We start from the raw sequence: 56,976 nt of genomic DNA, 5'->3' as shown, positions 1-56,976 counted from the left end.
AATGCAATGGTAAGCGGCAAGGCCGGCATGCCCACATTGCACTACATTTTCGACCCCCTGTGCGGCTGGTGCTACGGCGCGGCGCCGCTGGTCGAGGCGGCGCGCGCCGTGCCCGGCCTGACGGTGGCCTTCCACGGCGGCGGCATGATGACGGGCAGCAATCGCCGCCAGATCACGCCCGCCTGGCGCGGCTATGTGCTGCCGCACGACCGGCGCATCGAGCAATTGTCGGGCCAGCCTTTCGGCGACGCCTACATCAACGGCTTGCTGAACGACATGACGGCCATGATGGATTCCGAACCGCCGATCACGGCCATCCTGGCGGCTGAATCGCTGGCCGGCAAGGGCCTGGACATGCTGCAGCGCGTGCAGCGCGCCCATTACGTGGACGGCTTGCGCATCGCCGACGTGCCCGTGCTGGTGTCCTTGGCGCAAGAGCTGGGCATGGACGGGGCTGCATTCGGGGCGGAATATGCCCGGCAGGCGGGCGCTGCCACGCAACAGCACATCGACGCCAGCCGGGCCCTGCTGGCGCAGGTGGGCGGGCAGGGCTTTCCCACGTTCGTGCTCGACGATGGCAGCGGCAAGCTGTCCGTGATCGATATCGGCGGCTTCCTGGGCCAGCCGGCGAAGTTGCAGGCGGAACTCGGCGGCGTGTGCGACGCTCACGGCTGTGCATTGTAAATAGCTATCGGTTCGATAAAATCAATTAGCTTTTCCTTTGTTGTTGACCTCGTTACACTAGGTTTCATCAGTCAACAACGAAGGAAAAGCAGTCATGAGTCAACAGCCGCCATTCAGTACCGCCTCGGGCATCCCCGTCGCCGACAACCAGAACTCCATCAGCGCCGGCCCCCGTGGCCCGCTGCTGCTGCAAGACTTCCATCTGATCGAAAAACTCCAGCATTTCAACCGCGAGCGCATCCCCGAGCGCGTGGTGCACGCCAAAGGCTCGGGCGCCTACGGCACCTTTACCGTCACGCACGACATCTCGCGCTACACCAAGGCCAGGCTGTTCAGTGAAGTGGGTAAGCAGACGGCCACCTTCGCCCGTTTCTCCACCGTCGGCGGCGAACGCGGCAGTGCGGATACGGAACGCGACCCGCGCGGCTTCGCCGTGCGTTTTTATACGGAAGAGGGTAACTGGGACCTGGTCGGCAACAACACGCCGATGTTCTTCATCAAGGACCCGATCAAGTTCCCCGATTTCGTCCACACGCAAAAGCGCGATCCGCAAAGCAATCTGAAATCGGCCGAGATGATGTTCGACTTCTGGAGCCATGCGCCGGAAAGCCTGCACCAGGTCACCATGCTGTTCTCGGACCGCGGCACGCCGGACGGCTACCGCCACATGGACGGCTTCGGCAGCCACACGTATAGCCTGATCAATGCGGACGGCCAGCGCGTGTACGTGAAATGGCACTTCAAGACGCGCCAGGGCATCAAGAATTTGCCTGCGGCGGAGGCGGGCCGCCTGGCCGGTGCCGATCCCGACTACGCCCAGCGCGACCTGTTCGGCGCCATCGAGCGCGGCGATTTCCCCCAGTGGGAAGTCAAGCTGCAGGTGGCGACGCAGGAGCAGCTCGATGCCTGGGAGCAGCGTACGGGCTGGAACCCGTTCGACCTGACGAAGGTGTGGCCGCACGCGGACTTCCCGCTGTTGCCCGTCGGTATTTTCGAGCTGAACCGCAATCCGGACAATTACCACGCGGAAGTCGAGCAGGCAGCCTTTTCGCCGGCCAACGCCGTGCCCGGCATGGGGTACTCGCCGGACAAGATGCTGCAAGGCCGCTTGTTCGCCTACCACGACGCCCAGCTGTACCGCGTCGGCACGAACCACCAGCATTTGCCCGTGAATGCGGCCCGCTGCCCCTTCCATAACCAGCAGCGCGACGGCGGCATGGCCATCCACAATGGCAGTTCTGCGCAGAATTACGCGAACGTGGCGGCGGCGGGCACGCAGCCGCAAGGGCTGGGCCATGGCGAGCCGGCGCTGGCGCTGGCTGGCGGCGCGGCCCGCTACGATGGACGCGGCGTGGAAGATGATTACACGCAGGCCGGCAATCTGTTCCGCTTGATGTCGGCCCAGGCCAGGCAAAACCTGTTCGACAACCTGGCCGGCCCCCTGAGTCAGGTGCGGCCGGAAACCTTGCAGCGTCAGCTCGCTCACTTCGACCAGGCCGATCCCGCCTATGGCGCCGGCGTGCGGGCCGCCTTGCAGGCCCGCGCCGCGGCACTGTAATTGTGTGTGGCAGGCGGAATAAGCTGGTTCCGCCTGTTTGATGCAGCACAAATGAGAGCTTATTAGAGCTTGATGCCAAATATTGCCGTATGGACATATTTGCCTTCCATGCGTAGACTTGTCGGTCTGATGATCGCGCCGCCTTCCTGGCGGCGTCCTGACTAGAAAGTCTTGCAATATGAATATGGCGAAGCTGTGCGTGCATGGGGACGACCCCACGCTCAAATCCATCCTCGAAGTCTTGCCTACCGATCCGGAGCGGCAATGGCGCAAGGGCGAGGCGAAGGGCGCGAATCGCGTGCATCTCGATTCCGGCTTCGATGTGCTGATCGCACAGGCGCCCAAATCGCAAGTGTTGCCCTCGCGCATACGCAGCTACCTGGCCGAATGCCGCTCGCGCGGCGTGACGTTCACCATGCCGCGCATCGTGGCCGAGCTGCAACTGGAGCTGAATGGCGACGACACGGTCGACGCGCCGCTCGACTTGAGCCTGGCCGACATGCAGCACCTGACGGAAATGGGCATCAGCCTGAGCCTGGTGACGCGCTGCGACGCAGCCTGATTCCCGTGTGACACGCAAAAAAATGGCCGCCCATCAACGGGCGGCCATTTTTCGTCATGGTTCGTCGAGCTCGACGGTGACCATATTGTCATCGGGCTTGCGGTCGATCAGCTTGTTGTCCGGATCGATGCCCGCCTTGCCGGGCCGGCTGCCGACGATGACGGTGTAGCTCGCTTCACGGGCCGTCATGCGCAGGCGTTCGCGCAGCAGCGGATGGCCAGTCGCGTCGTCGACGCCGATCTCGATCCAGTCATGCAGCGGCGCGTCGTGTTCCTCGCCCTGTTCGCCGGCCGTCAATTTGCTTGCCTGCACCTTGATGGTGACGGCGTATTTACCATCGCTGCGTTTCTTGGCCGTGGCCGACAGGGCGCGGTTGTCGAATAGCACGATTTTCTCGAACAGGTCGTTGATCAGGTAAGCCTGCTCGGGCGGCGTGACCTGGCGCAAGCCCTGGACCAGCGCCGTCACGCTCGCATACGGCGGGCCTTTCTGGCCGTAGGTCTTGAGCAGCTCGCGCAGCACGCCGTTGACCTTGTCCTCGCCGATGATGTCCTGCAGCAAGTACATGGCCAGGCTGCCCTTGTGATAGTGGATGTAGGCCTGGTTTTCATTCTCGGCCAGCGGCAATTCCTTCTTGCGTTCCTCGCTGCGCCCCATCAGGTATTGATTCAGGTCATAGCGCAGGAAACGGCGCATCTTGGCCGGTCCCACGGTCTTCTTCATCACCATCAGGGCCGAATATTCGGCCAGGGTTTCGCTGAGCACGGTGGCGCCCCGCGTATTGCCGCCCACCAACTGATGCGCCCACCACTGGTGCGCCACTTCATGCGCCGTGATGTAGAACGGATAGTCGATGTCCTTCGGGTTCTTGTCGTCCACCTTGGCGATAAAACCCAGGCCTTCCGAGTACGGTATCGTGTTCGGGAACGATTGCGCAAACGTGGCGTAGCGGGGGAATTCGACGATGCGCAGGATCTTGTGCTGGTAGGGGCCGAAGTTCTTCGTGTAGTACTCGAGCGCTTCCTTGCTGCCGCGCACGAAACGCTCGAGGTTGTATTCATGGCCAGGATGGTAATACACGTCGATGGCCACGTCTTGCCAGCGCTCGTGCTTGACGGCGTAGCGGGCCGACTGGAACGCGTAGAAGTTCAGGATAGGCTGGTCCATCGTGTAATGGAAGTAATGGCGGCCCTTGGCGATCCAGTCGTTGTCCAGCATGCCCGGCGCGATGGCCGTCTGGCCGTCGACGGTGCTGACGGTGGCGTCAAAGTTGATGCGGTCGGCGTCGTTGCTGACGTAATTGTCGGCCAATCCCTTCGCATCGTCGCGCGGCAAGGCCCGTTCGCGCGCGGGCAAGCCGTGTTTCTTGCGGTCGCGCGGGTCCGTCAATTCCAGCTGCGGCTGGTAACCGATGTGCGGCAGCACGGCATTCGTGAAGAAAGTGCCGTTGGCCACCACGGGCGTGTCCTGGCCCAGGCCGAAGATGCCGCGCGGCGCGTAGCGGATGTCGAAATCGAGGCCCAGGGTGGCGCCCGGCGCCAGCGGCGCGGCCAGGCGGTAGCTGTAAAAGCCCAGCTTGCCGTCATCAAGGCCGGGATGCACGCGCGTATCGAAACGCAGGCGCATGGTGGCCGTCGGGTCTTGTTGCACAAAAATGTGGCTGATCGGCAGGCTGGTCTTGTTTTGCAGCAGATAGCGGCCCGTGACGGCCAGGGTGCGCTGCGCCGGGTAGATGGCCACGTCGAGTTTCACGTCGGTGATTCTCGGCTGCGGCGTGGCGGCAAACTTGCGGTACTGGCGCTCGATGCTGGCGCGGTCCGCATCGCGGGAAAATTCGGACTGGTAATCGTTGGCCACGTGGAACACGTAAAACAGCACGCCGCCGGCGCCGACGAAGATCAGGGCGCCGACGGCAAAACTGGCCAGCACGCCATGCGTGAGGCCATGGCGCGCCAGGCGCAGGCGGATGCGCCAGCTGTCCTGCGCGCCGCGGGGCCAGAACAGCAGCGACAGCACCGTCAGCATGACGGCCGCGCCGCTCCAGTACAGCAAGTACCAGCGCTCGCGCAACACAAAGTGGCCGGCGCCGTTCATGGCCGAATACACGACCTCCGGCGTGCTGCCGTACAGCAGCAGCGGGTCGCCGAGGCCCAGCGAGGAAAAGCTGATGCTGGCGATGTGGTACAGAATCATGGCGAAATACGCCAGGTATTTCTGATTGATCAGCACTTGCACGAAGATGGCCAGCACGGCGACCAGCGCATAGTAGGGCAGGTGCGACAGGAACAGCGATTCCACGTACAGGCCGGGATCGAGGCGGTAATAGCCCTTGAAGACCTGGATCGACATGCCGCACAGCATGATGACCAGGCTTAGCAAGGCTTGCAGGCCGACCAGCGCACACAGTTTCGACAGCAGGGGCAGCCAGTTCGGCACGGGCAGGGCGTCGAGCATCAGATGCGTGCCCGCTTCCCGTTCGCGCCACACCAGCTCACCCGCGTAGAAGGTGGTAATGATCAGCATGAACAGGGCGAACGAGGCGCTGACCATGTCCAGCACCTTTTCCGTCACGGGATAGGTATTCGTGCCGTAGATGGAGCCCATGTCCAGCGCGCCCGCATACATGGTCAGCACGCCGGCCAGCACGATGACGACGAAATAGATATTCTTGATGGTCTCGCGCAGGTTCAGCCAGCTCATCTTGAGGAGCAGGACGGCCAGGTTGCGCTGCGCGAAGTCCGGCGTTTCCTGCGTGGACAGCGAAGCGTTCGACAGGCGCTGCGGCGCCTCGCCCTCGCTGCGGCGCCGGGTGGCGCCCGCGTCCGTCGTCGCGTGGAACTGGAAGCGCCAGTAGCCGAGCAGCAAGGCCACGAGGGCGAAGCCGGACCAGATGGCGCGGTTCAGCAGGTACACGCCTTCCAGGGTCACCAGGCGCGTGTTGCGTTCCGCGTTCGGCCAGTATTCCGTCAGGCGTATCAGCGCCGTCGTGCCGAAGGGATCGATCAGGGCGGCCAGGGTCTTGTAGTCGAGGTCGCGCGCCAGCGACGGCGCTACCAGGTAGCCGATCAGCATGACCACCGAGCTGATGTACACGGGCAGCATGCGCCGCGTCAGGGCCGCGATGACGAAGAAGATGGCGCCGAAGATGAACAGGTTGGGCAGCAGGGTAAAGACGTAGGGCATCAGGTAGGCCAGCGCCCGTTGCGGCCCCAGCCGTTCCGGGTCGATGCCGGGCAGCCAGGCGCCCAGCCAGGCACCGATCACGATGCTGGAAAACACCACCGCCAGCACCAGGTAGGCGCCGAGGAAGCGGCCGAAGACGTACTGGTATTTTTTGATCGGTGCGCTGAAGAAGAAATGCTGCATGCCGTATTCGAAATCCTGCTGCACCGAGCGGCCCATCATGGCGGCCACCACCACGGCGCCGAAGCAGCCCAGCAGGCTGCACGTGAACGCCAGCGAACGGGGGGCGTTGATCAGGAACTTGCCGCCGAAACTGATGCTCGCTTCCTTGAAGACGCCGCCGGCGGCCGCCATCCACAGCATGGCCAGCGCCAGGAACATGGCGAAATACACCCAGGTCGACAGCAGCTTGAGCCGCTGTCGTGCTTCAAAGCGGGCGATGGCAAACATGGCCGCCCCCTCAGTCGCATTGCGGGGCGACGCGGTGGCGCCCGGCAATGGTGGCGAAATACAGGTCTTCCAGGTCGCCGATGGCTTCCTCGAAGCCGTCGCCCGGGTCGTCGTCGCTGTAGACGTGGATCAGGGTGCGGCCCGACAGCAAGCGCGTGGAAATGACGGCGTGGCGCTGCTGGAAGCTGGCCAGTTCTTTCTTTTCGACGAAGCGCGCCCAGATCTTGCAGCTGACTTCATCGATCAGTTCCTGGGTCTTGCCGCACAGCAGCAAATGGCCCTTGTTGATGATGGCCATGTTGGCGCACAGGTCGGCCACGTCGGACACGATATGCGTCGACAGGATCACCGTCTTGTCTTCGCCGATGTCGGACAGCAGATTGTGGAAGCGGACTCTCTCCTGCGGGTCGAGGCCGGCCGTCGGCTCGTCGACGATGATCAGTTTCGGGTCGCCCAGCAGGGCTTGCGCGATGCCGAAGCGCTGGCGCATGCCGCCGGAAAAGCCGCCCAGGCGCTGGTGGCGCACGTCGAACAGATTGGTTTGCTGCAATAGCCCATCGACGACTTCGCGCCGGCGCGCCCGCTGCGACAAGCCTTTTAACATGGCGAAGTGGTCGAGCAGCTCGTAGGCCGTCACTTTCGGGTACAGGCCGAAGTCTTGCGGCAGGTAGCCCAGCATGCGGCGGATTTCGTCCTTGTCGTCGAGTACGTCGTAGTCGCCGAAGAAGATGGAGCCGGAATCGCATTCCTGCAGGGTGGCTAGGGTGCGCATCAGGGTCGACTTGCCGGCGCCGTTCGGGCCCAGCAAGCCGAACATCCCGGGCGGTATCGTCAGCGAAACGTTGTCCAGCGCCACCACGCCATTGGCGTAGGTCTTCGACAATTTGCGGATCTGCAATTCCATACAACTCCTAACTCATGCGTTGCTGCCCGATGCGACAGGGCTACTCTATGCTGGCATTGTATTGAATTTAGGACGCACTGGGCAGTTGCATGCGATACACGGCATTTTCGCGTGCCCAGAGTGCAGTTGGCGAGGGCGGATGGCGGGCCGGTCCTGGTCTTGTCGGCCGCGCCACGAGAGTGTCAGTTACGGAACAAAACCGATTCCCGGTTAAACCACCAGCGGCACAGCATCAGCAGCGCGCCGGCGATCACCGTCGTCGAGGCCAGGATCACGCCGAACATGCGGTAATCCATGGTGCCTTTCACCAGTTCCTTCATGGCCAGCGACACGTTCGTCAGCGGCACCATGGCCCACATCCAGTTCAGCTCGACGCCGGGCAGCATGGCCGTCACCGTGGGCAGGATGACAAACAGCATCAGCGGCGTGATCATGCCGGCCGCCTCCTTGTAGCTCTTCGCGTAGATCGAGATCGACAGCAGCAGCGAGGCGAAGATGGCGGCCGTCGGCACCAGCATCAGGGTCACCATGGCCAGGTCGGGCAAGCCGATACTGTGCACGAGGATGGCCATGTGGCCTTCCAGCGAGCTGCCGAAGATGGCCAGCAGGACGCCCATGCTGCCCACCATCAGCACGGCGGAGGTCATGCCCACCGTAAACAGCACGAGGAACTTGGCCAGCACGATGGCGCTGCGCGGCACGGGCGCCAGCAGCAGGGTTTCCAGCGTGCCCCGTTCCTTTTCGCCGGCGCCCAGGTCGATGGCCGGATACATGGCCGCCGTCAGGCACACCATCAGCAGCAGATACGGCACCATGCCGCCGATGATGGCGCCCATCTGTTCGCGCTCGTTGGCCGTCGATTGCTTGTCGAGCACGATGGGATTGAGCGCATAGGCCAGCTGGGCAGGGCTCAGGTTCAGGGCGGACAAGGCTCCTTCGCGCAGGCTGGCGTTGTAGGCGTCGACGATTTCGCGCACGCGCTGGTGCGTCACGTCCACCGAGCTGGCGCTGTTGTAGTGCAGGGTCACCTTGGCTTGCGCCTGCTGCTTCAGCGCTTGTTCAAAATGCGGCGGGATGACGACGGCAAACTTGATGGTATCGTCGCCGATGGCGCGGCGGATGTCCGCCTCGCTGGCCAGCGGTACTTCGCGCAGGTTGTGCTGTTGCGCAAACCGCGCGCTCAGGCCCGGCGAATGGTCCTTGCCGAACAGCGCGTAGCGCAGTTCCGCCGTCTTGGCGTTCTTGAACATATTGCTGGAAACATAAGCGAAGCCGCCAAAGATCAGCGGCATGGCAAAGATGGGGATGAGGATGGTGAAAATCAGCGTCTTGCGGTCGCGCGTGAGTTCCAGCAACTCTTTCAGATAAATGGTCCACATGGCTCAGGCTCCCTGGTTGATGACGCTGACAAAGGCGTCGTACAGATCGGTACTGCCGCCCATGTGGCGCAGTTCGTCGACCGTGCCATGGAAGGCGGTGGTGCCGCAGTTGATGATGCAGACGCGGTCGCACAGCTTTTCCACCTCGTGCAGGTGGTGCGTGGAAAAGATCAGCGGCACGCGCAGCGCCTTGTAGCTGGCGATGAAGTCGAGCAGGATCTTGGCCGACATCACGTCCAGGCCCGTGGTCGGCTCGTCGAGGATGACCACTTGCGGCTCGTGCACGACGGTGCGGGCGATCGCGCACTTCTGTTTCATGCCCGTCGACAATTGATCGGCCCGCTTGCCGCCGTATTCCTCCATGTGCAGCAAGGAAAACAGTTCATCGCAGCGGCGTTTCAGCTTGTCGGCCGGCATGCCATGCAGGCGGCCAAAGTATTCCACGTTTTCGCGCGCCGTCAGGCGGCCGTACAAGCCCGTCGAACCGGACAGGAAACCGATGCTCTGGCGCGCCACCAGCGGCTGGCGCAGCACGTCGACGCCATTGACGAGGGCGCTGCCCGCGTCCGCCTGCAAGGCCGTCGACAGCAGGCGCAGGGTGGTCGTCTTGCCGGCGCCATTCGGGCCCAGCAAGCCCAGCACTTCGCCGGGGGCGCAGCTGAAACTGACGTCGCGCACGGCGTGGAACCAGCCCTCATGTTCGCGCGGATCGCTCACGTGCACGCCCTTGCCCTTGTGGGGCGGCATGCGGAAACGTTTTGCCAGGTGCTTGACCTCTATCATGTGTTTCATCCATTCAACGGTGAACAACGAGAGTAGCATGCAAAAAATGTAACTTGCAAGGTGGAAATATCGTTTGGTCTATTGAAAAAAACAGCATCTTCATGCAAGCTGGCCCGGTGGCGCCGGCGGACGGCGCGGGAGAGCGTAATGCAAACGATCGATCAGGCGATGCAGGACAAGGTATTGGCCGTGGCGCGCGCTGGCATGACCAGTGCCGAAGCCATCGGTTTCTTCCGTGTCAGCCTGGGGCTGTACTATCTGGCTGGCCTGATGACGGAGCAAACCCTCGATTTCAAGCAGATCGACGCGAAGTACAACCGTTTTATTTACCACTCGCTAGGCGGCGGGCACAGCATCGCCAGCGTGCTGCAATTCATGAGCGGCGAGAAAGTCTTGCGCGTGCTGCAATCGGAGCGTTTTCGCGCCGCGTTTGCCCAGCACTGCCCGGACATCCCCGTCGACAGTATTTCTTTCCTGGTTTCACTGAACCTGGGCGTGGCGAAAAGCCTGTCCGGGCTCGATGCCGTCGGCCCCGTGGTGGACTGGATCGAGCAGGAAAAAGCGCGCACAGGTCAATAAAGCCCTGTTCGGCCCGCGCGCGGCGTGGGGACGGCTGGCCCTGATCGTCCTATAATTCATGTTTTCCCTTACATGAATAGCCCACGATGACCGCGAACCGCCACTTTGACCCCCTGGATCGTTTGATTGTTGGCGCCGACAAGGCCTTGCGCGTCATCGCGGGCGTGGCTTCGGCCTCGCGCCCCACGCCGGCCGCGCATGCGCCCGATGCGGAGCTGAGCCCGGCCGAGCAGCGCCACAGCGCCGGCTTGATGCGCGTCAACCATGTGGGCGAAGTGTGCGCGCAAGCCTTGTACAACTCGCAGGCGCGCTATGCGCACAGCCCGGCCATCCGCGCCCAGTTCGACGAGGCGGGGCGCGAAGAGGAAGACCACCTGGCCTGGACGGCGCAGCGCCTGACGGAGCTGGGCTCGCGTCTGAGCCTGCTCAATCCCCTGTGGTATGCGGGTTCGTTTGCGCTGGGCACCATCGCCGCGCGCATGGGCGACGGCCGCAGCCTGGGTTTTGTGGTGGAAACGGAACGCCAGGTGGAAGCGCACCTGGCCAGCCACCTGCAGGAATTGCCGCCGCAGGATGCCAAGTCGCGCGCCATCGTCAAGCAGATGGCCATCGACGAGGTGGAACACGGCGCCGCCGCCCAGCGACTGGGCGCCATCGACACCCCGGCGCCCGTGAAGGCGTTGATGGGCCTGATGGGGAAGGTCATGACCAAGACGGCGTATTACTTGTAGGTCGGATTAGCGCGGCAATGCCGCGCGTAATCCGACACATTGTTGGCGTTACGGGTGTCGTCGGATTACGCGCTCACGCGCTAATCCGACCTACTCCTCGATGATTTCGAAGGAATGCGTAATTTCCGCAGTCGGCGTAGGTCGGATTAGGCCGCAGGCCGTAATCCGACAACATTGTTGGCGCCGGCGGTGCCGTCGGATTACGCGCTCACGCGCTAATCCGACCTACTCCTCGATGATTTCGAACGAGTGGGTGATCTCTGCGGTTTTCGCCAGCATGATCGATGCCGAGCAATATTTGTCATGCGACAATGAAACGGCCCGTTCCACGGCCGTCGGTTTCAGGGCCTTGCCCCGCACGGTGAAGTGGAAGTGGATCTTGGTAAAGACTTTCGGATCGGTGTCGGCGCGCTCGGCCTTCAGGGTCACTTCGCAGCCGTTGACGGCTTCGCGGCCCCGTTTCAGGATCAGCACCACGTCATAGGCGGTGCAGCCGCCCGTGCCCAGCAAGACCATTTCCATGGGGCGTGGCGCCAGGTTGTGGCCGCCGCCATCGGGCGCGCCATCCATGGTCACCAGGTGGCCGGAACCGGTTTCTGCCCGAAAACTCATGCCCGACGGGCCATTCCAGCTGACTTTGCATTCCATCGTACTCTCCGAAAATTGTAAGCGTTTTGTATTGTAATAGAGGAATGCTCATCCATGTGCCGGCCGCCAGCCCGCAGCCGGTCTGCATCGTGGCTTGACGCGGCAGGGCAAAGCCGCTTATACTTGTCGGCTTTCCGTTCGCTCAGGAAAAGTAAATAAGGCAGAGTCCGCACAGCAACATCGGCGGAACCACCATTTGAGCGTGTAATCTATTAGGAAGTCAACATGAAAACATTTTCCGCTAAAGGACATGAAGTCCAGCGCGATTGGTTCGTGGTTGACGCGACGGACAAAGTCCTCGGACGTGTTGCCAGCGAAGTGGCACTCCGACTGCGCGGCAAACACAAACCAGAATTTACTCCTCACGTCGATACCGGCGACTTTATCGTCGTCATCAACGCAGGCAAACTGCGTGTGACCGGTACCAAAGCTACTGAGAAAATTTACTACCGTCACTCTGGCTATCCAGGCGGCATCTACGAAACCAACTTCCAGAAAATGCAACAGCGTTTTCCAGGTCGCGCGCTTGAGAAAGCGGTCAAAGGCATGCTGCCTAAAGGCCCACTCGGCTACGCAATGATCAAGAAGCTGAAAGTGTACGCGGAAGGTTCCCATCCGCACGCTGCTCAGCAACCTAAAGCACTTGTTCTCTAAGGAACTGACATGATCGGTAATTACAATTATGGAACCGGCCGTCGCAAAAGTGCAGTGGCTCGGGTTTTTATCAAAGTTGGCACAGGCTTGATCGTTGTTAACGGCAAACCAGCAAACGAATACTTTTCGCGCGAAACGGGTCTGATGGTCATCCGTCAACCACTGGAACTGACCGGCAATGTCGAGCGTTTCGACATCAAAGTCAACGTCCATGGCGGCGGTGAGTCGGGCCAGGCTGGTGCAGTTCGTCACGGCATCACCCGCGCTCTGATCGACTACGATGCAGCGCTGAAACCGGAACTGGCGAAAGCCGGCTTCGTGACCCGCGATGCACGTGAAGTCGAGCGTAAAAAAGTTGGTCTGCGCAAAGCACGTCGCGCAAAGCAATTCTCGAAGCGTTAATTTCTACGCTACAGCACCTTGCGGGGTGCTGGTCGAAAAGCCGCTGGACTTCGGTCCCGCGGCTTTTTTGCATTTCAGCGTGACTCTGCGTTGCGCTGTAAAATACGCGGAAAACCCGCAGGGGGAGCGTTTCCCTTCATCTTTATGCAATCTATACACAAGGAAAGAACATGATCAAAGTTGGCATCGTCGGCGGCACTGGATACACGGGCGTGGAGTTGCTGCGCTTGCTCGCTACCCATCCAGATGTCGAGTTGACGGCGATTACCTCGCGCAAGGAAGATGGCTTGCCCGTTGCCGACATGTATCCTTCCCTGCGTGGCCACGTCAAGCTGGCGTTTTCCTCGCCGGACAAGGCGAACCTGGAGCAGTGCGACGTGGTCTTCTTCGCGACCCCGCATGGTGTTGCGATGGCGCAAGCGCCAGCTCTGCTGGCCGCCGGCGTGAAAGTCATCGACCTGGCCGCTGACTTCCGCCTGAAAGACCAGGCCAAGTTCGAGCAGTGGTACAAGATTCCCCACACGGCCCCCGAGCTGATAGCCGAGGCCGTGTATGGCTTGCCGGAACTGAACCGCGAAGACATCAAGCAGGCAAAGCTGATCGCCAACCCCGGTTGCTACCCGACCACCATGCAGCTGGGCTTTTACCCGCTGCTCAAGGCGGGCCTCGTCAATGCGGGCGGCTTGATCGCCGACTGCAAGTCGGGCGTGTCCGGCGCCGGCCGCAAGGCGGAAATCGGCATCCTGTTCTCGGAAAGCAGCGACAGCTTCAAGGCCTATGGCGTGGCCGGCCACCGCCACCTGCCGGAAACGACGGCGCAACTGCAGCGTTTCACGGATGAGAAAGTGGCGCTGACCTTCACGCCGCACCTGGTGCCGATGATCCGCGGCATGCATTCGACCCTGTACGCGCAGCTGAACAAGGATGTCAGCAATGAAGAATTGCAAGCCTTGTTCGAAACGCAATACAAGGACGAGCCTTTCGTCGACGTGATGCCATTCGGCTCGCACCCGGAAACCCGTTCCACGCGCGGCTCGAACATGCTGCGCCTGGCCTTGCACCGCCCTGAGGGCGGCAATACCGTCATCGTGCTGGTGGTGCAGGATAACCTGGTCAAGGGCGCTTCGGGCCAGGCCGTGCAGTGCATGAACTTGATGTTTGGCTTGAAAGAAACAGCAGGTTTGCAACATATCGCCTTGCTGCCGTAAAAATAGGCAGCCGTGCTTGCGCGGGTCCGGCGCCTTTTTGCCGGACCTGTGCTAAATTGGACTGCCACGTATACCAACAGGATGACGTTCATGTTCGAGCGCAACGCGAAAAACCCCATCGACACCCTGATTGGCGCTTCCACGCGGATCGAAGGCGACTTGCTGTTTTGCGGCGGCTTGCGCATCGATGGCCATGTGCGCGGCAACGTCACGGGCGAGGCGGGCGAGCCCACGCATATAGTGCTGGGCGAGGCAGGGCGCATCGATGGCGAAGTGCGCTGCTCCAGCCTGGTCGTCAGCGGCGAGATCAATGGCCCCGTGTACGTGTCCGAAATGCTTGAAATCCAGCCCAAAGCCCGCATTGTAGGAGAGGTCTATTACAAGGTGCTGGAAATGCACAGCGGCGCATTGGTGCAGGGCAAGCTCAGCCGCCACGACAGCGCCGACCCCGTGCTGCACCTGGCCGTGTCGGAAATGTGAGCAGGAACAACACCGGCCAACCGCCTCTGCGGCCGCCGCAGCGCGAGTTGTGCCAACAGTCTATAATGAGGCTATGTTTTCTGAGGAGTCTGAAATGAATGCAGTCGCTGAAATGCAAGATGTGATCCCTTCGCCTATCATCTTTACCGATAGCGCCGCTGAAAAAGTCGCGCAGCTGATCGAAGAAGAAGGCAATCCCGACCTGAAATTGCGCGTCTTCGTGCAGGGCGGCGGCTGTTCCGGCTTCCAGTATGGCTTCACCTTTGACGAAATCGTCAACGAAGATGACACCACCATGGTCAAGAACGGCGTCCAGCTGTTGATCGACTCCATGAGCTACCAGTACCTGGTCGGCGCGGAAATCGACTACAAGGATGACCTGGAAGGCGCGCAGTTCGTGATCAAGAATCCGACGGCTACCTCCACCTGCGGTTGCGGTTCGTCGTTCTCGGTATAAGCTGGCACACCTGAGAAAACGTCCATGGTGGCGTTGCATTGCCTCGCCGTACTCTTCGTACTGTCTTTGGCAATGCGCCTTGCCCTGAACGTTTTTCAGGCGCGCCGGTTTACAGGCGCAATATAAAAATAGCGGATCATCCATCCGCTATTTGTGTTTCTGCGCCCGCTTAGCGCGGGTAGAGCGCGCCCAGCACCCGCAAGCCCTGCGCACCCGTCACGGCCGGCAAGTTGCCCGGCTTGCGCTGTGTAAAGCGCCAGGCCAGCCAGGCAAACGCCAGTGCTTCGACCTGGCTGGGTGCAACGCCCAGCGCTTCCGTCGATTCCACCGCCATGCCCGGCAATTCCCGGGCCAGCGCCGCCATCAGGCTGGCGTTCTGCGCGCCGCCGCCGCACACATACACGGTTTCCGCCTGCGCCCCGTCGCGTGCGATGGCGTGCGCCAGGCTGGCGGCCGTCAGCTGGGTCAGGGTCGCCTGCACGTCGGCGGCTTGGGCGCCACGGTGATTCGCCAGCTTGCCTTGCAGCCAGTCGGCGTGAAAGAGGTCGCGGCCCGTGCTTTTCGGTGCCGGCAAGTCAAAATAGGGATCGTCGAGCAAATCCGCCAGCAGGGCAGGCAAGACTTTGCCCGTGGCGGCCCAGGCGCCATTGGCGTCGTAGGGCTGGCCCAGGTGCTGCAAGACCCAGCCATCCATCAGCGCGTTGCCGGGGCCCGTGTCGTAGCCCGTTACTGTGCCGTCCGCGTGCAGCACGCTGATATTGCTGATGCCGCCGATATTGGCCAGCACGCGCGTGTGGCCTGGCAAATTGAAAATGGCCTGGTGAAAAGCGGGCACCAGCGGCGCGCCCTGGCCGCCGGCCGCCACGTCGCGGCTGCGCAAGTCGGCGATGACGTCGATGCCCGTCAGTTCCGCCAGCAGGGCCGGGTTGTTCAACTGGCGCGTAAAGCCCAGCTCGGGGCGGTGGCGGATGGTCTGGCCATGCGCGCCGATGGCGGCGATGGCGTCCGGGCCGATGCCCGCGTCGCTCAACAGCAGGGCGACGCATTCGCCGTAATGGCGCACGAGCTGATTGGCCGCCAGCGCTTCGCGTTCGATTTCATTTTGGCCGGCACTTTGCAAGGCCATCAGGTCGGCGCGCAGGCTGGCGGGAAAGGCAATGTAGGCGTCGCCCAGGCTGCGCGTGCCGCCATCGTCGGAAAAGTCGACCAGCGCGCCATCGACGCCATCGAGGCTGGTGCCAGACATCAGACCGATATACAGCATGGGGGTTGTCCTTGAATGCATAAGTGATGGGGTGCATTGTGCCGCATTTGTGCCGTGTGCACGCGGGAAAAAACAAAGGCACCGGCCATCTGCATGGGCGGTGCCTTTATGGGTTGCCCGAAGGCAGTGTTGGAATGTCGTTTAACGCGACGCCAGTGCCGTGTCGTTCGGACGCAGCAGGGTGAAGCGGTGCATCATGTCGGCGGAGACCATGCGGAAGCGGCTCAGCTCGGCGGCCGTCAATGGCGCCTGGGCTTGTACGTTCAGCTTGCTTGGATCTTGTGCCACGCCGCCGACACGGAATTCATAGTGCAAATGGGCGCCCGTGGACCAGCCGGTGGTGCCGACGTAGCCGATCACATCGCCCTGGCTGACTTTTTGACCTTTTTTCAGGCCCGAAGCGAAGCGGCTCATGTGGGCGTAGGCGGTGCTGTAGTTGGCCCAGTGTTTCAGAACAACAACATTACCGTAGCCGTTCTGGCTGCCGACGGAATCGACCACGCCGTCACCGGAAGCGCGGATAGGGGTACCCGTTGCTGCGGCGAAATCGATGCCCTTGTGTGCTTTCCAGTTGCCGGAAATCGGGTGCACGCGCATGGAGAAGCCGGACGAGATGCGGGAAAATTCGAGGGGGGATTTCAGGAAGGCTTTTTTGAGGGACTTGCCGTCGAAGCTGTAGTAACCGCCGCCTTGCTTGCTGGCTGGGTCTTCGAACCAAACGGACTGGTAAGTCGTGCCGCGGTTGGTGAATTCACCGGCCAGGATGCGGCCCGCTCGGACAAATTCGCCATCTTGCCAGAATGTTTCGTAGACCACATTAAACGAGTCGCCGCGTTTCAGGTCGGAACGGAAGTCGATATTGGTGGAGAACATTTCCACGATTTGCGCGGAAATCGAGTCTGGCAGGCGGGTACCGTCCAGGCTGGAGTCGGTGGCGGCGAACAGGGTGGAAGTGATCTTGCGCGCGTGCATTTCAACGCGGCGTTCCAGCTGGGCTGCCACTTCCGTGGCCACGAACTTGTCGCCCTTGCGGGTGATCAGGATGTTCTTGACCGATTTGTCGGTGCCGTCGACGAGGGTGGCGCGCATCCAGTTGAGGTCGCCGTTTTCGGTCGTTTGCGCTTGCACGCGCTTGCCTGATTTCAGCAACATCACGCCGCGCGCGATCTTGTCGGTTTTGATGAAATTGGCCGCCGCCGGATCATCCACGCCGAGACGGGTCAGCAGGGTGGCGAGGGTATCGCCAGCGCGGACTTTTTCTTCGTGGGTGAAATTCTGGTCTACCTGTTCCATCGCGGAAATTTGCGAGGCGAGATCAGGCATTTCCAGGTTCTGGGCGATGGACGTGACCGGCAAGTCCGATGCGTCGGGCGCCATGGGCGACACAGCGACCGCGCCGAAGGCGGCCACGGCGAGCAGCACCGCGGATGCGCCAATAATGCGCGCCTTGCGTGTCGTCGTCAGCTGTGTGTACAAGCGTGAGCCTGTGATTTTATGTATAGGGTTCATGCAATCAGTTAAAATTTGCCCTTGAACGATTCGTGAACTAGTGCTCTTTGTTATTGTTATTTTGGTTCGTTTTCATACGGCAAGATTGATGGGATCGAGCATTATAGCAAACTCCGCAAACCTACCACCATTTTGAGATTTATAGTCAAATTTTATGGAAATCAACACCACCGCATCGCCTACAAAGGCTAACGCCGCTCAGACCGCGCTTCCACTGTCGGACAGAGTACAAGAAGCCCTCGCGATTACCAAGCGTGGCGTCGATGAACTCTTGATCGAAAGCGAATTTGCGCAAAAATTAGCGCGCTCCGAGAAAACTGGTGTTCCACTGCGCATCAAACTGGGCCTGGACCCGACTGCACCCGACTTGCATCTGGGCCACACTGTCGTGCTGAACAAGATGCGCCAGCTGCAAAACCTCGGCCATCAAGTCATTTTCCTCATCGGCGATTTTACTTCCATGATCGGCGACCCTTCGGGCCGCAACGTCACGCGCCCGCCGCTGACCAAGGAACAGATCGAGATTAACGCGATGACGTATTTCGCGCAAGCATCTTTAGTGTTGGATGCCAGCAAGACGGAAATCCGCTATAACTCCGAGTGGTGCGATCCGCTGGGCGCGCGCGGCATCATCCAGCTCGCTTCCCACTACACGGTGGCGCGCATGATCGAGCGCGACGACTTCACCAAGCGCTTCCAGGGCGGCATTCCGATTTCCGTCCATGAATTCCTGTACCCGCTGATGCAGGGCTACGACTCGGTGGCCCTGAAATCGGACCTGGAACTGGGCGGCACGGACCAGAAGTTCAACCTGCTGGTGGGCCGCGAACTGCAAAAGCAGTACGGACAGGAGCAGCAGTGTATTTTGACCATGCCGCTGCTGGAAGGTTTGGATGGCGTGGAAAAAATGTCCAAGTCGAAGAATAACTACATCGGCATCACGGAACCGGGCAACACCATGTTCGCCAAGCTGATGAGTATTTCCGACGTCATGATGTGGCGCTACTACGAGCTGCTGTCGTGGCGCTCGATCGCCGAACTGGCCCAGCTGAAGCGCGAAGTCGAGGAAGGGCGCAATCCGCGCGACGCCAAGGTTGCGCTGGCGCAAGAAATCGTCGCCCGTTTCCACTCGCAGCAGGCGGCCGAAGATGCGCTGGCCGACTTCGTCAACCGCTCGAAGGGCGGCATTCCCGACGATATCCCGGCATTAACCCTGGCCGGCGCCCCGCTGGGCATCCCGCAATTGCTGAAACAGGCTGGCCTGTGCCCGTCGACATCGGAAGCCATGCGCAAGATCGACCAGGGCGGCGTGCGTATCGACGGCACCGTCATCAGCGACAAGGGCCTGCAAGTGGCGGCCGGCGAATTCGTGTTGCAAGTTGGCAAGCGCAGTTTCGCGCGCGTCACCTTGACGGCATGATCGCGCTGCTGCAGAGAGTCACGCAGGCGAAAGTCGACGTCGGCGGCGCCACCGTCGGCGCCATCGACGCCGGCCTGATGGTGCTCGTGTGCGCGGAGCGGGGCGATACGGAAAAGGAAGCGGACGCCCTGCTGACCAAACTGCTCGGCTATCGCGTGTTTGCCGACGAGGCGGGCAAGATGAACCGCAGCGTGACAGACGTGGCAGGCGGCTTGCTGCTGGTGCCGCAGTTCACCCTGGCGGCCGACACCAAGTCCGGCACGCGCCCGTCGTTTACGCCGGCCGCCGCGCCGCAGGATGGCTTGCGCCTGTTCACGCATTTCGTGGATCAGGCGCGCAGCCGCCATGCGACCGTGCAAACGGGGCAGTTCGGCGCCGACATGCAGGTGTCGCTCACCAATGACGGCCCCGTCACGTTCTGGCTACAAGTAAACGCAAAGCAATAACTAAAAAATATAAAGAGGAGCAAGCGATGAAATTGTGGAGCGAGACGTTTCGTGATGGCGGCCTGATGCCGGCCGACTATGCCTTTGCCGAGATCGATCCGGCCAGCCGCGTGCGCCTCGCCGGCAACCGCAATCCCCATCTGGCCTGGGACGAGGTGCCCAACGGCACCGAGTCGCTGGCCCTGTTCTGCATCGATTCCGATGCGCCGCAAGACGCCCGCCTGGCCAACCGCGACGACCAGTCCCTGCCGCTGACGGCGCTGCGCGGCGACTTTTATCACTGGAGTTTGCTCGACTTGTCGCCCACCATGCGTTCTATTGCCGCCGGCGAATTTTCCAGCGGCATCACGCCGCGCGGCAAGGCTGCAGGTACTGGACTGCGCCAGGGCATCAACGACTACACGGGCTGGTTTGCCGGCGACGCCGCCATGGCCGGCGATTATTACGGCTATGATGGCCCGTGCCCGCCGTGGAATGACGAGCGCATCCACCACTATATTTTCCGCCTGTATGCGCTCGACGTGCCGCGCCTGGAGCTGCCCGAGCGTTTTACGGGGCAGCAAGCCCATGCCGCGCTCTACGGCCACATCCTCGACGAAGTCCAGCTCGTCGTCGCCTACTCGCTCAATCCCGAGTTGGCACTTACCCTGAAGAAATAACGCATGAGCACCACGATTTTATTGATACGCCATGGCGAAACGGCCTGGAATGCGGACCGCCGCCTGCAGGGCCATATCGACATCGCCCTGAACGAGGCGGGCCTGGCGCAAGCGGCCGCGCTGGGGCAGGCGCTGGCCGACGAAGCACTGGCCGCCATCATCGCCAGCGACCTGCAGCGCGCGCAGCAGACGGCGCAAGCCGTTGCTCAGTTGAAAGATTTACCCGTGCAGACCGACCCCTTGCTGCGCGAGCGCTGTTATGGCGCCTTCGAAGGCTTGCTGTATGCGGATATTGCCGCGCGCTATCCGCACGAGTATGCGCAGTGGCAATCGCGCCAGATCGACGCCGTGATGCCGTCGGGCGAGCGCGACGCGGAGAGCTTCCGCCAGTTTTACGCACGCGCGAATGGCGCCATCGCCCGCTGGGCCGAACGCTATGACGGCCAGACGATCGCCATCGTGGCGCACGGCGGCGTGCTCGAGTGCGCTTACCGCGAGGCGGTCGGCATGACGCTCGACAGTCCGCGCGACTTCCAGGTCAAAAATGCCAGCGTCAATCGCTTCTCGTATGCGGACGGCAAGCTGCATTTGGTGCACTGGGGAAATATCGAGCACCTGAGCGCGCCCGCGATGGACGAGCTGGGGTAAGAGTGCCCTAAGCGACGGCGCCATCCTCACTCTGACGCACTGATCCAAAAAAATAGTGCTTATTAAATAGGCAGGGAATCGGTTAAAATAGCAGGTTCCTCCGTCCATTCCAGGTTCTTCAGTGCAAATCGGCCCTCACATTCTGCGCAACAATGTTTTCGTCGCTCCCATGGCGGGCGTGACGGATCGGCCTTTCCGTCAGTTGTGCAAGCAGCTGGGTGCCGGCTATGCCGTGTCGGAGATGGCGGCGTCGAATCCGCGCCTGTGGGCAACGGAAAAAAGCGCGCGCCGCACGGATCACGACGGCGAAATGGAGCCGAAAGCCGTGCAGATCGCCGGCGCCGATCCGCAGGACCTGGCCGACTGCGCCAGGTTCAACGTGGACCGGGGTGCGCAGATCATCGACATCAACATGGGTTGCCCCGTCAAAAAGGTGTGCAACAGCTGGTGCGGTTCGGCCCTGCTGCAAGATGAAATCCTGGTCGAAAAGATCCTGCACGCCGTCGTCAACGCCGTCGACGTGCCCGTCACCCTGAAGTTTCGCACGGGCTGGAACCGTTCCAACAAGAATGCCCTGACCATCGCCCGCATCGCCGAGCAAGCGGGCATCCAGATGCTGACCCTGCACGGCCGCACGCGTGCCGATGGCTACAAGGGCGATGCCGAATATGAAACGATTGCTGCCGTGAAAGCATCGGTGGGCATTCCCGTGGTGGCCAACGGCGACATTACCACTCCGGAAAAGGCCCGTTTTGTGCTGGATCAAACGGGCGCCGATGCCGTCATGATCGGCCGCGCGGCACAGGGCCGGCCGTGGATTTGCCGCGAGATCGACCATTTCCTGCGCACCGGCACCTTGTTGCCGGCGCCGTACGTGGATGAAGTGCGTACCTTGATGGACGAGCATTTGCGCGCCCATTATGCGTTTTATGGCGAGTTTCTCGGCGTGCGCACGGCGCGCAAGCACATCGGCTGGTACGTCAAGGATCTGGAAGGCGGCGAAGCGTTCCGCCAGGAAATGAACTTGCTGGAGTCGACGGATGCGCAGTTGCTGGCCGTCGATCAATTTTTTGAGTCGCAATGGAAATTTGGCGAACGGTTACAATACCGCCTCGCCGAATCCAGTGAAAGTGGCCTGATCGATGTGATCAAACCTGCGGCCACGGCAGCATGAGCAGATAGCAAGGCAGTTGCATAAGTTGGTAGCAATAGCGATAAGTACGAGTGATAAGAAGTACAAGGGCGAACGCCTATACAGAGCGTCATGCAATATTAATTACAACACCGAGGCAAGAGGGCAGCACGCGGACCGCATGAGCGGCGCGGCGCCGGATGGCCAGGTGTTCAGCCGGTTGAAGCATAAAAATGAGCAAAGAAAGCATTCAGGAAGTCGTACAGAAAAGTCTAGAAGATTACTTCAATGACCTGGGCGAACAGCAAGCATCGAATATCTACGACATGGTCGTGCTGACCGTGGAAAAGCCCATCCTGGAAGTCGTGATGACACGCGCCGATGGCAACCAGTCGCACGCCGCGCAGATGCTGGGCATCAACCGCAATACCCTGCGCAAGAAATTGCAGGAGCACGGTTTGCTGTAATGCCGGCATGCAAGTGACGCCAAGATTTGAATCCGCCGCAGCGGGCCCGGCCTGATAGCTGATTGCTGCGCCATTCGCCAAGAACACTTAACCACCTAGCCACAGCCATGATCAAACAAGCTCTCCTCTCCGTTTCCGACAAGACCGGCGTTCTCGACTTAGCCCGCGCCCTGTCCGCCCTCGGCGTCAACCTTCTGTCCACCGGCGGCACCGCCAAATTGCTGGCAGACAACGGTGTTCCTGTCACGGAAGTTGCCGATTACACGGGTTTCCCGGAGATGCTCGATGGCCGTGTGAAGACCCTGCACCCGAAAGTGCACGGCGGTATCCTGGCGCGCCGCGATTTCCCTGAGCACATGTCGAAACTGGTCGAGCACGACATGCCGACCATCGACATGGTGGTGGTCAACCTGTACCCGTTCCAGGGCACGGTCGCCAAGGCCGATTGCACGCTGGAAGACGCGATTGAAAACATCGATATCGGCGGCCCGACCATGCTGCGTTCGGCGGCCAAGAACCACAAGGATGTGGTCGTCATCTGCGACCCGACCGACTACGACGCGGTGCTGGCGGAAATGCGCTCGGCCGATGGCCAGGCCGGCGACGTCAGCTATGACACCAAGTTCATGCTGGCGAAAAAAGTCTTTGCGCACACGGCGCAATACGACGGCGCCATCACCAACTACCTGACGAGCCTGGGCCCGACGAAGGTGCACGCCGAGCGCGGCGCCTATCCGCAAATCCTCAACGTTGCATTTGAGAAAGTGCAAGACATGCGCTACGGTGAAAACCCGCACCAGAGCGCCGCCTTCTACCGCGACCTCGTCGCCACCGATGGCGCGCTGGCCAACTACCGCCAGTTGCAAGGCAAGGAATTGTCGTACAACAACATCGCCGATGCCGATGCTGCCTGGGAATGCGTGAAGAGCATGGGCGGCTTCGAGCAAAGCGCCGCCTGCGTCATCGTCAAGCATGCGAACCCGTGCGGCGTGGCCCTGGGCAAGAACGCGGCTGAAGCGTACGCGCGCGCCCTGCAGACGGACCCGACCTCGGCATTCGGCGGCATCATCGCGTTTAATACCGAACTGGACGGCGCCACCGCCGGCGAAATCGCCAAGCTGTTCGTGGAAGTGCTGATCGCCCCGTCGTTCTCCGCCGAAGCGAAACAGATTCTGTCGAGCAAGCAAAACGTGCGCATGCTGGAAATCCCGCTGGGCAGCGGCGTGCACGCCATGGACTTCAAGCGCGTCGGTGGCGGCTTGCTGGTGCAATCGCCGGACGCGAAAAACGTCGGCATCGGCGACTTGCGCGTGGTCAGCAAGCTGCAGCCGACGCCGCAGCAACTGGCCGACCTGATGTTCGCCTGGAAAGTGGCGAAATTCGTCAAGTCGAACGCCATCGTTTTCTGCGGCAATAACATGACCCTGGGCGTGGGCGCAGGCCAGATGAGCCGTATCGACTCGGCCCGCATCGCTTCCATCAAGGCGCAAAACGCGGGCTTGTCGCTGACCGGTTCCGTGGTGGCGTCGGACGCCTTCTTCCCGTTCCGCGACGGCCTCGACGTTGTCGTCGACGCGGGCGCGACCTGCGTGATCCACCCGGGCGGCTCCATGCGCGACCAGGAAGTGATCGATGCGGCGGACGAGCGCGGCGTCGTGATGTTGTATACCGGAACGCGTCACTTCCGTCATTGATAGTGAAGAGAGTAGGTCGGATTAGCGGGGCCGAAGGCCGCGCGTAATCCGACAAGCGCAGTTGGCGACGCATGTCGGATTACGCGTACCGCTAATCCGACCTACAGCTCTCGATAAGGTACTCAGCGGCAGGCACCGGTTATTCACCGGTGCCTGCCGTATTCATTATAGAATCTGGCGATGATTATTCTTGGCATCGATCCTGGCCTGCGCACGACCGGCTTTGGGGTCATTGAAAAACACGGCAACAAGCTGCGCTATATCGCGTCGGGCACCGTCAAGACGGGTTCCGAAGGGGAATTGCCGCCGCGCCTGAAGGTCATCCTGCGGGGCGTGAGCGAAATCGTCGGCACCTACCAGCCCGATTGCGCGGCCATCGAAAAAGTGTTTGTCAACGTCAACCCCCAATCGACCTTGCTGCTGGGCCAGGCACGGGGCGCGGCCATTTGCGCGCTGGTCCACGCCGACCTGTCGGTGGCCGAATACACGGCCCTGCAAGTGAAACAGGCCGTCACGGGCCACGGCAAGGCGGCCAAGGAGCAGGTGCAGGACATGGTGTCGCGCCTGCTGTCGCTGCCCGGCTTGCCCGGTACGGATGCGGCCGATGCGCTGGGCGTGGCCATTTGCCATGCCAACAGCATCGATGCGCTGGCCATGCTCGGCGCGCTGGCGCCGCAATTGCAGGGCTTGCGCATGAAGCGCGGCCGTTTAGTAGGTTAACTGCGGCATGGCCCTCATAATTAATAAAAACTACGATACACAACATTAGGAACACGCGATGATAGGCCGTCTCTCCGGTATTTTGCTTGAAAAAAATCCGCCACAATTGCTGGTCGATTGCCAGGGCGTCGGCTATGAAGTCGACGTGCCGATGAGCACCTTTTACAACCTGCCCCACGTGGGCGAAAAAGTCGTGCTGTTCACGCACCAGGCCATCCGCGAGGATGCGCATTTGCTGTTTGGCTTCGGCAATGCGGCCGAGCGGGCCGTGTTCCGCCAGTTGATCAAGATCACGGGCGTGGGCGCGCGCATGGCGCTGTCCATCCTGTCCGGCATGACGATCACCGACCTGGCGCAAGCGATCACCCTGCAGGATTCCGGCCGCCTGGTGAAAGTGCCTGGCATCGGCAAGAAGACGGCCGAACGGCTGCTGCTGGAATTGAAGGGCAAGATCGGTGCGGATCTCGGTCCGATGGGTGCGCATGCGGCGCCCGATGCCCAATCGGACATCCTCAATGCGCTGGTCGCGCTCGGCTATTCCGACAAGGAAGCGCTGGCCGCCGTGAAAAACGTGCCGGCCGGCAGCGGCGTGTCGGACGGCATCAAACTGGCGCTGAAAGCGCTGTCGAAAGGCTGATAGGGCATGAGCATCCAGACCGACAGCTTCACGGAACAGCGCATCATCGACGCGGCGCCCATCTCGCACAACGAAGAGGCGATCGAACGGGCCTTGCGCCCGAAGCAGCTCGACGAGTACGTGGGACAGGAAAAGATCCGCGACCAGCTGGAAATTTTTATTACGGCCGCGCGCCAGCGCAAGGAAGCGCTCGACCATACCTTGCTGTTCGGCCCGCCTGGCTTGGGCAAGACGACCCTGGCGCACATCATCGCGCGCGAAATGGGCGTCAATCTGCGCCAGACGTCCGGGCCCGTGCTGGAGCGCCCGGGCGACCTGGCGGCAATCCTGACGAACCTGGAAGCGAACGACGTCCTGTTCATCGATGAAATCCACCGCCTGTCCCCCGTCGTCGAAGAGATTTTGTATCCGGCGCTTGAAGATTATCAGATCGACATCATGATCGGCGAAGGCCCGGCCGCCCGCTCCGTGAAACTCGATCTGCAGCCGTTTACATTAGTCGGCGCCACCACGCGCGCCGGCATGCTGACCAATCCGCTGCGCGACCGCTTCGGCATCGTGGCGCGCCTCGAGTTCTACAACACGGGCGAATTGACGAAGATCGTCACGCGCAGCGCCGCCTTGCTGAAGGCACCGATCGACCCGGAAGGCGCGCATGAAATCGCCCAGCGCGCGCGCGGCACGCCCCGCATCGCCAACCGCCTGCTGCGCCGCGTGCGCGATTTCGCGGAAGTCAAAAGCAATGGCGAGATCACCAAGGTGGTGGCTGACCGCGCGCTGGCCATGCTGGACGTCGATTCCGCCGGTTTCGACGTGATGGACCGTAAATTGCTCGAAGCCGTGCTGTTCAAGTTCGGCGGCGGCCCCGTCGGCATCGGCAATCTGGCCGCCGCCATCGGCGAAGCGGCCGATACCATCGAAGACGTGCTGGAACCTTACCTGATACAGCAAGGTTTCCTGCAGCGCACGCCGCGTGGCCGTGTCGCCACGCCGGCCGCCTACCTGCACTTCGGCGTCAGCGCGCCGCGCATGGGCCCGGGCGGCGAAGCGTGGGAACTGTGATGGCGGAAGCGGGTGAGCAAGCGAACGTGGGCATGCAGATCTGGATCGACGCCGATGCCTGTCCCGTGGTCATCAAGGAAATTTTGTACAGAGTCGCCGACCGCCTGGAGTTGCCGCTCACCCTGGTCGCCAACCAGGGTTTGAGGGTGCCGCCCTCGCGTTTCATCCGCACCGTGCAAGTGCCGTCTGGCGCCGACGTGGCCGACCAGGAAATCGTGCGGCTGCTCAATCCCGGCGACCTCGTCATCACGGGCGACATCCCGCTGGCGGCCGACGTCCTGGCCAAGGGCGGTTTCGCGCTGAACCCGCGCGGCGAGTTTTATACGAAAGACAATATCGCCCAGCAATTGACGATGCGCGCCTTCATGGAAGAATTGCGCAGCGGCGGCGTCGACACGGGCGGCCCGGCCGCCTTCAGCCAGTCGGACCGGCAACAGTTCGCCAACAGCCTGGACCGGCATCTGAGCAAGCATCACCGCAAGCCGGCAGCGCCGCAGACGTAAAAAAACCGGCGCAAGCCGGTTTTTTGTGCGCGTAAAACTTAACGCATGACTTTGCGCGTGCCCACGACTTCCACCGTCACGCGGCGGTTCTTGGCGCGGCCGGCGGCACTCGTGTTGTCGGCCACGGGCTGGGTTTCTCCCTTGCCTTCCGTGTAGACGCGGCTCGTCTCGACACCCTGCGCCACCAGATAAGCCTTGACGGCTTCGGCGCGGCGCAAGGAGAGCTTCTGGTTGTAGGCATCCGGACCGACGGCATCCGTATGGCCGACTGTGACGATGACTTCCAGGTCCATGCCCGTCAGTTGACCGAGCAGCTGGTCCAGTGCCGCCTTGCCTTGCGGCTTGAGCGTCGATTGATCGAAATCAAACAGCGCTTCGGAAGCAAACGACACTTTTTCCGACACGGGGGCTGGCGCCGGCTTGGCCTCGATCAAGGGCGGCGCCATCGTGACGACGGGGGCGACCTCGGGCGCCGGCTGGTAGGCGGGCGTGGCGGTGGCCGGACGACCCAGTTTATACACGAGGCTGACGGAATACAGGTCCGCATCGCCGCGGTTGCCGACGGCGTCGTTCAGGCGATAACGCTCGACTTCGCCGCGCAGGGCCAGCGCTTCGCTGAACTTGTATTCGAGGCCCAGGCCCAGCTTGGCGTTGAGCTTGCGTTCGCTGGCATGGGTATTGGCCGAACCCAGCAGGCGGTTGCCGCTGAACTCCGTGTTGGTCTTGGTGTAGTGCATGCCGACACGGCCCAGCAACGACAGGCGCTGCGACAGCGGCAGCTGGCCCAGCAAGTCCAGGTTCACGCCGCGAAAGGCCGCTTGTCCGTTCAGTACGCCGTTGCCGCTGGTGGTCGACTTGAAATCGAACTTGCCCAGGTCAAAGTAACCGGCTTCCACGGCGACATACTGGTTCAGTTGGCGGCCGACAAACAGTTTATAGCCGGTGTCGCGCTGGTCCTTGCTGAAACCGGTGACGGTTTCGCCGTTGGCGGCCAGGCTGGCGCGCAGGCGCGGCTCGTCGATGGTGGCGCGCGACTGGCCCGCGCCCGCGCCGATGTACCAGGCGCTGTTGGCCCAGTCCGGGTTGATGAAGGTGTTGTCCTGCGCCTGCGCCGATTGGGCCGCCAGCAAGGCGCCGGCCATCACGCTCAGGGCGCCCAGTGTGTGTGCGATAGTCATGGTCATGTCCCGATTATTTGGTGATCTGATTGTTGCGCAGGGTAACGGCGGCGGCCGTCAGCACGCGGCCATTGAGCAGGGTCGTATTGTCGCCCACCGTGATGGCGGCCGACTGGCCCAGGATATTGCCCTTGAAGACGCTGTTGGCGGCCAGGGTGGTGGGGCCGACGGGCAGCCAGCTGACGTTGTCGGCCGTGGCGCCATTGTTCAGGGCAACCACCGAGTTGACGGTCGAGTTCAGGGTCAGCGCCGTGCGGAAGATGTACACGCCAGGACCGTTCAGGGTCAGGGTGCCCGTGATGCTGATGGCGCCCGCATAGCAATACACGCCGGGACCGAAGGTTTGGCCGCCGAGGTCGATGCCGCCGGCAAAGCTGACGTCGCACGTACGGCTGTTGCCATCCGTGATTGCCGCTTGCAAATCCGTCATGGCGCCGGCCAGGATGGCGCCCGACTTGTAGTTGGTAAAGCCTGCCGCCTGGGTCGGATCGACCGTTTGCGAAGGTGAGCCGACGTCGCCCGTGATCAGCGTGGTGCCGCCCGAATTGTTCGTGATCGAGGTACCTGCCAGCACGCCGAAAGGTGCCGCGCGGCCCAGGAAGATCGGGTTCAGGACGGGCGGGATGGCGACAGCGGTGACGGTCAGCAGCGCGCTGCCCGACTGGCCGCCGGCCGTGGCGGTGATGCTGCTGGTGCCGGTGGCAACACCGGTGGCGATGCCCGTGTTCAGTACCGTGGCATTGGCAACGGTGCCCGAGGTCCAGGCGGCGCTGTTGGTGACAATGGCGTTCGAGCTGTCGGAATAAGTGGCGGTGGCAATGAATTGCTGCGTGGCGCCCACAGCGATGCTGGCGGTGGCCGGCGTGACGGCGATGCTGACGATGCTGGTGGCCGGCACGGTGATGGTGGTGCTGGCCGTCTTGCCGTTGAAGCTGGCGTTCATGACGCTGGTGCCAAAGGCAACGCCGGTGACGAGGCCGCCGCTGGCGACGGTGGCGAAAGCGGGCGTGACGGCAAGGAAGCTGCTGCTGGCCGTGACGTCAGCCGTGCTGTTGTCCGAGTAGGTGGCAATGACGGCCAGCTGGCGCGTCGCGGCGACGGGCACGATGGGGCTTTGCGGCGTGACGGCGATAGCCAGCAAGGTCGCTGGCGTGACGGTCAACTGGGCCGCTGCGCTCTTGCCGCCAAACGCGGCACTGATGTTGCTGTTGCCGGCAGCGATGCCGGTGCTCAAGCCTGTGGCGGCATTGACTGTCGCGCTGGCCGGTGTGGCCGACGCCCAGGCCGCCTTGGCGCTGACGTCTTGCGACGAGCCGTCGCTATACGTGGCGATGGCCGTGAATTGCTGGCCCGCACCGATGGTGACCGTGGCCGTGGCTGGCGTGACGGCCAGGCTGGACAAGGTGGCGCCCGGCAAGCCGAGGATGGGATCGCGTCCCTGGTCGCCGCCGCCGCAACCGGCAAGGGCGGCCATGGCCAGCAAACCTGCCGAGACGAGCAGCGGATTCAGATATCGCTTGAAGAGGTTCATATAGTTCCTTTGTGCATGGCAATCATTGCCGGGCATCCGCGGATGAGGTCATCCGGCAGAGCCATGCCGCTTTTCGCTACAGGCGATGGCGTCACAGGCATGCACTATTTCATTTAGGAAACTTCAAGTATGTTCGGTGGCGCGCATAGCCTGCCTTTGGCAGGAAAATGGCGCAAACGCGAGCGATTCGGCCTGGAAAACAACGGCCGTGTGCGGAATACAGACACAAAAAAGCCGGCGCAGCGACCGGCTTCGACAGGGCATACGTGTGCTGCTTAGTCTTCGCGTACCCACGTCTGCGAGCGGCCAAACATCGGCACGCCGACATAGCCGCGCACTTGCAGCTTGGTGCCGCCTTCAATCAGTTCGGCCTTGCTCTTGTAGGTCTTGCCATTGGCCGGGTCCATGATTTCGCCGCCCGTCCATTCCTTGCCGTCATATTTCAGGCCGGACAGGATCACCAGGCCGACGATGGGCTGGTCCTTGTTGGCGCCCGTGCACTTGTCGCACTTCGGATTTTGCTCTTCATTCGGGGCGCGGAACAGCTTGTCGATCTTGCCTTGCAAGACGCCGTTGCTTTCCGTGATGACGACGAGGGATTTCGGCTTGCCGCTGGCATCGTCGATGGTTTTCCAGGTGCCGACAGGGGTGTGGTTGTCATCGCGCGCGATGGCGCTGCCGGCGATGGCCAGGGCGGCCACCAGTACGCTTGCTTGAATGCTTGCTGTGAATACTTTATGCATCGCTAGTCTCCAATGGTTTTTTTTGATCGGGTCACGAACAGTTTATATACCAAGGCAAGACCAGTGGTGCTGCGCGGCGTCACGGGGACGCCGCGCAATCCTTCCAAACCTGCCTTATGCGCTGGCTAGTTTAGCAAACTGTTCGCGCAGTTTTTCAATTGTCGCCGAAAAACTGAGCAAACGCTCGTTTTCTTGCGCAACGATGGCGGCCGGGGCGCGCGCGACGAAGCTTTCATTGCCTAATTTGCTGTTTACTTTGGCAATTTCCGCTTCGATGCGGGCGATTTCCTTGCCCAGGCGCTCGCGTTCGGCCGCCACGTCGATTTCCACTTTCAGCATCAGCTTGGTGGTGCCGACGATGGCGACGGCGGCCGGCGAGTCCGGCAGCGCATCGACGATCTGCACTTCAGCCAGCTTGCCCAGCGACTGGATGTACGGTGCGTACGACGCCAGCGCGGCCTTTTCCGCCGCATTGCCCGCTTCGACGATCAGCGGCACGCGCACGGATGGCGAGATCTGCATTTCGCCGCGCAGGTTGCGCGTCGCGTCCGTCAAGGCTTTCAGCTGCTGCATCCACGCTTCGGCCGACTCATCGATCTTGTCGGTGTTGGCGATCGGATACGGCTGCATCATGATCGAATCACCCTCAGCTTTCAGGGTCTTGCCGGCCAGCGGCGCCACCGTCTGCCACAGGGCTTCCGTGACAAACGGGATGATCGGGTGGGCCAGGCGCAGCACCACTTCCAGCACGCGCAGCAGGGTGTGGCGGGTGGCGCGCTGCTGGCCTTCCGTGCCCTGCTGCACTTGCACCTTGGCTACTTCCAGGTACCAGTCGCAATACTCGTCCCAGACGAACTTGTAGATGGTGGCGGCGATATTGTCGAAACGGAAGTCTTCAAAGCCCTTGGCCACGTCCAGTTCCGCTTTTTGCAGCAGGGAGATGATCCACTTGTCCGCTTGCGACAGGTCGGCCTCGTTCGGGGTGCAATCCTTGCCTTCCGTATTCATCATGACGAAACGGGTGGCGTTCCACATCTTGTTGCAGAAGTTGCGGTAGCCTTCGCAGCGGCCCAGGTCGAAGTTGATGTTGCGGCCCAGCGAGGCGTAGCTGGCCATGGTGAAGCGCACGGCGTCCGTGCCGTAGGCGGAAATGCCTTCCGGGAATTCTTTGCGCGTCGCCTTGGTGATCTTTTCCGCGTCGCGCGGGTTCATCAGGCCCGTGGTGCGCTTGACGATCAAGCCTTCCAGGTCGATGCCGTCGATCAGGTCGATCGGGTCGAGCGTGTTGCCCTTCGACTTGGACATCTTCTGCCCCGTCGAATCGCGCACCAGGCCGTGCACGTAGACGGTTTCAAACGGCACCTTGCCCGTGAAGTGCGCCGTCATCATGACCATGCGCGCGACCCAGAAGAAGATGATGTCGAAACCCGTCACCAGCACGGACGAGGGCAGGAAGGCCTTCATGTCCGGTGTTTCTTCAGGCCAACCCATGGTCGAGAACGGCACCAGGGCCGACGAGAACCACGTGTCGAGCACGTCGTCGTCGCGTTTCAAGGGGCCCGTGCTGCCGGCGGCCTGCGCCTTGGCGATGGCTTCCGCTTCTGTCTTGGCAACGAAGATATTGCCCTTGTCGTCGTACCAGGCCGGAATTTGATGGCCCCACCACAGCTGGCGCGAGATGCACCAGTCCTGGATGTTGTTGAGCCACTGGTTGTAGGTGGTGCTCCAATTTTCCGGCACGAACTTGATTTCGCCATTGGCGACCTTGTCCAGCGCCGTCTCGGCGATCGACTTGCCGGGGAAGAAGGTGCCTTCCGGGGCCGGCTTGCTCATGGCGACGAACCACTGGTCCGTCAGCATCGGCTCGATGACGACGCCCGTGCGGTCGCCGCGCGGCACCATCAATTTATGCGGCTTGACCTGTTCCAGCAAGCCTTGCGCATCGAGGTCGGCGACGATCTGCTTGCGCGCGGCGAAACGGTCCATGCCGCGATACGCTTCGGGCGCGTCGTCGGTGATCTTCGCGTCCAGGGTCAGGATGACGATCTGCGCCAGTTTGTGGCGCTGGCCCACGGCGTAATCGTTCATGTCGTGCGCGGGGGTGATCTTCACGCAGCCGGTGCCGAATTCCTTGTCGACGTATTCGTCGGCGATGATGGGGATTTCGCGGTCCGTCAGCGGCAGTTTGAGCATCTTGCCCACCAGCGCCGTGTAGCGCTCGTCCGTCGGATCGACGGCCACGGCCACGTCGCCCAGCATGGTTTCAGGACGCGTGGTGGCCACCGTCAGGAAACCGCTGCCGTCGGCCAGCGGGTATTTGATGTACCACATGGAGCCGTCTTCTTCTTCGGACACCACTTCCAGGTCGGACACAGCCGTGCCCAGCACGGGGTCCCAGTTGACGAGGCGCTTGCCGCGGTAGATCAGGCCTTGCTCGAACAGGCGCACGAAGACGTCGGTGACGACTTTCGAGCGCGGCTCATCCATCGTGAAGTATTCGCGCTGCCAGTCGGCCGAGGCGCCCAGGCGGCGCATCTGCCCGGTGATGATGGAACCCGATTTTTCTTTCCACTCCCACACTTTTTCCACGAATTTCTCGCGGCCCAGGTCATGGCGCGAAATCTTTTGCGCGTCCAGCTGGCGTTGCACGACGATTTGCGTGGCGATGCCCGCGTGGTCGGTGCCGGGAATCCAGGCCGTGTTGTGGCCCAGCATGCGGTGGTAGCGGGTCAGGCCATCCATGATGGTCTGGTTGAACGCATGGCCCATGTGCAAGGTGCCGGTGACGTTCGGCGGCGGCAACTGGATGCTGAAGGAAGGTTTTCCGGCATCGAGGGTGGCGGTAAAGTAACCGCGCTGTTCCCACTCGGTGCGCCAGAATTGTTCAATGTCGGCGGGCTCGAAAGACTTGGCTAATTCCATGATTTGGCGTGTGATTGGCAAAAGGAACCATTATAGATGACGCGGCAACGCCTGCAGCGTGGCAAGCGGCCTTTTTCAGTGTTTTGGCGGCTTTGCGGGCCGTTTGGCCGCAACAGAACGGAGATAAGCGCGCTGCCGATGTTATAATGCCGGCCTCGGCGCCTCCTGCCCCATCCTTGCGGACGGCGCCAGCAGACGCGGTTGCATTAAAGTTTCATATCCAGCACTCGTCCGCGTCTCACGGCCAGCGCATCTGCGATGCCAGCCACCTTCAGCGCGTCCCCTTCGGGCCGGGCGCCTGAGCCACGCGCACCGCCAGCGGTGCACCATTCACGGCGGAATCAAAGCGGCACGTCCATTGCACGCCGCTGCCGCCACAGCTTAGCCAGGATCTGTTGTCCGGCGCGTCGTCTTTTGATACGGCATACCCCGCTTGGCGCCTTGCCGCCTGCGGCCTTGCCGTGGCCGCCGCTTTCCTGGTTGCGCTTTTACAAGGAAATCATCATGAAAAAAATCGCCATCGTTGCCGGTCTTGCCACCACTCTGGGCGCCTTGCCTGCCGCCCAAGCCCAGTCGTCCGTTGATGTCTATGGTCTGATGGACGCGGGCCTGGTACAGGAAGGCGGCATCAGCAAGCTCACCAGTGGCATATCGGCCGGCTCGCGCCTGGGCCTGCGCGGCACGGAGTCGCTGGGCAATGGCTGGCAAGCCGTGTTCACCCTGGAAGCGGGCGTGCAGGGCGATACGGGCCGCTCGGACCAGGCGGGGCAATTGTTCGGCCGCCAGGCGTTTGTCGGCCTCGACAGCCCGCTGGGCATGCTGACCGTGGGCCGCCAGTACAACCTGCAAAGCCAGGCGTTGACCGACGTGGCCGACCCGTTCGAAGGCGGCTATGCCGGCGCGGCGACCAACCTGGCCGGCTATTCGGCCACGCGCATCGACAATACCGTGCGCTACACCTCGCCGGAATGGCGCGGCGTGACGGGCACCGTCATGTATGGCGCCGGCGAACACACGGGTGTGGCGGCGGACCAGCGCTCGCTGGGTCTGGCCCTCGGCTATGTCAACGGTCCGTTGACCTTGCGCCTGGCGCGCCAGAGCCGTGCGGGCGAGCCGGGTAAGGCCGACGCGAACAACACGATTCTGGCCGGTAACTACAACTTCGGCGTGGCCACGGCGTTTGCCGGCTATGGCCGCAACACGGGCGAGGGCAGCACCATGTTCTTCGCGGAAAACCCATATGGCGCGGCGCAGGCGCCCACCGCGTCGAACGACAGCCGCGACGCCATCGTTGGCGTCTCCGTGCCGCTGGGCGCGACGACTTTGCTGGCCTCGTATGTGCGCAAGGATGACCGCGACAGCGCCAACCGCGATGCGCAGCAGCTGGCCATCGGCGCCACGTACGCCTTGTCCAAGCGCAGCAAGGTGTATCTTGCCTACGCGCATATCCGCAACCGCAACGACGCCGCCTACATGGTGGGCAATGCCACGGAAGTGGGCACGGGCAACCGCGCCTTCAACGTCGGCTTGCGCCACGCGTTTTAACGCCTGGTCAACCCATCGCCAGGGCCGGCAACATGCTGCCTTGGCGTAATAATGCTTCGAAGGCGGGCGCGGCCAGGGGGCGGCTGAACAGATAGCCCTGCATCTGGTCGCAGCCATGCTGGCGCAGGAAGGCCAGCTGCTGCGCCGTTTCCACGCCTTCGGCGATCACTTTCAGGCGCAGACTGTGCGCCAGCGAAATAATGGCGCGCACGATGGCCGCATCGTCGTCGCTGTGCGTGATGTCGCTGACGAAGGTTTTGTCGATCTTTAATACATCGATGGGGAAGTGGCGCAGGTAGGCCAGGCTGGAATAGCCGGTGCCGAAGTCGTCGATGGACAGTTGCACGCCCAGCGCCTTCAGGTTGGCCATGATGGCGGTGGCTTGCTCCACGTTATGCATGACCATGCTTTCCGTTAATTCCAGTTCCAGATGGGCGGCGTCGAGACCTGTCTCGGCCAGCGCCTGTGCCACAGCGTGCAGCAGATTTCTTTGCTTGAATTGTCGTGCCGACAGGTTCACGGCCAGGCGCAGCGGACCATGGCCTGCCAGCTGCCAGGCGCGTGTCTGGGCGCACGCCGTGCGCAGGACCCAGTCGCCGATGGGCGTGATCAAGCCCATTTCCTCGGCAAGGCCGATGAAGCTGGCAGGTGGAATACGCCCCAGTTGCGGATGTTGCCAGCGCAGCAGCGCTTCCATGCCCACCACCGCGCCGCTGGCCAGATCCAGCTGGGGCTGGTATTCGAGGTGAAACTGCCCGCGTTCCAGGGCGTGGCGCAATTCGCTCTCGAGTCCCAGTTGTTCCAGGGTGCCTGAATTCATGCCCGAGGCATAGAATTGCCAGTGGCCCCGTCCCTGTTCCTTGGCGCGGTACATGGCGATGTCGGCGTGCTTGATCAAGGTGTCGGCATTCTGGCCATCGTCGGGATACACGGCCACGCCCATGCAGCAGCTGAGAAAAAATTCATATTCGCCCAGTTGCAGCGGCTGCGCCACGGCGTCCTGGATGCGCTGCAGGATGGCGGCGCCCGGTTCGCCAGCGCCATGCTGTGGCAACAGCAGCACGAATTCGTCGCCGCCCAGGCGTGCCACCGTGTCGACTTCACGCGTGGCGTCGCGCAGGCGCTCGGCCACGTTTTTCAGCACCAGGTCGCCCGCATCGTGGCCCAGGGTGTCGTTGACGAATTTAAAGCGGTCGAGATCGATGAACACCACCCACAGGGGCTGGCCGCTGCGCCGCGTCACGGCCATCGCCTGTTCCAGCCGTTCGCGCAGCAGGGCGCGGTTGGCCAGCCCCGTCAGGATATCGTGCCGGGCCTGGAATTCCAGTTCCTGCTCGAAGCGCATGACGGTGCTGATGTCGTATTGCGCCACGACAAAGTGGCTGACGGCGCCATCGCCATCGTCGCGCACGGGCGCGACGAACAGCTCGCTCCAATAAGTGCTGCCATCCTTGCGGAAATTGCGCACGATGGCCTTGCCTTCGCGCTGTTCGCGCAGTGCGGCCGTAATCTGATGCATGTCTTGCCGCCCCTGCTCCGGACCCTGCAAGTCTTCCAGGCGCTGGCCGATGACTTCGCCGGCCGCATAGCCGGTGATGCGCTCGAAGGCGGGATTGACGTATTCGATCAGGTAGCCGGGTGCGTCGGCGCTGCACAGGATGATGGCGTTGGCCGACACTTCGATGATGCGTTCGCGCAAACGCAGCGACTTTTCATTGCGCATGCGCGCCGCGATGTCTTCGGACAGGCGCAAATTGGCAAACTGCAGCGCCGCCGTGCGTTCGCCCGTGATGCGGGCAATCACGAAATTGCGCGACACCAGCTGGTATACATAGGCCGTTGCCAGCAGGCTCGACAGCAGTCCGCCCAGCAGCACATACAGCGAACCGCGATGGTTGGCATCGGGCGCCATGCCTTTGGCCGGCAGCAGGGCCGCGCCCAGCGTATGCCCGCTGGCGTAGTACTGCAGCAACAGCTTGCTGCTTTCCGACTCGATCTGGCGTGCCGAGGCGTAGCACAGGGCCGTCAGGCACAGCCCGACCGTCAGGGTGATCAGGGCCGAGATGGAGACGGAAATGGAGATACGTTTGAAGAATGATTGCATGATGGCGTCCGGTAGCAGCGCCGGCGCCGATCCATGATCCGGCAGCTCTGGCAGTGACTGACTGTAGGGCGGCAGGCGCCGCAGGGTCCGTTCGCTGGCGAACGGACAAGCATGCTTGCAAGAAATATAGTCGGGCCACTGTGCAGGCGCTGTGTTACGCTGCTGCATATGGCGCCCCTCGTTCGGACGTCTTTCACTTCTCTCCCTAGCTGACGACTGGAAACCAGGAAAACTGCCCATGTCGAGTCCGCATGCCCAGCTGCACAACCCGAATCAAAACCATTTACTCGCCGCCATGCTCGACGCCGATTTCGCGCGCCTGGCTCCCCATCTGGAGCAAGTCTCCATGCTGCTGGGCGATGTGATCTACGACTCGGGCGACAAGCTGCAGTATGTATACTTCCCCACCACGGCCATCGTTTCCATCCATTACCTGCTGGAAAACGGCGGCTCGTCCGAGATCGCCGGCGTCGGCAACGAGGGCATCGTGGGCGTGTCGCTGTTCATGGGCGGCAACTCGACACCGAGCCGCGCCGTCGTGCAGACAGGCGGCGTCGGCTACCGGCTCAAGGCCCACCTGCTGATGGAAGAGTTCGACCGCGCCGGCCCCGTCATGCGTTTGCTGCTGCGTTATACGCAAGCGCTGATCACGCAAATGTCGCAAACGGCCGTGTGCAACCGCCACCATACGGTGGAGCAGCAGCTGTGCCGCTGGCTGCTGCTGACCATGGACCGCCTGCCGAACCGCGAGCTGACCATGACGCAGGAACTCATCGCCAACATGCTGGGCGTGCGCCGCGAAGGCGTCACGGAAGCGGCGGGGCGATTGCAGACGCGCGGCTTCATCAGCTACCGGCGTGGCCATATCTCCGTGCTGGACCGCGCCGGCCTCGAAGGCCATGTGTGCGAATGCTATGGCGTCGTGAAGAAGGAATTCACGCGCCTGCTGTCGGACGTGCGCCAGCGCCAAGGCCGCTAAACGCCGCATTTCCCTCTCTTTTATTATTGTCCTAGCCCAGGCTACCTATGTACTCAGTTGAAAATCACCCTACTCGCGCCCCTTCGCGCTGGCCCATGACATTGGCATTCTCGTTCAGCGCCATCGTATTGGTGGTCATCGGCGTGCTGGCCTGGCGCGCGCCGCCTTTTGATGCGGCGATCCTGATCGAGGCCCTGGTATGCCTGCTGTTGCTGATGCTGGTGGCGCTGTACCGGCGCACGGTGTCGGCCAGCCTGCCGCGCCAGCTGCTCAAGGCGGGCGCCTTGCAGGATGCGATTTTCAACAGCGCCAATTTCTCGTGCATCGCCACCGATGCGCAGGGCGTGATCCAGATCTTCAACGTGGGCGCCGAACGCATGCTCGGCTACGCAGCCAGCGACGTGGTCGACAAACTGACGCCGGCCGGTATTTCCGACGCGCAAGAAATCGTCACCCGCGCCGCCGCCCTCAGCGCCGAGCTCGACACCGTCATCACGCCGGGCGTGGAAGCGCTCGTGTTCAAGGCCACGCGCGGCATCGAAGACATCTATGAGCTGACCCACATCCGCAAGGATGGCAGCCGCTTCCCCGCCATCGTCTCCGTGACGGCCTTGCGCGACGCGCAGAGCAAGGTCATCGGCTATCTGCTGATCGGCACCGACAACACGGTGCGCAAGCAGGTCGAGGCGGAACAGGCGCTGCTGGACCAGCGCCTGCGCGAACAGCAGGCGTACACGCGCTCGCTGGTCGAGACCAATAATGCCGAGTTGAAAAAGGCGCGACTGGTGGCGGAAAAGGCCAACCGCGCCAAGTCCGAATTCCTGTCGAGCATGAGCCATGAATTGCGCACGCCCTTGAATGCCGTGCTGGGCTTTGCCCAGCTCATGGCGTCCGACGTGCCGCCGCCCAGCCCGCCGCAGCAGCGTTCGATCGAGCAAATCCTCAAGGGCGGCTGGTACCTGTTGCGCTTGATTAATGAAATTCTCGACCTGGCCATGATCGAATCGGGCAAGGTCACCCTGTCCCAGGAAGCGATGTCGCTGCTCGACGTGCTGCAGGATTGCCAGGCCATGATCGCGCCGCAGGCGGAAAAGCGCGGCATCCGCATGCATTTCCCCCGCTGCGGCAAGGCGTTCTATGTGCATGCGGACCGCACGCGCGTGAAACAGGTGATGATCAACCTGCTGTCGAACGCCATCAAGTACAACCAGGGCGGCGGCGCCGTCACCGTCGAATGCAGCCGGCATGGCGAGCGCGTGCGCGTGAGCGTGCGCGACAGCGGCGCCGGCCTCGACGCGGCCCAGGTGGCGCAGCTGTTCCAGCCGTTTAATCGCCTGGGACAGGAAAACAGCACGGAAGAGGGCACGGGCATCGGCCTGGTCGTCACCAAGCAACTGGTCGAATTGATGGGCGGCACCATCGGCGTCGACAGCACCGTCGGCGTGGGCACCACGTTCTGGTTCGAGCTGGCCGCCAGCAGCGCACCGGAACTGGTGCTGGGCGACGGCGATGCGCTGCCGCAGGTGCAGGAACCGCAGGAAAGCCAGCGCACTTTGCTGTACGTGGAAGACAATCCCGCCAACCTGGCGCTGGTCGAGCAATTGATCGCCCGCCGCAGCGACTTGAAACTGCTGACGGCCATCGATGCGCATCTGGGCATCGACCTGGCGCGCACCTACCAGCCCGACGTGATCTTGATGGATATCAACCTGCCCGGCATCAGCGGCTATGGCGCGCTGCATATCCTGCATGATGATCCCCTCACCAGCCACATCCCCGTCATGGCCTTGTCGGCCAATGCCGTGCCGCGCGACATCGAGAAAGGCTTGCAAGCGGGCTTCTTCCGCTATCTCACCAAGCCGATCAAGGTGGTCGAATTCATGGATGCGCTCGATGTAGCCCTGCACCATGCAGCCGCGCACGGCCTGGCCGACGACACTCACGCAATACGCTAATTCAGCAATCAATTTTAGGAATACCGCCATGCTTCAAGCCACCGAGATCCTGAACGCCAGCATCCTCATCGTCGATGACCAGGAGGCCAACGTCATGCTGCTCGAACAGGTGCTGCGCAATGCCGGCTACACGCGCATCACGTCCACCATGGACCCGCAAGCCGTGCGCGCGCTGCATCAGCAGCACCGCTACGACCTGATCCTGCTCGACTTGCAGATGCCGGAAATGGATGGCTTCGAAGTCATGGAAGGCTTGCGCGACCTCGAGGCGGGCAGCTACCTGCCCGTGCTGGTGATCACGGCCCAGCCCGGCCACAAGCTGCGCGCCCTGCAAGCGGGCGCCAAGGATTTCGTCAGCAAGCCCTTCGACCTGGTGGAAGTCAAGACGCGCATCCACAACATGCTGGAAGTGCGCTTGCTGTACCAGAAGCTGGCCGAATACAACAAGTCGCTGGAACAGATGGTGGAAGACCGCACGGCGGAGCTGCGCGAAAGCGAAGCGCGCTTTCAGCGTTTCACGGAACTGTCGTCCGACTGGTACTGGGAACAGGATGCGCAGGGCAATTTGACGCGCTTTTCCGGCCCCGTGGCCGAGATGCTGGGCATCGGCAGCGAGGAAGAGCCGCAGCGCTGGAATGCCGCCGAGCGCGCCTTGCTCGACGCAAAAATTGCCGCGCGCGAACCGTTTCTCGACTTCATCTACAGCCGCGCCAACCTCGACGGCAGCACGCAGTACCTGCAGGTCAGCGGCGAACCGATGTTCGACAATGGCAGCCGCTTCATCGGCTACCGCGGCATCGGCCTCGATGTCACGGAGCGCTTGCGGGGAGCGTGATTTATACTTGGTGTTATTGATATTGACCAGGAAAAATCATGACTGACAAATCACCACCGCAATACTGGTTCCCCGCCAAGACCTATGGCTGGGGCTGGGGCTTGCCCATCACCTGGCAGGGCTGGCTGGTGTTCCTGGCCGCGCTGGCGCTGTTCGCCTGCGGCGCCTTCCTGTTCCCGCCGCAAACCATGCTCGTCGGCTACATCGTGTATGAAGTGGCCATCGTCGCCGTGCTCATTTTCATCTGCCAGCTGAAGGGCGAACCGACCGCCTGGCGCTGGGGCAAGAAGAAATAATCGTGACGCCATCTGCTGCATTGCAGCAGATGCGCAAAGACGACACCTGCAAGAAATCATCTGGCCACGCGGCGCGAACCGCGTATAATTGGCTCGCTGCCGCAAGGCGGCAAACGCTAGGGGTCCTGCCTTTCGCTGTGGAAACACAGTGCAAGCGCGGGTGAGAAATACCCTCCGAACCTGATCTGGATAATGCCAGCGAAGGGAAGCTTTAGGATGAACGCACCCCGCCTTTCCGCGTGCGTAATTCCGAACCTCCTTAGCTGGCTCCAGGCTTAAAAATAGTCTAGCCAAGGAGCCAAAATGAACGCCAACCCGAAATTCCTCTCCGCCACCGCCACGGTCGACGAAGCCGCCATCGCGCCGCTGCCCAATTCGCGCAAGATCTACGTGCAGGGCAGCCGCCCCGACATCCGCGTACCCATGCGCGAGATCAGCCAGTCCGACACGGAAGCATCGTTCGGCGGCGAAAAGAATCCGCCGATCTACGTCTACGATACCTCCGGCCCGTACACGGACCCGGACGTGCGGATCGACATCCGCTCGGGCCTCGATACGCCGCGCCTGCCATGGATCATGGAGCGGGCCGATACGGAAGAGTTGCCCGGCCCCACTTCCGACTACGGCATCGCCCGCCTGGCGGACCCGAAGCTGGCCGAGCTGCGTTTCAATCTGCACCGCAAGCCGCGCCGCGCCATTGCCGGCAAGAATGTTACACAGATGCATTACGCGCGCCAGGGCATCATCACGCCGGAAATGGAATTCGTCGCCATCCGCGAAAACATGCGCCGCCAGGAATATCTGCGTGAACTGAAAGCTTCCGGCCCCATGGGCGAGCGCCTGGCCGACCTGATGGGCCGCCAGCACCCGGGCCAGTCCTTCGGCGCCAGCATCCCGGCCGAGATCACGCCGGAATTCGTGCGCGAGGAAATCGCCCGCGGCCGCGCCATCATTCCCGCCAACATCAACCACCCGGAAGTCGAGCCGATGATCATCGGCCGCAATTTCCTCGTGAAAATCAACGCCAACATCGGCAATTCCGCCGTCACCTCGTCGATCGGCGAGGAAGTGGAAAAGATGACCTGGGCCATCCGCTGGGGCGGCGATAACGTGATGGACTTGTCTACCGGCAAGCATATCCACGAAACGCGCGAATGGATCGTGCGCAACAGCCCCGTGCCCATCGGCACCGTGCCCATTTACCAGGCCTTAGAAAAGGTCAACGGCAAGGCCGAGGATCTGACGTGGGAAATCTTCCGCGACACTTTGATCGAGCAGGCCGAGCAGGGCGTCGACTACTTCACCATCCACGCGGGCGTGCTGCTGCGCTACGTTCCGATGACGGCCAAGCGCCTGACGGGCATCGTTTCGCGCGGCGGCTCCATCATGGCCAAATGGTGCCTGGCGCACCACCAGGAATCGTTCCTGTACACGCATTTCGAAGAAATCTGCGAAATCATGAAGGCGTATGACGTGTCGTTCTCGCTGGGCGACGGCTTGCGTCCCGGTTCCATCTACGACGCCAACGACGAGGCGCAGCTGGGCGAATTGAAGACCCTGGGCGAGCTGACGCAGGTTGCCTGGAAGCACGACGTGCAAGTGATGATCGAGGGCCCGGGCCACGTGCCCATGCAACTCATTAAAGAAAACATGGACTTGCAGTTGGAGCAGTGCGGCGAAGCGCCGTTCTACACCCTGGGGCCGCTGACGACGGACATCGCGCCCGGCTACGACCACATCACTTCGGGCATCGGCGCGGCCATGATCGGCTGGTATGGCACGGCCATGCTGTGCTACGTGACGCCGAAGGAACACCTGGGCTTGCCCAACAAGGCGGACGTCAAGGACGGCATCATCACGTACAAGATCGCGGCGCATGCGGCCGACCTGGCGAAAGGCCATCCGGGCGCGCAGATCCGCGACAACGCGCTGTCGAAAGCCCGCTTCGAATTCCGCTGGGACGACCAGTTCAACATCGGCCTGGACCCGGACAAGGCGCGCGAATTCCACGATGAAACCTTGCCCAAGGATTCAGCCAAGGTGGCGCATTTCTGCTCCATGTGCGGCCCCCATTTCTGTTCGATGAAGATCACGCAGGAAGTGCGCGAATACGCGGCCGGTATGGGCATCGCGGAAGACAAGGCGCTCCAGCAGGGCATGGAAATCAAGGCCATCGAGTTCATCAAGAACGGCGCCGAGCTGTACCGCAAGGTCTGAAGGAGAGCGTGATGCCTGCATTGATATCCATCACGCTCAACGGCGCACCGCACCAGGTGCCGCCGGGGCAGACACTCGATCAATTGATTGCCGCGCTGTCGCTGGAAAACCAGGCGCTGGCGCTGGCCGTCAACCGCAACGTCGTGCCGCGCAAGGCGTGGCCAGGACAGGTCTTGCAAACGCAAGACCAAGTGGAAATTGTACGCGCCATTGGCGGTGGCTGAAAACGTCCAAGCAAACCTACTGCGCGTCGTGCTTTGCGGCCTGTGATGCTCACCGGCTCGGCGCCCCCGTGCTCTAGCACGGTTGCGCGTCTCGGCCACAAATCATCGCCGCTCGCTACGGTTTTCTTCGGACGTTTAAAAACTTAAGGAAAAGCACATGAATACCGCAACACATGACGACCTGCTGACCATCGCAGGCAAGCAATACCAATCGCGCTTGCTGGTGGGCAGCGGCAAGTACAAGGACTTGCCGCAGACGCGCGAAGCGACGGATGCGGCCGAGGCGCAGATCATCACGGTGGCGATCCGCCGCGTGAATATCGGGCAAGACCCGAACGCGCCCAGCCTGCTCGACTTCGTGCCGCCGGACCAGTACACGATACTCCCGAACACGGCCGGCTGCTACAACGCGAAAGACGCCGTCTACACCCTGCAGCTGGCGCGCGAACTGCTGGGCGGGCGCAACCTGGTCAAGCTCGAGGTGCTGGGCGATGAAAAGACCCTGTTCCCGCACATGCCGGAAACGTTGATTGCGGCCGAAGCGCTGGTCAAAGATGGTTTTGACGTGATGGTCTACTGCAGCGATGACCCCATCCAGGCGAAGATTCTGGAAGAGATCGGCTGCGTGGCCGTCATGCCGCTGGCCTCGCTGATCGGCTCGGGCATGGGCATCCTGAACCCGTGGAATTTGTCGCTCATCATCGACCAGGCGAAAGTGCCCGTGCTCGTCGATGCGGGCGTGGGCACGGCGTCGGATGCGGCCATTGCCATGGAACTCGGTTGCGATGGCGTGCTGATGAACACGGCCATTGCCGGCGCGCGCGATCCCGTGCGCATGGCGCGTGCCATGAAGCTGGCCGTGCGGGCCGGGCGCGAAGCGTTTCTGGCGGGACGCATGCCCCGCAAATTTGCCGCTTCCCCATCGTCGCCGATGGCGGGCCGCCTGACGTGATGGTGCCGATGCACCGCACCGTGCTCGTGTTTGCCGGCGCCGACCCGTCCGGCGGCGCCGGCATCGCCGCCGATATTGTCGCGATTGCGGCGCAGGGCGCGCATGCCTTGCCCGTGATCACGGCGCTGACGGTGCAGGACAACGACAGGGTCTTCGGCGTGCAGCCGGTGGCGCCGGAATGGCTGCGCCGGCAGGCGCTGGCGCTGATCGACAAGATGGTAATCAGCGCCGTGAAAATCGGCATCCCGGGCAGCGCCGCGAATGCGGCCGTCATCGCGCAGCTGATCGCGCAATTGCGCCAAAGCCGGCCGGACTTGCCCGTGGTGCTCGATCCCGTGCTGGCCAGCGGCCATGGCGACGTGCTCAGCCGGGATGATGCCGTGCTGGCGCTGGCACCCTTGTTGCCGGTGACTACCGTGATCGTACCGAACGGGCCCGAAGCGCTGGCCCTCGGTGGCGAAGCAGCGTTGCGCGCACAAGGCTGTGGCCACGTGCTGGTGACGGGCGGCCACGGCGAGGGCCAGACGATCATCAACCGCTGGTTTGACGCCGCTGGCGCGGAGCGCGAATGGTGCTGGCCGCGCCTGCCCGGAGAATTTCACGGCAGCGGCTGCACCCTGGCCTCGGCCATCGCGGCGCGCCTGGCGCTGGGACAGGCATTGCCTGAAGCGCTGGATCTGGCGCAAAGCTATTGCCATGCGGCCCTGGCCGGCGCGTATGCGATTGCGCCAGGTCAGCTTATGCCGCAACGATTCATTCAATAAGGAAACATCATGCGTGGACTGTATCTGGTTACCCCGAATTGGGACGACACCGACCGCCTGCTCGACGTGAGCGAGCAAGCCTTGCAGGAAGGCGTGGCCCTGCTGCAATACCGCCACAAGAGCGCCGAGGCGCAGCAGCGGCGCGAGCAGGCGGGCGCCTTGCTGGCCCTGGCCCGCAAGTATGGCGTGCCCTTTATCATCAACGATTTTATCGAACTGTGCGAAGAGCTCGACGCCGATGGCGTGCACGTGGGCGGCCTGGACGCGTCCGTGGCGCAGGTGCGCGCCCGCCTGGGCAAGGACAAGATCGTCGGCGCTTCCTGCTATGGCGACATGGCCCTGGCAAGGACGGCCGAGGCCGGCGGCGCCAGCTACGTGGCCTTCGGCGGCTTTTATCCTTCGCTGGTGAAAAAGTATCCGGTGACCACGCCCCTGGACATCGTGCTGCAGGCGAAACGCGAGATCGCCTTGCCCTGCGTGGTGATCGGCGGCATGACGCCGGAGAACGCGGCGCCGCTGGTGGCGCGCGGCGCCGACATGGTGGCGGCCATCAGCAGCGTCTTTAACAATGCATACGAGGCGGACGATGTGAATATTGCGGTGCAGCAATTCAATCAATTATTCGCGGCATGAGCATGGACATACGGGGCTGATTTGGGGCAATAATCGGCATATAATAAGAACATCATTCATTACCGAGGTTCCCCACCCATGAGTCAGCCAGCCGCCGCGAAACGCCTTATCCTGATCGTTGACGATGACCAGCTCCTGTTGGAATTCCTCGGCGAAGTCCTGCGCCATGCCGGCTACGAGACGGCCCTGGCCAATTCGGCCGAAGTGGCGCTGCAGCTGGTCGCCCAGCGCGAGCCGGACCTGGCTTTGCTCGACATCCACATGCCGGGCATGTCCGGCCTGGAACTGGCCAAGCGCCTGCATGGCGAGACGGGCGTGCCGTTCATGTTCCTGTCCGGCAGCGGTGACAGCGAATCGGGCAAGCAGGCAGCCGCCTATGGCGCCGTCGGCTACGTGGTCAAACCCGTCGACGAAGGCCGCTTGATGCCGGCGTTCGAAGCGGGCCTGGCCCGTGCCGATGAAATCCGCCAGTTGCGTCGCACCGAGCTGAACCTGAACGCGGCCCTGGCCGCCGGCCGCGAAACGAGCCTGGCCGTGGGTTTGCTGATGGGCAAGTTCCAGACGGACCGCAACACGGCGTTCGAAGTGCTGCGCGACCACGCCCGCTCCAGCCGCCGCAAGATCAATGAAATCGCCAGCCAGCTGCTGCTGGCCGAGGAAACCTTGAACGGCTTGCACGGCGCATTTTTGAACCGGGCAAAGACCAAGTAAGCGTATCCTCTCGCGCCCGCATGCCTGCCTTGCTATGATGTGGCGATACGGCGCGCTGGCGCGCCTGGTTCAACCATACACAGCAAGGACATACATGAAAACCAAAGCAGCGATTGCCTGGAAGGCGGGCGCCCCGCTGACCATCGAAGAAGTCGACCTGGCCGGCCCGCGCGAGGGCGAAGTACTGGTCGAGATCAAGGCCACGGGCATTTGCCACACCGATTACTACACCCTGTCGGGCGCCGACCCTGAAGGCATCTTCCCGTCCATCCTCGGCCATGAAGGCGCCGGCATCGTCGTCGACGTGGGCCCGGGCGTGAAAAGCCTGAAGAAGGATGACCACGTCATCCCCCTGTACACGCCGGAATGCCGCCAGTGCAAATTCTGCCTGTCGCAAAAGACCAACCTGTGCCAGTCGATCCGCTCGACCCAGGGCCGCGGCCTGATGCCGGACGCGACCTCGCGCTTCTCCATCGACGGCAAGCCCATCTTCCACTACATGGGCACCTCCACCTTTTCGAACTACATCGTCGTGCCGGAAATCGCGCTCGCAAAAATCCGCGAAGACGCACCGTTCGACAAGGTCTGCTACATCGGCTGCGGCGTCACCACCGGCGTGGGCGCCGTGCTGTTTACGGCCAAGGTCGAGGCGGGCGCGAATGTCGTCGTGTTCGGCCTGGGCGGCATCGGCCTGAACGTGATCCAGGCGGCGAAGATGGTCGGCGCCGATAAAATCATCGGCGTGGACATCAACCCGGCGCGCCAGGACATCGCGCGCAAGTTCGGCATGACGCATTTTGTCAACGCCAACGAAGTGGAAAACGTCGTCGACACCATCGTGCAGCTGACGGACGGCGGCGCCGACTACAGTTTTGAATGCATCGGCAACACCACCACCATGCGCCAGTCGCTCGAGTGCTGCCACAAGGGCTGGGGCCAGTCCATCATCATCGGCGTGGCGGCGGCCGGCCAGGAAATTTCCACGCGTCCATTCCAGCTGGTGACGGGGCGCGTGTGGAAAGGCTCCGCTTTCGGCGGCGCGCGCGGCCGCACGGACGTGCCGAAGATCGTCGACTGGTACATGGAAGGCAAGCTCAATATCGACGACTTGATCACGCACCGTCTGAAGCTCGACGACATCAACCAGGGTTTCGACCTGATGAAGAGCGGCGAATCGATCCGCTCCGTCGTGCTGTACTAATACATTACGCCGTACCACGGCGTTTTTGCGGAGGCTGCGGCCTCCGTTTTTTTTGCCCCGCGTGCCATCCATCGTCCGTGTCTGCCATCCAGGCAGGTCTTTTTGCAGCCTGTCGCACCGCGCTGGAGCCGTGCGCCATCCGCCGCTACAGTCGATGCTCCACTACTTTTGCGACGAGGCAGCCATGTCCACTTCCCACCGTTTGATCCTCAGTCTGGCCGGTATTGTGCTTGGCGGCAGCGCGCTGGCCGTGCAGCCGCCGCAGCCGCCCGCGCCACCGGCCGCACCGGCCGCGCCGAGCAAGCAGATCAATATTTCCATGGGCAGCGGCGATGGCTATGCGCTCGTCGACAGCAGCGAGGATAGCGTCACCATGGCCGGCACCGATGTCGACGGCCAGCAGATCAAGCAGCTGCAGCGTTCGCTCAAGGGACAGTTCCTGTGGTTCCGCGACCAGGGCAAGGGCTATGTGACGCAGGATGCCACGCTGCTGGCCCGCGTGCGCGACGCCTGGAAGCCGTCGCAAGATATGGGCTTTCAGATGAGCGGCCTGGGCAAGCAGATGAGCGAACATGGCAAGGCGATGGGCGAACTGGGCAGCAAGATGGGCGCCCATGGCGCGGCGCAGGCGAACGTCGGCGCGCGCGATGTGGCGCAACTGCAGGCGCTGGGCCGCCAGCAGCAGGAACTGGGCCGCAAGATGGGCGAGGCGGCACGCCGCCAGGCGCAGGCCACCACGGAGACGGCGCGCCGCGCGGCCGGACGCGAGGTGGAACGCCTGCAGCAGCAGATGGAAGATGCGCAGGACGCCATGGAAGAGGTCAACGACCGCATTGCCACCGCGCAAGAACGCGAGGCGGACAAGGTGGATGTGCTGTCGCGCCAGATGGATCAGCGCGGCAAGCCGATGGAAACCCTGGGCAAGCAGATGGAAGCGCTGGGACGCCAGCAGGAAAAAGCCACGAAGGCAGCCGACAAGGCCACGCGCCAGGTGATTGCCCAGGCGCTCAGCGAAGGCAAGGCCAAGCCGGTGCGCTAGACTTGGTTCCAGCTGGCGGCCACGGCCCGGTATTGCGCCGGCAGCTGCGCCCTGGCCTCGTCTTCGCTCGCATACACCTCATCCTGCAGCGTATCCCAGCGAGCGTCGCAGCTGAAACGGTAGACGCGCGCCTCGCCCGCATACTGGCACACGGCCAGGCCGTGGATGGCGATGGGGGCGGTGCCGGCTTCACTGGCGACGTGGCCGAAGGGCAAGTCGGACCAGGCCCAGGCCAGTACGCGGGCGCCGTCGAGGTGGGTGGGTGGTGTCATGGGGATACAGGCCGTTGTGTCGGGATGCCGATTGTAGCGCGCGTGGGTAAAATGGCGCGACCGCTGGACAAATGCACAGTATTTTTAGCCATGCCGGTATAATCACGGGATGCAAAATCTTCTTCACAACCTCAATCCCGAACAATTGGCTGCCGTCACCCTGCCGGCCCAGCATGCGCTGATCCTGGCCGGCGCCGGTTCGGGCAAGACCCGCGTGCTGACCACCCGCATCGCGTGGCTGATCCAGACCCAGCAGGTATCGCCGCCCGGCATCCTGGCCGTGACCTTTACGAATAAAGCCGCCAAGGAAATGCTCACGCGCCTGTCGGCCATGCTGCCGATCAACACGCGCGGCATGTGGATCGGCACCTTCCACGGCCTGTGCAACCGCTTGCTGCGCACGCATTACCGCGATGCGGCCTTGCCGCAAACGTTCCAGATCCTCGATTCCCAGGATCAGCTATCCGTGATCAAGCGCTTGTTGAAGGCGAACAACATTGATGATGAGAAATTCCCGCCGAAGACGGTGATGTATTTCATTAACAATGCCAAGGACCAGGGTTTGCGCGCCACGGACGTGGAAGCGTATGACGCGCACGAGCGCAAGATGGTCGAGCTTTACCAGTTGTACGACGACCAGTGCCAGCGCGAAGGCGTCGTCGATTTTGCGGAACTGTTGCTGCGCACGTATGAGTTGCTGAGCCGCAACCAACCGTTGCGCGAGCATTACCAGGCGCGTTTCCGCCACATTTTGGTGGACGAGTTCCAGGATACGAACAACCTGCAATACAACTGGTTGAAATTGCTGGCCGGCCACGGCAGCCGCGATGGCGGCGCCCTGTTTGCCGTCGGCGACGATGACCAGAGCATCTACGCGTTCCGCGGCGCGAATGTCGGCAACATGAGCGCCTTCGAGCACGAGTTCCAGGTGAAGAACTTGATCAAGCTGGAGCAGAACTACCGCTCGCACGGCCACATCCTCGACAGCGCCAACGTGTTGATCGCGAACAATAGCAAGCGCCTGGGCAAGAATTTGCGCACGGACGCGGGCCATGGCGAGCAGGTGCGTGTGTATGAAGCCAGTTCCGATTTGCAGGAAGCGCAGTGGATCATCGAAGAGGCGAAAAGCCTGATCGCCGATGGCGCCTCGCGCAGCGAAATCGCCATTCTGTACCGTTCGAACGCGCAGTCGCGCGTGATCGAACATGCGCTGTTCTCGGCCGCGATTCCATACCACGTGTATGGCGGCCAGCGTTACTTCCAGCGCGCCGAGGTCAAGCACGCAATTGCCTATTTGCAATTGATGGATAATCCGCACAATGATTCCGCTTTCTTGCGCGTGGTCAACTTCCCCACGCGCGGCATCGGCATGCGCTCGATCGAGCAATTGCAGGCCGCGTCGGAACAGTACGGCATTTCGCTGTACGCATCCGTGCCGTATGTGGCGGGCAAGGCGGGCAGCGTGCTGGCCGGTTTCGTCAAACTGATCGAAGGCGTGCGCTTCGAAACGCAGCAATTATCTCTGCCGGAAATGGTCAGAGTCGTGCTGGAAGCGAGTACCTTGCTGCAACACTATCAGAATGAAAAGGAAGGCGCCGACCGCATCGAGAATCTGGAGCAGATGGTCAGCGCGGCCAGCCAGTTCATTTCCGAGGAAGGTTTTGGACAGGGCGCACCGGCCCACCTGGGCCCAGCAGCCCAGGCGCAGTCGGGCGCGCCCGTCGTCAACCAGGATGGCATCGAGATACTCGACGCGGACGCGCCGCTGCCGGCCGTGATGTCGCCGCTCTCCGCCTTCCTCTCGCACGCGTCGCTGGAAGCGGGCGACAACCAGGCGCAGGCGGGCCAGGATGCGCTGCAGATGATGACGGTACATTCGGCCAAGGGCCTGGAATTCGACAATGTGTTCATTACGGGCCTGGAAGAGGGCCTGTTCCCGCACGAAAGCAGTTCGAAGGAAGACAACGGCGTGGAAGAGGAACGCCGGCTGATGTACGTGGCCATCACGCGCGCGCGCAAGCGGTTGTACATGAGTTTTTCGCAGACGCGCATGCTGCACGGCCAGACGCGCTACAACATGAAGTCGCGCTTCTTCGACGAGTTGCCGGAAGAGTCCTTGAAATGGCTGTCGCCGAAGGTGCAGGCCAACTGGTTCGGCAACCGCAAGTCGGCCTGGGACGAGGCGCCCAAGGTGGCCAGCCTGGGTTCGGACAATGCGATTGCGCAAAAGATCGCGCAAAAAGCCACGGGCGGCGGCTGGCGCATCGGCGAATCGGTGGCGCACGCCAAGTTCGGCGAAGGCGTGATCGTCAATATCGAAGGCGGCGGCGGCAATGCGCGCGCGCAGATCAACTTCGGACAGCACGGCATGAAGGTGCTGGACCTGGGGATTGCCAAGCTGGAACGTCTGGGACGGTGATGTGGCACGCGGGATGGCTGACGATGGCGTCGGATTACGCCTTCGGCTAATCCGACCTACGCCAGGAACGGTGATCTGGTCTGGCGCGTAGGTCGGATTAGCGCAGCGTAATCCGACATCATTGTTGGCCTCGCAGCGTCGGATTACGCGGCGTGCCGCCGCTAATCCGACCTACGCTGTGGCATTGCAAGGCATTCGAGAGCGCGTAGGTCGGATTAGCGTAGCGTAATCCGACATCATTGTTGGCGTTGCAAGGCATTCGATATATAAAAAAGGGGCAGCCTGCGCAAGCTGCCCCTTTTTACATCTGGCCGGTGATCACTCTCCGGTCTTGTCCAGCGACACCGTCTTGCTCTCATCGACGGGCAGGCCGAAGATTTGCCGGTAGGCGGCGTAGAACGAGCAATGCATGATGATGGTGAGTATCATCGACAGGGGCATCATCAGCTGCATCATCAGCGGCGTGCGGCCAAAGATGACGGCCAGCAACTGGCTGGTGACGACGCTGATGGCGAACCAGGTGGCGGCGAAGACGATGAAGGCCGACAGCGAACGCCAGACGGCGAAAAAGCTGAAGAACAGCGCCTTGCCCAGGCTGACTTGTTTCCAGTAGATCAGCGGCGCGGCAAAGCAGAAGGCCATGGCGGCGGGCACGTACAGCACGATGGCCAGCAGGATGCCCAGACCCAGGCGCGAGTCGGGGATGGCGGCGCGTGCCGCTTCTTCCGTCAGTTGCCCCGTGACCAGTTTCCACAGCAAGCCGTCGTCCACCAGGGTCGAGGCGCCGATGGCGACGATGGCCATCAGGATGTACAGCACGCCCAGGCCGAACAGGGAAGGAAACGCGGGTTTGCGGAAGCCCGAAATCAACAGGCTGGGCAGGACGCGCTTGCCCTGGTCGATATTCAGGCAGCCTTGCACGAAGGCGACGGAAAACACGGGCACCAGGATGACGGGCAGCAATTGGCCGAGCACGGGCACGATGCTGACGGCCAGCATGCAGAACATATAGCCGAGAAACAGCATCGACATGCCGCCAGGTTGCTTGCGAAACAGGGCGAATCCCTGTTTCACCCATTGCCAACCTGTACTTGCAGGTAATTTTTCCATGTTTAAAACAGTTCCGGAGCAGGTGTGGCGATACGTTCGCGCAGAATGCGTTCGAAATGCGTGGGATCGTGCGGTGTCAGCATTTCCGCTTCGCGCGGCTGGTAATAATCGTACAGGCGCGACAGCCAGAAACGCAGCGCGGCGGCGCGCAGCATCGGTTGCCATGCCGTTTGTTCTTCGTGCGTAAACGGACGCACGGCCTGGTAGGCGTCGAGCAGGGCGCGCACGCGCACCGTGTCGAGCACGCCCGTGGCCAGGTCCACGCACCAGTCGTTGACGGTGACGGCCACGTCGAACAGCCAGGTGTCGCAGCCGGCAAAGTAAAAGTCGAAAAAGCCCGTCAGGCGCTCGCCGTCAAACATGACGTTGTTGCGGAACAAGTCGGCATGCACGGGACCGCGCGGGATGGCCTTATACGTATCGCAGGCAGCAAAGGCGTCCTGGAAGTGGATTTCCGCGCGCAGCAGGTGCGCCCTGGCATCGTCGAGATGGTGCAAGACCAGCGGCGTGGTGGCGTTCCACCAGTCCAGGCCCCGCAGATTCGGCTGCTGCAGGGGGAAGTCCTGCGCCGCCAGGTGCATCTTCGCCAGCATGGCGCCCACGGCGGCGCAATGCACGGCTTGCGGCGCCATCTGCGAGCTGCCGTCGAGTTTGCTGACGATGGCGGCCGGCTTGCCTTGCAGGGCCGTCACCAGTTCGCCGTCCGCATTGGCGATCGGCGCGGGCACCAGCACGCCCCGGTCCGCCAGGTGGCGCATCAGTTGCAGATAGAACGGCAATTGCTCGAAGCTGAGGTTTTCAAAGATCGTCAGCACAAACTCGCCGCGCTCCGTGCTCAGGAAGAAATTGCTGTTTTCGATGCCGGACGCGATGCCCTTGAGCGCCAGAGGTTTGCCGAGTGGAAACTGCGTGATCCACTGGCCGATATCGTCCAGGTGTAGCGCGGTAAAAACTGCCATGGGAAAGAGAGGAATGGTCTAAAAGGTCAAAAAAAGCCGGCTGCCCCCGCGCATGGCCGGGGCAGGGCAGAAGAGAGTGGCTGCTTACTTCGCTGGTGCGGGCGGTGCTGGCGCGTCCGCTGCCTCTTCGTCGCGTTGTTTCTGTTTCTTCTTGCCCAGATCAAATTCCAGCACTTTCCATTGCGGGCCGCGCAGGGCGTTGCCGTTGGCCTGGTCGGCGCCGGCGGCCGGTTTCATGTAATAGGTGCTGCCGCCGCTGGTGACCTTCACTTCGCTGGTGACGCCCGCTTCGCGTTTTTCGGTAATCTGCTGCTTGGCCGCGGCCGGCGCCACGGTGATGGGGGCTTCGCCCATTTCCTCGATGCGTTCCAGTTGTGGCGGCGCGTCGCTCGGTTTGGCCGGCGTCTGGGCGCTGGCAATGGCTGAACATGCCAGCAGGGGCAGGGTGAGGAATGTCCAGAGTGTCGATGTACGCATCATGATGGGTTCGCTTCCATGTGTGGGACTGCAGCGCGTGCAGTGGTGTAATGCCGTCAATTTATCTATAAGGCATTGTAACAAACTGATAGGCAATGCTGTTTAAATGAGCGGAAATGGCTGGCAGCGGCGGCACGCATGCCCGTTCGGGGCCGCCAGGGTGGCAAAAACGCCAGGAACGGCACGCATTGCGGCCGGTGGCGCGGCCCTAAACTCTGCGATAATTGGACGATATTCCACCCGCCCGCCGCTGTTTCTTCCCGGCTGGCGCGGCTCACCTTATTTTATTGGCATTATGCAAAACACCCTGCTGTTAGTCGACGGTTCCAGTTACCTCTATCGTGCCTTCCATGCGCTGCCCGACCTGCGCAGCCCGGACGGTTACCCCACGGGCGCCATGCATGGCATGGTCAACATGCTGCGCCGCCTGCGCGCCGATTACCCGGCCGCCTACATCGCCTGCGTGTTCGACGCCAAAGGTAAAACTTTCCGCGATGATATGTATCCCGAATACAAGGCCACGCGCGCCTCGATGCCGGACGACCTGCGGCTGCAGATCGAACCGATCCACGAAGCCGTGCGCGCCATGGGCTGGCCGATTCTGATGGTCGACGGCGTCGAAGCGGATGACGTGATCGGGACCCTGGCCGTGCAGGCGGCGGCCGCCGGCATGAACGTGGTGGTGTCGACGGGCGACAAGGATCTGGCGCAGCTGGTCAACAGCCAGGTGATGCTGATCAATACCATGAGCAATGAAAAGCTCGACGAAGCGGCCGTGCTGGCCAAGTTCGGCGTGCCGCCCAACCGCATCATCGATTATCTGTCGCTGATCGGCGATACGGTCGACAACGTGCCGGGCGTGTCGAAATGCGGCCCGAAAACGGCCGTCAAATGGCTGACCTTGTACGACAGCCTGGAAGGCGTGATGGAAAACGCGGCCAAGGTGGGCGGCGCCGTCGGTGAAAACTTGCGCACGGCCCTGCCATGGCTGCCGCAGGCGCGCGCCTTGATCACCGTCAAGACCGATTGCGATCTGTCCGGCCATATGACGACGATCGCCGACTCGCTGGTGGCGAAACACGAAGACAAGGAAGCGCTGCTGGCCTTCTTCAACCGCTACGGCTTCAAGGCCCTGCTACGCGAACTGGGCGCCACGCCGCCGCCGATGTCGCCCGTCGGAGCGCCGCCTGCCGCCGGCGTTTCCGTCGTCAACACGACGGGCGACATGTTCGCCGATGCCGCGCCAGCGGTGGAAGCCGAGTATGAAACCGTGCTGACGGATGCCCAGCTCGACAAATGGATCGCGCTGATCGATGCGGCTGCCCTGACGGCCGTCGACACGGAAACCACCTCGCTGGAACCGATGACGGCGCAAATGGTCGGCATTTCCCTCTCCGTGGCCGAGCACGCCGCCTGTTACATCCCGCTGGCCCACGACTACGCGGGCGCGCCGGAACAGTTGACGCGCGAACACGTGCTGGCGAAATTGCGCCCGTGGCTGGAAGATGAAACCAAGCCCAAGCTGGGCCAGAACCTGAAATATGACAGCCACATCTTCGCCAACCATGGCGTGACGTTGCGCGGCATCGCCCACGATACCTTGCTCGAATCGTATGTGTTCGAATCGCACAAGAAACACGACATGGACAGCCTGGCCCTGCGCCACCTGAACTACACGACGATCCCGTTCGAGGACGTGTGCGGCAAGGGCGCCAAGCAGATCACCTTCAACCAGGTCGAGGTGGAACAGGCGGCGAAATACGCGGCCGAAGATGCCGACGTCACCTTGCGCTTGCACAATGCCATATGGGGCAACGTGGCGAACGATGAAAAACTCACCTTCATCTATGAAAAGATCGAGATGCCGACGGCCGTGGTCTTGCAAAAGATCGAGCGCAACGGCGTGCTGATCGACGACGAATTGCTCAACATCCAGTCGGCCGAGCTGGCCGTGAAGATCCTCGAGCTGGAAAAGAAGGCGTATGAACTGGCCGAGCAGCCGTTCAACCTGGGTTCGCCCAAGCAGATCGGCGAAATCTTCTTCGAGAAATTGAAGCTGCCGGTGGTCAAGAAGACCCCGACGGGCGCGCCCTCGACGGATGAAGAAGTGCTGCAAAAGCTGGCCGAGGATTATCCGCTGCCGAAAGTGCTGCTCGAGTACCGCGGCATGGCCAAGCTGAAGTCGACGTATACCGATAAATTGCCGAAGATGATCAACGTTACGACGGGCCGCGTGCATACGAACTATGCGCAAGCCGTGGCCGTGACGGGGCGTCTGGCGTCGAACGACCCGAACTTGCAGAATATCCCCATCCGCAGCGCGGAAGGCCGCCGCATCCGCGAAGCGTTCATTGCGCCGCCGGGCAGCCACATCGTGTCGGCCGACTATTCGCAGATCGAATTGCGTATCATGGCGCATATCTCGGGCGATGAAGCCATGCTGCGCGCGTTTGCCGACGGCATCGACATTCACCGCGCTACGGCCGCCGAAATCTTTGGCGTGCCGGCCGCGGAAGTGCAGAGCGAGCAGCGCCGCTACGCCAAGGTCATCAACTTCGGTTTGATCTACGGCATGAGCGCTTTCGGCCTGGCCGGTAACCTGGGCGTGGACCGCACGGCCGCACAAAGCTATATCGACCGTTACTTTGCCCGTTTTTCCGGAGTGAAACAGTACATGGAAGACACGCGCCAGCAAGCCAAGGCGCGCGGCTACGTGGAAACCGTGTTTGGCCGCCGTTTGTGGTTGCCAGAAATTAATTCGCCGAACGGCCCGCGCCGCCAGGGGGCGGAACGGGCGGCGATCAACGCGCCGATGCAGGGCACCGCCGCCGACCTCATCAAGCTGGCCATGATCGCCGTGCAAGGCTGGCTGGAAACGGACGGCTTGCAGACGAAAATGATCATGCAGGTGCACGATGAACTGGTGCTGGAAGTGCCGGATGCGGAACTGGAACTGGTCAAGCGCAAGCTGCCGGAACTCATGGCCGGCGTGGCCGCGCTGAAAGTGCCGCTGACGGCCGAGGTAGGCGTAGGCAGGAACTGGGACGAAGCGCATTGATGCTGCGTCGGCTTACGCGGGGCATGCCC

53 protein-coding genes and 1 riboswitch (1 of these 54 running past the window's edge) are annotated in these 56,976 nt (G+C 62.2%); of the genes, 37 read left to right on the top strand and 16 right to left on the bottom strand.

What is annotated here, in order from left to right:
- The 4 genes from AC1RBA_RS24690 to AC1RBA_RS24675 all read left to right on the top strand — a co-directional run.
- Positions 1-13, top strand: the end of a protein-coding gene (locus tag AC1RBA_RS24690; RefSeq protein ID WP_492420052.1) for an MBL fold metallo-hydrolase. It extends 857 nt beyond the left edge of the window; the window shows 13 of its 870 coding nt (coding positions 858-870); the start codon falls outside the window, past its left edge; the stop codon is at positions 11-13.
- A 14-nt stretch (positions 14-27) separates the two neighbouring features.
- Positions 28-684 (top strand): DsbA family protein, encoded by a 657-nt coding sequence (locus AC1RBA_RS24685; RefSeq protein ID WP_230506376.1) that lies wholly within the window; start codon positions 28-30, stop codon positions 682-684.
- Positions 685-778: 94 nt separating this feature from the next.
- The gene (locus AC1RBA_RS24680) at positions 779-2,242 is read left to right on the top strand and encodes a catalase (protein ID WP_492420051.1); all 1,464 of its coding nucleotides are present in this window, start codon (positions 779-781) and stop codon (positions 2,240-2,242) included.
- 178 nt (positions 2,243-2,420) lie between these two features.
- Complete coding sequence (locus AC1RBA_RS24675; protein ID WP_492420050.1) at positions 2,421-2,804, top strand: hypothetical protein; 384 nt, start codon at positions 2,421-2,423, stop codon at positions 2,802-2,804.
- Positions 2,805-2,858: 54 nt separating this feature from the next.
- On the opposite strand, the gene AC1RBA_RS24670 is transcribed toward AC1RBA_RS24675, so the two are convergent.
- From AC1RBA_RS24670 to AC1RBA_RS24655, 4 genes are all read right to left on the bottom strand, one after another.
- Entirely contained in the window at positions 2,859-6,437 is a 3,579-nt protein-coding gene (locus AC1RBA_RS24670; RefSeq protein WP_492420049.1) for an ABC transporter permease/M1 family aminopeptidase, read from the bottom strand.
- Between the two features lie 10 nt (positions 6,438-6,447).
- Complete coding sequence (locus AC1RBA_RS24665) at positions 6,448-7,341, bottom strand: ABC transporter ATP-binding protein (protein ID WP_070222726.1); 894 nt, start codon at positions 7,339-7,341, stop codon at positions 6,448-6,450.
- A 182-nt stretch (positions 7,342-7,523) separates the two neighbouring features.
- Positions 7,524-8,720 carry an ABC transporter permease gene (locus AC1RBA_RS24660; RefSeq protein WP_070222724.1) on the bottom strand — a complete coding sequence of 399 codons (1,197 nt, stop codon included), beginning with the start codon at positions 8,718-8,720 and terminating at the stop codon, positions 7,524-7,526.
- A 3-nt stretch (positions 8,721-8,723) separates the two neighbouring features.
- Entirely contained in the window at positions 8,724-9,503 is a 780-nt protein-coding gene (locus AC1RBA_RS24655; protein WP_492420048.1) for an ABC transporter ATP-binding protein, read from the bottom strand.
- A gap of 147 nt (positions 9,504-9,650) precedes the next feature.
- Between AC1RBA_RS24655 and AC1RBA_RS24650 the strand changes: the two genes are divergently transcribed.
- Entirely contained in the window at positions 9,651-10,082 is a 432-nt protein-coding gene (locus AC1RBA_RS24650) for a hypothetical protein (RefSeq protein ID WP_070289994.1), read from the top strand.
- A gap of 86 nt (positions 10,083-10,168) precedes the next feature.
- Positions 10,169-10,813 carry a 2-polyprenyl-3-methyl-6-methoxy-1,4-benzoquinone monooxygenase gene (coq7, locus tag AC1RBA_RS24645; protein WP_070222718.1) on the top strand — a complete coding sequence of 215 codons (645 nt, stop codon included), beginning with the start codon at positions 10,169-10,171 and terminating at the stop codon, positions 10,811-10,813.
- Positions 10,814-11,038: 225 nt separating this feature from the next.
- Here coq7 and AC1RBA_RS24640 read toward each other — a convergent pair whose 3' ends face one another.
- Positions 11,039-11,461: an OsmC family protein gene (locus tag AC1RBA_RS24640; protein WP_070289996.1), complete on the bottom strand. Its 423-nt coding sequence runs from the start codon at positions 11,459-11,461 to the stop codon at positions 11,039-11,041.
- 225 nt (positions 11,462-11,686) lie between these two features.
- On the opposite strand from AC1RBA_RS24640, the gene rplM reads away from it, so the two are divergent.
- The 5 genes from rplM (at position 11,687) to erpA (ending at position 14,662) form a co-directional block, all read left to right on the top strand.
- Positions 11,687-12,115 carry a 50S ribosomal protein L13 gene (gene rplM / locus AC1RBA_RS24635; RefSeq protein WP_010393282.1) on the top strand — a complete coding sequence of 143 codons (429 nt, stop codon included), beginning with the start codon at positions 11,687-11,689 and terminating at the stop codon, positions 12,113-12,115.
- A gap of 9 nt (positions 12,116-12,124) precedes the next feature.
- Positions 12,125-12,517, top strand: a complete 393-nt coding sequence (rpsI, locus tag AC1RBA_RS24630) for a 30S ribosomal protein S9 (RefSeq protein ID WP_010393285.1) — start codon at positions 12,125-12,127, stop codon at positions 12,515-12,517.
- 170 nt (positions 12,518-12,687) lie between these two features.
- The gene (gene argC / locus AC1RBA_RS24625; protein ID WP_070312424.1) at positions 12,688-13,725 is read left to right on the top strand and encodes an N-acetyl-gamma-glutamyl-phosphate reductase; all 1,038 of its coding nucleotides are present in this window, start codon (positions 12,688-12,690) and stop codon (positions 13,723-13,725) included.
- Positions 13,726-13,815: 90 nt separating this feature from the next.
- Positions 13,816-14,205, top strand: coding sequence for a bactofilin family protein (locus AC1RBA_RS24620; RefSeq protein ID WP_070290243.1), 390 nt, complete (start codon positions 13,816-13,818; stop codon positions 14,203-14,205).
- A gap of 94 nt (positions 14,206-14,299) precedes the next feature.
- On the top strand, positions 14,300-14,662 hold the full coding sequence (gene erpA / locus AC1RBA_RS24615; RefSeq protein WP_029496047.1) for an iron-sulfur cluster insertion protein ErpA: 363 nt from the start codon (positions 14,300-14,302) through the stop codon (positions 14,660-14,662).
- Between the two features lie 169 nt (positions 14,663-14,831).
- Here the strand turns inward: erpA and AC1RBA_RS24610 are convergent, their stop codons facing one another.
- Positions 14,832-15,926, bottom strand: a complete 1,095-nt coding sequence (locus AC1RBA_RS24610; protein ID WP_492420047.1) for an anhydro-N-acetylmuramic acid kinase — start codon at positions 15,924-15,926, stop codon at positions 14,832-14,834.
- 141 nt (positions 15,927-16,067) lie between these two features.
- On the bottom strand, positions 16,068-17,435 hold the full coding sequence (locus AC1RBA_RS24605; protein WP_070289999.1) for a M23 family metallopeptidase: 1,368 nt from the start codon (positions 17,433-17,435) through the stop codon (positions 16,068-16,070).
- Positions 17,436-17,589: 154 nt separating this feature from the next.
- On the opposite strand from AC1RBA_RS24605, the gene tyrS reads away from it, so the two are divergent.
- The 11 genes from tyrS to AC1RBA_RS24550 all read left to right on the top strand — a co-directional run bounded on the left by tyrS (position 17,590) and on the right by AC1RBA_RS24550 (position 26,823).
- Positions 17,590-18,855 carry a tyrosine--tRNA ligase gene (gene tyrS, locus AC1RBA_RS24600; protein ID WP_492403491.1) on the top strand — a complete coding sequence of 422 codons (1,266 nt, stop codon included), beginning with the start codon at positions 17,590-17,592 and terminating at the stop codon, positions 18,853-18,855.
- Positions 18,852-19,301 (top strand): D-aminoacyl-tRNA deacylase, encoded by a 450-nt coding sequence (gene dtd, locus AC1RBA_RS24595; RefSeq protein WP_492420046.1) that lies wholly within the window; start codon positions 18,852-18,854, stop codon positions 19,299-19,301. The genes tyrS and dtd overlap by 4 nt, the downstream gene beginning before the upstream one ends.
- Positions 19,302-19,327: 26 nt before the next feature.
- The gene (locus AC1RBA_RS24590; RefSeq protein WP_492420045.1) at positions 19,328-19,960 is read left to right on the top strand and encodes a YbhB/YbcL family Raf kinase inhibitor-like protein; all 633 of its coding nucleotides are present in this window, start codon (positions 19,328-19,330) and stop codon (positions 19,958-19,960) included.
- 3 nt (positions 19,961-19,963) lie between these two features.
- Positions 19,964-20,608 (top strand): histidine phosphatase family protein, encoded by a 645-nt coding sequence (locus AC1RBA_RS24585; RefSeq protein WP_492420044.1) that lies wholly within the window; start codon positions 19,964-19,966, stop codon positions 20,606-20,608.
- A gap of 121 nt (positions 20,609-20,729) precedes the next feature.
- A complete protein-coding gene (gene dusB, locus AC1RBA_RS24580; RefSeq protein WP_492420043.1) occupies positions 20,730-21,782 on the top strand; it encodes a tRNA dihydrouridine synthase DusB in 1,053 nt (350 codons plus the stop codon).
- A gap of 191 nt (positions 21,783-21,973) precedes the next feature.
- Entirely contained in the window at positions 21,974-22,207 is a 234-nt protein-coding gene (locus AC1RBA_RS24575; RefSeq protein ID WP_008445162.1) for a helix-turn-helix domain-containing protein, read from the top strand.
- Positions 22,208-22,314: 107 nt separating this feature from the next.
- Positions 22,315-23,901: a bifunctional phosphoribosylaminoimidazolecarboxamide formyltransferase/IMP cyclohydrolase gene (gene purH, locus AC1RBA_RS24570; protein WP_492420042.1), complete on the top strand. Its 1,587-nt coding sequence runs from the start codon at positions 22,315-22,317 to the stop codon at positions 23,899-23,901.
- Positions 23,902-24,081: 180 nt separating this feature from the next.
- Positions 24,082-24,621, top strand: a complete 540-nt coding sequence (gene ruvC, locus AC1RBA_RS24565) for a crossover junction endodeoxyribonuclease RuvC (protein ID WP_121668449.1) — start codon at positions 24,082-24,084, stop codon at positions 24,619-24,621.
- Positions 24,622-24,679: 58 nt separating this feature from the next.
- Entirely contained in the window at positions 24,680-25,258 is a 579-nt protein-coding gene (ruvA, locus tag AC1RBA_RS24560; protein ID WP_492420041.1) for a Holliday junction branch migration protein RuvA, read from the top strand.
- Between the two features lie 6 nt (positions 25,259-25,264).
- Positions 25,265-26,320, top strand: a complete 1,056-nt coding sequence (gene ruvB / locus AC1RBA_RS24555; RefSeq protein WP_034749202.1) for a Holliday junction branch migration DNA helicase RuvB — start codon at positions 25,265-25,267, stop codon at positions 26,318-26,320.
- Between the two features lie 32 nt (positions 26,321-26,352).
- The gene (locus AC1RBA_RS24550; protein ID WP_070312433.1) at positions 26,353-26,823 is read left to right on the top strand and encodes a YaiI/YqxD family protein; all 471 of its coding nucleotides are present in this window, start codon (positions 26,353-26,355) and stop codon (positions 26,821-26,823) included.
- Between the two features lie 38 nt (positions 26,824-26,861).
- On the opposite strand, the gene AC1RBA_RS24545 is transcribed toward AC1RBA_RS24550, so the two are convergent.
- From AC1RBA_RS24545 to AC1RBA_RS24530, 4 genes are all read right to left on the bottom strand, one after another.
- Positions 26,862-28,001 carry an OmpA family protein gene (locus AC1RBA_RS24545; protein ID WP_492420040.1) on the bottom strand — a complete coding sequence of 380 codons (1,140 nt, stop codon included), beginning with the start codon at positions 27,999-28,001 and terminating at the stop codon, positions 26,862-26,864.
- 13 nt (positions 28,002-28,014) lie between these two features.
- Positions 28,015-29,532, bottom strand: coding sequence for an ice-binding family protein (locus AC1RBA_RS24540; protein WP_492420039.1), 1,518 nt, complete (start codon positions 29,530-29,532; stop codon positions 28,015-28,017).
- A 275-nt stretch (positions 29,533-29,807) separates the two neighbouring features.
- The gene (locus tag AC1RBA_RS24535) at positions 29,808-30,275 is read right to left on the bottom strand and encodes a DUF2147 domain-containing protein (protein WP_070222691.1); all 468 of its coding nucleotides are present in this window, start codon (positions 30,273-30,275) and stop codon (positions 29,808-29,810) included.
- Between the two features lie 114 nt (positions 30,276-30,389).
- A complete protein-coding gene (locus tag AC1RBA_RS24530; RefSeq protein WP_492403479.1) occupies positions 30,390-33,197 on the bottom strand; it encodes a valine--tRNA ligase in 2,808 nt (935 codons plus the stop codon).
- Positions 33,198-33,701: 504 nt separating this feature from the next.
- Between AC1RBA_RS24530 and AC1RBA_RS24525 the strand changes: the two genes are divergently transcribed.
- Positions 33,702-34,742, top strand: coding sequence for a porin (locus AC1RBA_RS24525; RefSeq protein ID WP_070290247.1), 1,041 nt, complete (start codon positions 33,702-33,704; stop codon positions 34,740-34,742).
- Between the two features lie 7 nt (positions 34,743-34,749).
- Here the strand turns inward: AC1RBA_RS24525 and AC1RBA_RS24520 are convergent, their stop codons facing one another.
- Positions 34,750-36,846, bottom strand: a complete 2,097-nt coding sequence (locus AC1RBA_RS24520; RefSeq protein ID WP_070290023.1) for a putative bifunctional diguanylate cyclase/phosphodiesterase — start codon at positions 36,844-36,846, stop codon at positions 34,750-34,752.
- Positions 36,847-37,084: 238 nt separating this feature from the next.
- Here AC1RBA_RS24520 and AC1RBA_RS24515 point away from each other — a divergent pair, with 238 nt between their 5' ends.
- The 12 genes from AC1RBA_RS24515 (at position 37,085) to AC1RBA_RS24460 (ending at position 48,652) form a co-directional block, all read left to right on the top strand.
- A complete protein-coding gene (locus tag AC1RBA_RS24515; protein ID WP_070222685.1) occupies positions 37,085-37,825 on the top strand; it encodes a Crp/Fnr family transcriptional regulator in 741 nt (246 codons plus the stop codon).
- Positions 37,826-37,920: 95 nt separating this feature from the next.
- A complete protein-coding gene (locus AC1RBA_RS24510; RefSeq protein ID WP_083287235.1) occupies positions 37,921-39,780 on the top strand; it encodes a hybrid sensor histidine kinase/response regulator in 1,860 nt (619 codons plus the stop codon).
- A gap of 28 nt (positions 39,781-39,808) precedes the next feature.
- Entirely contained in the window at positions 39,809-40,615 is an 807-nt protein-coding gene (locus tag AC1RBA_RS24505; protein WP_070222683.1) for a response regulator, read from the top strand.
- Between the two features lie 38 nt (positions 40,616-40,653).
- Positions 40,654-40,911 (top strand): hypothetical protein, encoded by a 258-nt coding sequence (locus AC1RBA_RS24500; RefSeq protein WP_070290027.1) that lies wholly within the window; start codon positions 40,654-40,656, stop codon positions 40,909-40,911.
- A 108-nt stretch (positions 40,912-41,019) separates the two neighbouring features.
- A riboswitch (TPP riboswitch) is annotated at positions 41,020-41,135 on the top strand.
- A 79-nt stretch (positions 41,136-41,214) separates the two neighbouring features.
- Positions 41,215-43,128 (top strand): phosphomethylpyrimidine synthase ThiC, encoded by a 1,914-nt coding sequence (gene thiC / locus AC1RBA_RS24495; RefSeq protein WP_070222679.1) that lies wholly within the window; start codon positions 41,215-41,217, stop codon positions 43,126-43,128.
- A 20-nt stretch (positions 43,129-43,148) separates the two neighbouring features.
- Positions 43,149-43,352, top strand: a complete 204-nt coding sequence (thiS, locus tag AC1RBA_RS24490) for a sulfur carrier protein ThiS (protein WP_070222852.1) — start codon at positions 43,149-43,151, stop codon at positions 43,350-43,352.
- A 157-nt stretch (positions 43,353-43,509) separates the two neighbouring features.
- Complete coding sequence (locus tag AC1RBA_RS24485) at positions 43,510-44,304, top strand: thiazole synthase (protein ID WP_070312414.1); 795 nt, start codon at positions 43,510-43,512, stop codon at positions 44,302-44,304.
- Positions 44,304-45,068 (top strand): bifunctional hydroxymethylpyrimidine kinase/phosphomethylpyrimidine kinase, encoded by a 765-nt coding sequence (gene thiD / locus AC1RBA_RS24480; RefSeq protein ID WP_492420066.1) that lies wholly within the window; start codon positions 44,304-44,306, stop codon positions 45,066-45,068. The genes AC1RBA_RS24485 and thiD overlap by 1 nt, the downstream gene beginning before the upstream one ends.
- Before the next feature lie 9 nt (positions 45,069-45,077).
- Entirely contained in the window at positions 45,078-45,701 is a 624-nt protein-coding gene (gene thiE / locus AC1RBA_RS24475; RefSeq protein WP_492420038.1) for a thiamine phosphate synthase, read from the top strand.
- Between the two features lie 78 nt (positions 45,702-45,779).
- A complete protein-coding gene (locus AC1RBA_RS24470) occupies positions 45,780-46,412 on the top strand; it encodes an ANTAR domain-containing response regulator (RefSeq protein WP_070222669.1) in 633 nt (210 codons plus the stop codon).
- Positions 46,413-46,506: 94 nt separating this feature from the next.
- Positions 46,507-47,613: an S-(hydroxymethyl)glutathione dehydrogenase/class III alcohol dehydrogenase gene (locus AC1RBA_RS24465; protein ID WP_035824628.1), complete on the top strand. Its 1,107-nt coding sequence runs from the start codon at positions 46,507-46,509 to the stop codon at positions 47,611-47,613.
- A 184-nt stretch (positions 47,614-47,797) separates the two neighbouring features.
- Positions 47,798-48,652 carry a hypothetical protein gene (locus tag AC1RBA_RS24460; RefSeq protein WP_492420037.1) on the top strand — a complete coding sequence of 285 codons (855 nt, stop codon included), beginning with the start codon at positions 47,798-47,800 and terminating at the stop codon, positions 48,650-48,652.
- On the opposite strand, the gene AC1RBA_RS24455 is transcribed toward AC1RBA_RS24460, so the two are convergent.
- Positions 48,649-48,924, bottom strand: coding sequence for a hypothetical protein (locus AC1RBA_RS24455; RefSeq protein WP_070312409.1), 276 nt, complete (start codon positions 48,922-48,924; stop codon positions 48,649-48,651). The two genes, AC1RBA_RS24460 and AC1RBA_RS24455, sit on opposite strands and share 4 nt — an antisense overlap.
- A 109-nt stretch (positions 48,925-49,033) precedes the next feature.
- Between AC1RBA_RS24455 and AC1RBA_RS24450 the strand changes: the two genes are divergently transcribed.
- The gene (locus AC1RBA_RS24450) at positions 49,034-51,343 is read left to right on the top strand and encodes a UvrD-helicase domain-containing protein (protein ID WP_070278250.1); all 2,310 of its coding nucleotides are present in this window, start codon (positions 49,034-49,036) and stop codon (positions 51,341-51,343) included.
- A 318-nt stretch (positions 51,344-51,661) separates the two neighbouring features.
- On the opposite strand, the gene AC1RBA_RS24445 is transcribed toward AC1RBA_RS24450, so the two are convergent.
- The 3 genes from AC1RBA_RS24445 to AC1RBA_RS24435 form a co-directional block, all read right to left on the bottom strand.
- On the bottom strand, positions 51,662-52,453 hold the full coding sequence (locus tag AC1RBA_RS24445) for a BPSS1780 family membrane protein (protein ID WP_492420036.1): 792 nt from the start codon (positions 52,451-52,453) through the stop codon (positions 51,662-51,664).
- A gap of 2 nt (positions 52,454-52,455) precedes the next feature.
- Entirely contained in the window at positions 52,456-53,412 is a 957-nt protein-coding gene (locus tag AC1RBA_RS24440) for a homoserine kinase (RefSeq protein ID WP_492420035.1), read from the bottom strand.
- A gap of 84 nt (positions 53,413-53,496) precedes the next feature.
- Entirely contained in the window at positions 53,497-53,892 is a 396-nt protein-coding gene (locus AC1RBA_RS24435; RefSeq protein ID WP_492420034.1) for a hypothetical protein, read from the bottom strand.
- A 292-nt stretch (positions 53,893-54,184) separates the two neighbouring features.
- Between AC1RBA_RS24435 and polA the strand changes: the two genes are divergently transcribed.
- Complete coding sequence (gene polA / locus AC1RBA_RS24430; RefSeq protein WP_492420033.1) at positions 54,185-56,947, top strand: DNA polymerase I; 2,763 nt, start codon at positions 54,185-54,187, stop codon at positions 56,945-56,947.
- The last annotated feature ends 29 nt before the right edge of the window (positions 56,948-56,976 follow it).

This window comes from Janthinobacterium sp. GW823-FHT03B06, from assembly GCF_058796955.1.
The sequence above is the reverse complement of the archived record's forward strand: the minus strand, read 5'-3'. Positions and strand labels throughout refer to the sequence as shown.

Coding starts and splice junctions, on each gene's coding strand:
- AC1RBA_RS24685 (WP_230506376.1), top strand. CDS start 28: ATGCCCACATTGCACTACATTTTCGACCCCCTGTGCGGCTGGTGCTAC.
- AC1RBA_RS24680 (WP_492420051.1), top strand. CDS start 779: ATGAGTCAACAGCCGCCATTCAGTACCGCCTCGGGCATCCCCGTCGCC.
- AC1RBA_RS24675 (WP_492420050.1), top strand. CDS start 2,421: ATGAATATGGCGAAGCTGTGCGTGCATGGGGACGACCCCACGCTCAAA.
- AC1RBA_RS24670 (WP_492420049.1), bottom strand. CDS start 6,437: ATGTTTGCCATCGCCCGCTTTGAAGCACGACAGCGGCTCAAGCTGCTG.
- AC1RBA_RS24665 (WP_070222726.1), bottom strand. CDS start 7,341: ATGGAATTGCAGATCCGCAAATTGTCGAAGACCTACGCCAATGGCGTG.
- AC1RBA_RS24660 (WP_070222724.1), bottom strand. CDS start 8,720: ATGTGGACCATTTATCTGAAAGAGTTGCTGGAACTCACGCGCGACCGC.
- AC1RBA_RS24655 (WP_492420048.1), bottom strand. CDS start 9,503: ATGATAGAGGTCAAGCACCTGGCAAAACGTTTCCGCATGCCGCCCCAC.
- AC1RBA_RS24650 (WP_070289994.1), top strand. CDS start 9,651: ATGCAAACGATCGATCAGGCGATGCAGGACAAGGTATTGGCCGTGGCG.
- coq7 (WP_070222718.1), top strand. CDS start 10,169: ATGACCGCGAACCGCCACTTTGACCCCCTGGATCGTTTGATTGTTGGC.
- AC1RBA_RS24640 (WP_070289996.1), bottom strand. CDS start 11,461: ATGGAATGCAAAGTCAGCTGGAATGGCCCGTCGGGCATGAGTTTTCGG.
- rplM (WP_010393282.1), top strand. CDS start 11,687: ATGAAAACATTTTCCGCTAAAGGACATGAAGTCCAGCGCGATTGGTTC.
- rpsI (WP_010393285.1), top strand. CDS start 12,125: ATGATCGGTAATTACAATTATGGAACCGGCCGTCGCAAAAGTGCAGTG.
- argC (WP_070312424.1), top strand. CDS start 12,688: ATGATCAAAGTTGGCATCGTCGGCGGCACTGGATACACGGGCGTGGAG.
- AC1RBA_RS24620 (WP_070290243.1), top strand. CDS start 13,816: ATGTTCGAGCGCAACGCGAAAAACCCCATCGACACCCTGATTGGCGCT.
- erpA (WP_029496047.1), top strand. CDS start 14,300: ATGAATGCAGTCGCTGAAATGCAAGATGTGATCCCTTCGCCTATCATC.
- AC1RBA_RS24610 (WP_492420047.1), bottom strand. CDS start 15,926: ATGCTGTATATCGGTCTGATGTCTGGCACCAGCCTCGATGGCGTCGAT.
- AC1RBA_RS24605 (WP_070289999.1), bottom strand. CDS start 17,435: ATGAACCCTATACATAAAATCACAGGCTCACGCTTGTACACACAGCTG.
- tyrS (WP_492403491.1), top strand. CDS start 17,590: ATGGAAATCAACACCACCGCATCGCCTACAAAGGCTAACGCCGCTCAG.
- dtd (WP_492420046.1), top strand. CDS start 18,852: ATGATCGCGCTGCTGCAGAGAGTCACGCAGGCGAAAGTCGACGTCGGC.
- AC1RBA_RS24590 (WP_492420045.1), top strand. CDS start 19,328: ATGAAATTGTGGAGCGAGACGTTTCGTGATGGCGGCCTGATGCCGGCC.
- AC1RBA_RS24585 (WP_492420044.1), top strand. CDS start 19,964: ATGAGCACCACGATTTTATTGATACGCCATGGCGAAACGGCCTGGAAT.
- AC1RBA_RS24575 (WP_008445162.1), top strand. CDS start 21,974: ATGAGCAAAGAAAGCATTCAGGAAGTCGTACAGAAAAGTCTAGAAGAT.
- purH (WP_492420042.1), top strand. CDS start 22,315: ATGATCAAACAAGCTCTCCTCTCCGTTTCCGACAAGACCGGCGTTCTC.
- ruvC (WP_121668449.1), top strand. CDS start 24,082: ATGATTATTCTTGGCATCGATCCTGGCCTGCGCACGACCGGCTTTGGG.
- ruvA (WP_492420041.1), top strand. CDS start 24,680: ATGATAGGCCGTCTCTCCGGTATTTTGCTTGAAAAAAATCCGCCACAA.
- ruvB (WP_034749202.1), top strand. CDS start 25,265: ATGAGCATCCAGACCGACAGCTTCACGGAACAGCGCATCATCGACGCG.
- AC1RBA_RS24550 (WP_070312433.1), top strand. CDS start 26,353: ATGCAGATCTGGATCGACGCCGATGCCTGTCCCGTGGTCATCAAGGAA.
- AC1RBA_RS24545 (WP_492420040.1), bottom strand. CDS start 28,001: ATGACTATCGCACACACACTGGGCGCCCTGAGCGTGATGGCCGGCGCC.
- AC1RBA_RS24540 (WP_492420039.1), bottom strand. CDS start 29,532: ATGAACCTCTTCAAGCGATATCTGAATCCGCTGCTCGTCTCGGCAGGT.
- AC1RBA_RS24535 (WP_070222691.1), bottom strand. CDS start 30,275: ATGCATAAAGTATTCACAGCAAGCATTCAAGCAAGCGTACTGGTGGCC.
- AC1RBA_RS24530 (WP_492403479.1), bottom strand. CDS start 33,197: ATGGAATTAGCCAAGTCTTTCGAGCCCGCCGACATTGAACAATTCTGG.
- AC1RBA_RS24525 (WP_070290247.1), top strand. CDS start 33,702: ATGAAAAAAATCGCCATCGTTGCCGGTCTTGCCACCACTCTGGGCGCC.
- AC1RBA_RS24520 (WP_070290023.1), bottom strand. CDS start 36,846: ATGCAATCATTCTTCAAACGTATCTCCATTTCCGTCTCCATCTCGGCC.
- AC1RBA_RS24515 (WP_070222685.1), top strand. CDS start 37,085: ATGTCGAGTCCGCATGCCCAGCTGCACAACCCGAATCAAAACCATTTA.
- AC1RBA_RS24510 (WP_083287235.1), top strand. CDS start 37,921: ATGACATTGGCATTCTCGTTCAGCGCCATCGTATTGGTGGTCATCGGC.
- AC1RBA_RS24505 (WP_070222683.1), top strand. CDS start 39,809: ATGCTTCAAGCCACCGAGATCCTGAACGCCAGCATCCTCATCGTCGAT.
- AC1RBA_RS24500 (WP_070290027.1), top strand. CDS start 40,654: ATGACTGACAAATCACCACCGCAATACTGGTTCCCCGCCAAGACCTAT.
- thiC (WP_070222679.1), top strand. CDS start 41,215: ATGAACGCCAACCCGAAATTCCTCTCCGCCACCGCCACGGTCGACGAA.
- AC1RBA_RS24485 (WP_070312414.1), top strand. CDS start 43,510: ATGAATACCGCAACACATGACGACCTGCTGACCATCGCAGGCAAGCAA.
- thiD (WP_492420066.1), top strand. CDS start 44,304: ATGGTGCCGATGCACCGCACCGTGCTCGTGTTTGCCGGCGCCGACCCG.
- thiE (WP_492420038.1), top strand. CDS start 45,078: ATGCGTGGACTGTATCTGGTTACCCCGAATTGGGACGACACCGACCGC.
- AC1RBA_RS24470 (WP_070222669.1), top strand. CDS start 45,780: ATGAGTCAGCCAGCCGCCGCGAAACGCCTTATCCTGATCGTTGACGAT.
- AC1RBA_RS24465 (WP_035824628.1), top strand. CDS start 46,507: ATGAAAACCAAAGCAGCGATTGCCTGGAAGGCGGGCGCCCCGCTGACC.
- AC1RBA_RS24460 (WP_492420037.1), top strand. CDS start 47,798: ATGTCCACTTCCCACCGTTTGATCCTCAGTCTGGCCGGTATTGTGCTT.
- AC1RBA_RS24455 (WP_070312409.1), bottom strand. CDS start 48,924: ATGACACCACCCACCCACCTCGACGGCGCCCGCGTACTGGCCTGGGCC.
- AC1RBA_RS24450 (WP_070278250.1), top strand. CDS start 49,034: ATGCAAAATCTTCTTCACAACCTCAATCCCGAACAATTGGCTGCCGTC.
- AC1RBA_RS24445 (WP_492420036.1), bottom strand. CDS start 52,453: ATGGAAAAATTACCTGCAAGTACAGGTTGGCAATGGGTGAAACAGGGA.
- AC1RBA_RS24440 (WP_492420035.1), bottom strand. CDS start 53,412: ATGGCAGTTTTTACCGCGCTACACCTGGACGATATCGGCCAGTGGATC.
- AC1RBA_RS24435 (WP_492420034.1), bottom strand. CDS start 53,892: ATGATGCGTACATCGACACTCTGGACATTCCTCACCCTGCCCCTGCTG.
- polA (WP_492420033.1), top strand. CDS start 54,185: ATGCAAAACACCCTGCTGTTAGTCGACGGTTCCAGTTACCTCTATCGT.